This is a genomic window from Castellaniella sp., assembly GCF_034674885.1.
GTDB lineage: Bacteria > Pseudomonadota > Gammaproteobacteria > Burkholderiales > Burkholderiaceae_B > Castellaniella.
On the sequence record NZ_JAUCDS010000021.1, the window covers coordinates 1 to 54,208 of the forward strand.

The window sequence follows — 54,208 nt, forward strand, 5'->3', positions numbered from 1 at the left end:
TTCATCACCTACGTGCCCGCCGTCAGCCTCTGGCTGCCGGGCCTGTTCGGCTGATCTGCTGACATGCGGGTGTCACACGAGACACCCATAATCCCCGCGCTGCCTGGGCCACCCGGCCCAGGCTTGCGCTGCCGGGGGACCTGATCGAGTCGCCGACTAGTCCTGCGCCGGGGGCCTGCGCCCCCGGCGCAGGACCGAACGCACCATGCCTACAAAGGTCACCAACCAGGCGAACAGGGCGATGTGCAGGAAGACGCGCGGCATGCCCGCCAGAAAGCCGAATTCCATGGCCCGGTCCATCTGCCAGGTGCTGGCGGCATACATGCCCAAGGGGAACACGGCGCCCCAGTACAGAGGGTCATACTGGAAGGGAAAGCGCTGAAAACCGTAGCGCCAGACCCCCAGCAAAAGCAGCATCGGAATCCACCACGATCCGGTCGCCCAGTAGAACACCGTGAAGCCCTTCAGAAACGGCAGCAACGACACCAGGAAGGGGGCCTGCGGGGCGTTCAGGATCAGCAGCGATCCGGCCAGGGTGGAGATCGCCATCGCCCCCATGTTGATCCAGTACGGAGGCGAGAGATCATCCGGGGAAAAGCGGAAGAACACATAGCGGTAGAAGATCAGCGACATCATCCAGATGTACAGCATGCCGCCCCACAACCACATGGACAGCGCCATCAGGTTCAATTCCAGCCGATACGGCTGGCCGATGCGCGCGGCCAGCAAGGCGCTGGACACCGCCAGCGACTGGGTCGCCACCACCGACAGCAGCCAGCCGCCACTGATGCCCTTGTCCAATGTGGGTTTGTCCACCTTCACCGTGAAGGCGGTAAAGATCGTGTAGGTCAGGCAGATCCACAGAATGACCGCCAGCAGCCACAGGGCAAAGCCCACGGACAGACTGTCGGCCTGCACGATGAACTGGCTGGCCAGGATGCCGGTGGCAGCCACGGCCGTGAAATAGCCCGACCCGCGCAGATGGCTGACCATATCCCCGAAAAATCGGCGGGGGTAGCGCAGCGCCCGCAGGACGTACAACACGCACAGGATGCCGTACTGCAACATGTTCAGCAGGAACAGCGCCTGGGCGATCAGCGGCCTTTCCATCATGTCGGCCCCCAGGGACACGATCCCCGTGGCCATCACCAAGCCGAAGTAGGCGGGTGACAGATCGGCCAGCCGCCCACCCGGCCCGCCTGACCCACCCGGCGCACCGCCCTGCAGCGCCGCACCCACGACCGGCGCCGGGACCGATGCCTGACCCCGCGATTCCCCCTTGCCCATGCAGCCCTCCTTGCTGAGGGACGCCGCGCATCGCCTTGACAGCCCGCACACCGGGCGTCCGAAGACGGCGTTCCCTGCCGGTTGTCCCGGCGCGTTAAAATGCTCGATTATCTTCGCAGTGTAAGAAAAAAGGAAACTCATATGGAAGCCGAACGCCATAACCAGATCAGCGCTCACATCGAGGACTACCTGGAGCGCCAGGCCATTCTCCGGAGGTATCTTTGACTACGATGCCAAGGCAGAACGCCTGCTCGTCGTCAATGCCGAACTGGAAAACCCTGACGTCTGGAACGACCCTCAGCACGCCCAGGATCTTGGGCGTGAAAAGAAATCCCTGGAAAATGTCGTTCAAACCCTGAGCAGCCTGGAACGCGGGTTGCTGGACGCCCGCGACCTGTTCGAACTGGCCAGCGCCGATGACGACGATGCTACGCTGATCGCCATCGAATCCGATTGCGAAGCCCTGCGCGAAAGCTTGGAAGCCCTGGAATTCCGCCGCATGTTCGACAACCCGGCCGATCCGCTGAACTGCTTCGTGGACATCCAGGCCGGCGCCGGCGGCACCGAAGCCCAGGACTGGGCCTCCATGCTGCTGCGTCAGTACCTGCACTACGGCGAACGCAAGGACTTCAAGGTCGAGATCCTGGAAGAATCCGAAGGCGAAGTCGCCGGTATCAAATCCGCCACCATCAAATTCGAGGGCGAGTACGCCTACGGCCTGCTGCGCACCGAAACCGGCGTGCACCGCCTGGTGCGCAAAAGCCCCTTCGACTCGTCCAATGGCCGGCATACGTCTTTTGCCAGCGTATTCGTGTACCCGGAAATCGACGACTCCTTCGAGATCGACGTCAACCCGGCGGACCTGCGCATCGACACCTACCGCGCCAGTGGCGCGGGCGGCCAGCACATCAACAAGACCGACTCGGCCGTGCGCATCACGCACAATCCCACCGGTATCGTCGTCCAGTGTCAGAACGATCGGTCCCAGCACCGCAACCGGGCTGAAGCCATGCAGATGCTGAAGTCCCGCCTGTACGAACTGGAAATGCGCAACCGCATGGCCGAACAGCAGAAACTGGAAGACGCAAAAAGCGACGTGGGCTGGGGCCATCAGATCCGTTCCTACGTGCTGGACCAGAGCCGCATCAAGGACCTGCGCACCGGGGTGGAAATCTCCAATACGCAGAAAGTCCTGGACGGCGACCTGGACCCATTCATCACCGCCAGCCTGAAGCAAGGGGTTTAAAACCTTGTCTCGCCACGCCCGGACCGGACAGGCGTCCCTGCCCGGCCCTCTTCCCCGAATCACAGATCTTCCGACATGACCGCGCAGACCGACTCCCAAATCCCCGACGAAAACCGCCTGATCGCCGAACGGCGCGCCAAACTCTCCAGCCTGCGCGACGCCGGCCCCGCCTACCCCAACGATTTCCGTCCCGACAGCCACGCAGCCTCGCTGCACGAGGACTGCGACGCGCAGGACGCCGAGGCGCTGCTGGCCCAGAACCGCCGCGCCTGCGTGGCCGGGCGCATGATGCTCAAGCGCGTCATGGGAAAGGCCAGCTTTGCCACGGTGCAGGATTCCACTGGCCGCCTGCAGCTGTACCTGGACCGGGGCGTGCTGGGCGACGAAGCCTACGCGGCCTTCAAGTCCTGGGACATCGGCGACATCGTGGGCGCCGAGGGCCAGGTCTTCAAGACCCATAAAGGCGAACTGTCGCTGCGCGTGGAATCGCTGCGCCTGTTGTCGAAATCCCTGCGTCCCCTGCCCGACAAGTTCCACGGCGTGGCCGATCAGGAACTGCGCTACCGCCAGCGCTATGTCGACCTGATCATGACGCAGGAAACACGCCAGACCTTCCTGGCCCGCAGCCGCATCGTCACCGCCATTCGCCAGATCATGTCGGACGCCGACTTCCTGGAAGTCGAGACCCCGATGCTGCACCCGATCCCGGGGGGCGCGGCCGCCAAACCCTTCATCACCCACCACAACGCGCTGGACATGGACATGTACCTGCGCATTGCCCCGGAACTCTACCTGAAGCGCCTGATCGTCGGCGGCTTCGAGCGGGTCTTCGAAATCAACCGCAACTTCCGCAACGAGGGGGTCAGCCCACGCCACAACCCGGAATTCACCATGATGGAATTCTATGCGGCGTACACCGACTACCGTTGGCTGATGGACTACACGGAATCCTTGATCCGCGACACGGCCCTGAACGTCTGTGGCACGACCGACCTCAGCTACCAGGGGCAGCCGCTGGATCTGGGTCGCGCCTTCGACCGCCTGACCATCACCGAGGCCATCCTGAAATACGCCCCGACCTACACGGCCGAACAGTTGCAGGACATCGATTTCCTGCGCCGGGACCTGCGCCGCCTGGGCGCCGACATCGATGGCCCCGTGCTGGCCCACGCGGGCCTGGGCGCCCTGCAGCTGGCCCTGTTCGAGGAAACGGCAGAAGCCCTGCTGTGGCACCCGACCTTCATCATCGACTACCCGGTCGAGGTCTCGCCACTGGCCCGGGCATCCGACACCCAGCCCGGCATCACCGAACGCTTCGAGCTGTTCGCCTGCGGCCGCGAGATCGCCAACGGCTTTTCCGAATTGAACGACCCGGAAGACCAGGCCGCCCGCTTCCAGGCCCAAGTGGCCGCCAAGGACGCCGGCGACGAGGAAGCCATGTACTACGACGCCGACTACGTGCGGGCACTGGAATACGGCATGCCGCCCACGGGCGGCTGCGGCATCGGCATCGACCGTCTGGTCATGATGCTGACCGACAGCCCCAACATCCGCGACGTGATCCTGTTCCCGCACCTTCGCCGGGAAGACTGACCCCCGCCACCTGCCGTCGGCGGGCCTTGCCCGCCGGCCAGCAAAAAGGCCGGTCCACCCAAGGATCGGCCTTTTTATTGAAAAACGGAGACGCCACCCTACACGGTGAACGACTCCCCACAGCCGCAGGCCGCCTTTTCATTGGGGTTGCGGAAGCGAAAGCCCTCGTTCAGGCCTTCGCGGGCGTAGTCCAGTTCGGTACCCTGCAAATAGGGCAGACTGTCGGGCGCAACATACAGCCGGGCGCCGAATTGCTCGAAAACCTGATCGTCGGCGACTGGATCGTCCACATATTCCAGCTGGTAGGACATGCCGGAACAACCGGAGGGTTTCACGCCCAGGCGCAGGCCCAGGCCCTTGCCGCGCTTGTCCAGATGGCGCCGGATGTGATCGGCGGCCTGTTGTGTCAGTGTGATTGCCATGATGACCTCGACAAAAAAACCGGTGTTTCAAGAATGCTTATGAGTGTAGTCTGCCACGACTGCGCGAATGGCGTCTTCCGCCAGCAAGGCGCAGTGCAGTTTGGCGGCGGGCAGATCCAGCGCCTGGACGAAATCCTGGCTGTGGATGCCCAGGGCCTGGTCCAGGCTGCGGCCCCGCAGCCAATCGGCGGCCAGCGACCCGGTGGCGATCGCCGCGCCACAGCCAAAGGCCCGGAAGCAGGCGGATTCGATGGTCGCCCCCTGCACGCGGATCTGCAGTTTCAGCACCTGCCCCAGGGCGGGAGAACCCACCAAGGCCGTGCCCACGCAGGGGTCCTGCGGATCGAAGGACCCGACGTGGCGCGGATGCAGGTAGTGATCCAGGACCTGCGGCCCGTAGCTCGGCCCGGCCATCACAGAGCACCTTCCCAGGTGGCCAGTGTGCCCTGCTGGCGCATTTCCCACAAGGGCGAGACGTCTCGTAGCCGCTGGATCTGCTCGCGCAGCAAAGTCACCGCCTGGTCGATCTGGTCCTGCGTGGTGTAGCGGCCCAGGGTCAGGCGCAGGGAACTGTGCGCCAGGGGATCGCTGCGGCCCAGCGCTCGTAGCACATAAGAGGGTTCCAGGCTGGCGGACGTGCAAGCCGACCCGCTGGAGACGGCCAGTTCGGGCACCGACATCAGCAGGGCCTCGCCTTCGATGTGGGCGATGCTGACATTCAGTGTGTGCGCCACGCGCCGGTCGAGCGCTCCGTTCAGGTAGACGTCCGGCAGATCCTTCAGGCCGTCCCACAGGCGGTCGCGCAGAAACCGGATCCGTGGGATTTCGTCGGCCATGAGTTCTGCTGCCAGTGCATAGGCCTGCCCCATGCCGACGATCTGGTGCGTGGGCAGGGTGCCGGATCGCAGGCCGCGCTCGTGGCCTCCGCCGTGAATCTGGGCCTCCAGGCGCGCGCGCGGCTTGCGCCGCACGTACAGCGCCCCGACCCCTTTGGGACCGTAGGTCTTGTGGGCCGACAGGGACATCAGGTCGACACCCAGCGCGTCAACGTCGATGTCGACCTTGCCTGTGGCCTGGGCAGCATCCGTGTGAAACAGCACGCCGCGTTCATGGCAGATGGCTGCCAGCGTGGCGACATCCTGGATGACGCCGATTTCATTGTTCACCAACATGACAGACGCCAGGATGGTGTCGGGTCGCAGCGCAGCCTGCAGCGACTGGGGGTCGACCAGGCCGTCCGCATCGACGTCCAGGTAGGTGACCTGGAAGCCGCTCTGTTCCAGCGACTGGCAGGTGTCCAGCACGGCCTTGTGCTCGGTGCGCACGGTCACGATGTGACGCCCGCGGGCTGCGTGGAATTCCGCGACGCCCTTGATGGCCAGGTTATCGGACTCGGTGGCCCCGGACGTCCAGACGATTTCACGCGGATCAGCGTGGATCAGGCCAGCCACCTGGGCACGGGCCTGTTCCACGGCCTCTTCGGCATCCCAGCCCCAGGCATGGCTGCGCGAGGCCGGGTTGCCGAAGCGCTGACCCAGCCAGGGAACCATGGCCTGCACGACACGCTCGTCCACCGGCGTGGTGGCCGAATAATCCAGATAGATGGGGAGATCCGGTGACAGACCCTGCGACATTGAGACTCCAGAACGACAATCAGGCGGAAACGGTTTCCTTGCTGGTGTCGGTCACGGGGGTGATGGGAATCGTCGGGCGGCCGCTGCGCAGTTGCCCGGATTCCTGCCATTCCCGCAAACGCTGCTGATCCACCAGATCCTGCAGCGACACCGAGTCCAGGTATTCCAGCATTTTACGACTCAAGGTGGCCCACAGGTCATGGGTCATGCATTTCCCCGACCGTCCATTGCGCCCGATGTCGCAGTTTTCCTTGCCGCCGCAGCTGGTCGCATCCAGCGGTTCGTCCACAGCGAAGATGACGTCCGCCACGGAGATGTCCCGGGCATGCCGCGCCAGCGTATACCCCCCGCCCGGCCCGCGCACGCTGTCCACCAGTTCGTGGCGACGCAACTTGCCGAAGAGCTGTTCCAGATAGGACAGGGAAATATTCTGGCGCTCGCTGATGGCGGCCAGCGTCACCGGCCCGCTGTGATGACGCAAGCCCAGATCGATCATTGCCGTCACGGCAAAACGTCCTTTGGTCGTCAAACGCATGATGAAACCCCTTTGGTCTGAATCCAATCCTGCGGGCAGCAGATACCCGACTGTTCAAGTCAAGTATAGCCTGATACCTGACTAAAATACTCAGCTTTAAGGGAATACAAGCCGGCCATCTTGATCAATATCAAGTCCAGATTTCAGGCGGGAGATCGAACCGAGACAGACTGGCGCCAGAAAGGCAAACGCCCCGGAGACCGGGGCGTTCATCAAGGGAGAGGCAGGATGCGCAAGCACGCAATGCCTGCCCGGCGAACCATCAGGCCGCCTGATATTGCAGGGCGCGTTTACGGACAAGTTCCAGGACGCCCTGACAGGCGTCTTCGATGTAGTCCAGGACTTTGTTGAAGCCTTCGGGGCCACCATAATAGGGGTCGGGCACCGTGGCTTCTTCGTATTCGTTCGAAAACCGCATCAACAGCATGAGTTTGTGTTGATAGATTTTCGGGCAACGCTGCTGCAGCGCAGACAGGTTTTCCCAATCCATGGCCAGGATCAGATCGGCGTCGCGGAAGTCGTCGGCACCGACCTGGCGCGCCACGTAGGCGGACAGATCGTAGCCGCGCTTGCGGGCAGCCGTCTGCGCACGCGCATCCGGAGCCTCACCCACATGGAACTGGTGGGTGGCCGCCGAATCGACGCTGATGGCATCGGACAGACCGGCTTCGTCGATCAAGTGCTGGAAGACTCCCTGGGCGGAGGGAGAACGGCAGATATTGCCCGTGCAGACAAAAAGTACCTTATGCATGATAGGTGAAAGTGTGCGGGAAAACCCGGAAATTGGCAAGCATTTTCCCGTGAAATCCGTAAAAAAAACCTGTGGCGTCAGAACTTTGCGGCAGGCAGGGCTTGACGCCGCCTGCCCCCGCTTTTCATACCGTCAGGACAGCAGCGCCTGGTCCTTCAAGGCGCGCAAAGCATCGCGCGCAGCGGCAGCCTGCTCGAATTCCAGATTGCGGGCATGCTCATTCATGCGCTGTTCCAGGCGCTTGATCTCGCGTGCCAGCGCCTTTTCGTTGCCCAGCACGCTGGCATCGAAGGCCGGCGCATCTGCAACTGGGCCAGCCGCCACCGACACCCCATCGATCAGGTCGCGCACGGCCTTGCTGACCCCGCGCGCCGTGATGCCGTTCTCCGTATTGAAGATCTGCTGCTTTTCGCGGCGCCGCGCCGTCTCATCCATGGCGCGGCGCATGGAATCCGTCACCCGGTCGGCGTACAGGATGGCACGCCCGTTCAGGTTGCGGGCGGCGCGACCAATGGTCTGGATGAGACTGCGCTCGGACCGCAGGAAGCCTTCCTTGTCGGCATCCAGGATGGCCACCAGGGACACCTCGGGGATATCCAGGCCCTCGCGCAGCAGGTTGATGCCCACCAGCACGTCGAAGGCCCCCAGGCGCAGGTCGCGGATGATCTCCACTCGCTCGACCGTATCGATGTCCGAATGCAGGTAGCGTACCTTCAGGCCGTTTTCCTGCAGGTATTCGGTCAGGTCTTCGGCCATGCGCTTGGTCAGCGTCGTCACCAGCACACGTTCGTGCTCCGCGATGCGCAGCTTGGCCTCGCCCAACAGGTCATCGACCTGCGTGGCGGCCGGGCGCAGTTCGACTTCCGGGTCTACCAGGCCGGTCGGGCGCACCACCTGCTCGACGATCTCGTCGGCATGGTCGGCCTCGTAGGGCCCGGGCGTGGCTGACACGAACACGCACTGCGGCATGCGGGCCTCGAATTCCTCCAGCCGCAAAGGCCGGTTATCCAGCGCGGAGGGCAAGCGAAACCCGAACTGCACCAGGGTTTCCTTGCGGGAACGGTCGCCCCGGTACATGCCGCCCAGCTGGCCGATGGTGACGTGGCTCTCGTCGATGAACATCAGTGCGCGGGCCGGCAGATAATCGATCAGGGTGGGTGGCGGTTCACCCGGAGCCGCCCCCGACAGGTGGCGGGAATAGTTCTCGATGCCCTTGCAGAACCCCAGTTCCTGCAGCATTTCCAGATCGAAACGCGTGCGCTGTTCCAGGCGCTGGGCCTCGACCAGGCGGCCGTCGGCGGTCAGTTCCGCCAGGCGGTCACGCAGTTCTTCCTTGATGGTTTCAATCGCGCGCAGCACGGTTTCGCGCGGCGTCACGTAATGCGAACTGGGAAAGATCGTGAAGCGCAGCAGGTTCTGCACCAGTTTTCCCGTCAGGGGGTCGAACAGGTCCAGGGACTCGATCTCGTCATCGAACAAGGTGATGCGCAGGGCCTGTTCCGCGTGCTCGGCCGGGAATACGTCGATGATCTCGCCCCGGGCGCGAAACGTGCCCCGGGCGAAATCCATGTCATTGCGTTCGTACTGCATGGACACCAGCCGGGCCAGGATTTCCTGGCGGCCGACGTGATCACCCGTGCGCAAGGTCAGCACCATGGCATGATAATCCGCCGGGTTGCCGATCCCGTAGATGCACGAGACCGTGCCCACGATGATGGTGTCGGAGCGTTCCAGCAGGCTTTTGGTGGCCGACAGGCGCATCTGTTCGATGTGCTCGTTGATGGACGAGTCCTTTTCGATGAACAGATCGCGCGAAGGCACGTAGGCCTCGGGCTGGTAGTAATCGTAGTAGGACACGAAATATTCCACCGCATTGCGGGGAAAGAATTCACGCATCTCGGCGTACAGCTGGGCGGCCAGCGTCTTGTTGGGCGCCAGCACGATGGCCGGCCGCCCGGTGCGGGCGATCAGGTTGGCCATGGTGTAGGTCTTGCCCGATCCCGTCACTCCCAGCAGGGTCTGGCACATCAGGCCGTCGCGCACCCCGGTTTCCAAGGCGGCAATGGCCCTGGGCTGATCGCCCGCCGGCGGATAAGGCTGATACAGCTGAAACGGACTGTCCGGAAAATGCACAAAGCCCGGGGAAATTTGGCCGTGATTTTGGCTGTCATCCATGGTTCGTCTGGACACTATTCGGGTAAACCCCTTATTATCCCATCGTTGGCCTCTGCGACCAAGACACCATTTTCTTCTGTCTCAACGGTACCCCATGTCCTCTATCTTCGCTTCCGTCGAACTCGCCCCTCGCGACCCCATTCTGGGGCTGAACGAACAATTCAAAACCGACACCCGGTCCACCAAGGTCAACCTGGGCGTGGGTGTCTATACCGACGACGCGGGCCACATTCCGCTGCTGAAAGCAGTGCGCAAGGCTGAAGCCACGCTGTTCGAACAGGCTGCGCCGCGCAACTACCTGCCCATCGACGGCATCCCCGGCTACAACCAGGGTGCCGCCGCCCTGCTGCTGGGCGCGAAATCGCCGCTGCTGGCTTCCCACCGTTCCGTCACCGTCCAGACCCTGGGCGGCACCGGTGCCCTGAAGGTCGGCGCCGACTTCCTGAAACGCATCCTGCCCAATGCGCAGGTCGCCATCAGCAACCCCAGCTGGGCCAACCACGAGGCCCTATTCTCAGCTGCCGGCTTTCCCGTCGTCAGCTACGATTACTATGACGCCACAACTCACGGCCTGAACTTCGACGGCATGCTGGCCTCCCTGAAGGCGCTGCCCGCCGGCACCATCGTCGTGCTGCACGCCTGCTGCCACAACCCTACGGGCGTCGACCCCACCGCCGAACAATGGCGCGACATCGCCCAGGCCCTGCAGGCCGGCCAGCTGGTGCCGTTCCTGGACATCGCCTACCAGGGCTTCGGCGCCGGTCTGGAAGAAGACTCTGCCGTCGTACGCCTGTTCGCCGACCTGGGCATGACGATGTTCATCAGTTCCTCGTTCTCGAAATCGTTTTCGCTGTATGGCGAACGCGTGGGCGCGCTGACCCTGGTCACCAGCGGCGACGATGAAAGCGCCCGGGTGCTCAGCCAGCTGAAACGCGTCATCCGCACCAACTATTCCAACCCACCCACCCACGGCGGCGCCCTGGTGTCCACGGTGTTGAACACGCCCGAACTGTTTTCCCTGTGGTCCGAGGAACTGGCCGGAATGCGCGACCGCATCCGCACCATGCGCCATCAGCTGGTCGAACAGATCCAAGCCAACGGCGTCGACCAGGACTTCAGTTTCGTCAAGGCGCAGCGCGGCATGTTCTCCTATTCCGGGCTGACCAAACCCCAGGTCGAACGCCTGCGCGAAGACTTCGGCATCTATGCAGTGGGCAGCGGTCGCATCTGCGTGGCAGCCCTGAACAGCGCCAACGTCGATTACGTGGCCCGCGCCATCGCCCACGTGCTGAAGGGATGAGACAGGACACATAACAGTCCCCTGCGGACTGTTATGTGCCTGACGAATCCGAACCGCTTGCAAGCGGTGAGGTGGATGAGCCCAGGCATGGGGCAGTCCTGGCGGACTGCCCCATGCCTGGCGAACCGAGCCGCTTGCCTTATCCAGGGGATTCCGACAAAATACAGGCTGTGTTTTCATCCAGTAGCGCGCCATGTCCCTGAAGCTTACTGCCCGTCAGTCCCAGATCCTGGATCTGATCGTCCAGGCCATCACACAGACGGGGCGCCCGCCCACTCGGGCTGAAATCGCCCGGGCACTGGGTTTCCGGTCCGCCAACGCGGCAGAAGACCATCTGCGCGCCCTGGAACGCAAGGGCTATATCCAACTGGCTGCCGGCACCTCGCGCGGCATCCAACTCACCGCCCTGGCGCAATCCCCAGCGTCGGCTGTGTCGTCCGTAGCACAGGCCCCGGCAGCATCCGGGTTGGCCGCACCCACGCTTCAGGCGCCGCCCGGCGGTCCGACCTGGATCGAACCCGCCGACAGCCGCCTGGTGCCGCTGGTGGGCCGCGTCGCCGCCGGCAGCCCCGTCCTGGCGGCCGAACATGTCGAACGCGAAATCCCCCTGGCCCCCCACCTGTTCGAGGCTGCCCCCGATTACCTGCTGCGCGTGCGCGGCAGCAGCATGCGCGACGCCGGCATCCTGGACGGCGACCTGCTGGCGGTGCGCAGTACGCCCCAGGCCCGCCACGGTCAGATCGTGGTCGCCCGCCTGGGCGACGACGTGACCGTCAAGCGCCTGGACCACCAGGGCCGCCGCATCCGCCTGCTGCCCGAAAACCCCGACTTCCAGCCCATCGACATCGGCCCAGGCGACGACTTCGCCATCGAGGGCATCGCCGTCGGCCTGATCCGCACGACCGCGCTGCATTGATCCCCTGCCTGACGGCGCCAGCGGTCATGGGAGATTCCTCCGGTTCAACGAGTAGCCACAGCGGTGGCTGGCGTGCCGTATTCCAGCATCGCGAGTAGCAAGACGACTGCGGCCTGGCCCAGCATAAAGATCCAGCCCAGCGCGTTGGGCTGGACCAGACCCAAGGTGGGCAACACGATACTGGCCAACCCCCAAGCGATGTTGCCCACGATGACCACCATGACCGCCCAACGTGGCGGCGGCTGAACACGCGACAAGCCCCCTATGAAAACAGCGATAGGCAGCAACACAGCGCCGGCCCAGAACAGCAGCGAGGCTGGCAGATATGTGAGCGCGGCAATCGTTTCGGAGGCCGCTAGCAGCAGCGCCCCCATCGCCATGCAGGTCGCGGCGTCGAAGGCCAGTAGTGGTTGAAGGCGAATACGGGCGGTAGACATGGCAAACTCCTCGTGAGCTTTGATCAAGGGTGATGCGGTGCAACTATTCTTGGTCATCCGCGCGCTGGCGTCGATTACCTGGGAGGTAATTGAACGCAGGACATTCGCTCCACAGAATGTTCTAAACTGAACCACAGGCTATGGCATCTATTTCGCGCACAAGGCGAGATTCCAGGTCGATATAGCCGGCTTTGCGACAGACCTGGAGAAAACCAGGATGACGACGACAGCGGAACTGCAAACCGGCGACTACCTCCGCGTCTGGCGCCAGCCGACCCCGCCATGGCCAATGCGCGCGATGCGATAGAGATGATCCTCAAAGGTCACGAGCCGTTCCCGGCGCTCGCCGTCGATCGACACTGGAATCTCATCATGGCCAACGACGCGCTCACCCCGTTTCTCGCAGACGTGGAGGACCAGGCGTTGCTGACAGCACCGGTGAACGTGCTGCGGCTCAGCCTGCATCCGGGCGGCCTTGCGCCGCGCGACGTTCTGCTGTCCGAGATTGCCATCGAGGCATTTTTCCCCGCCGATATCACAAGCAGAAGCCTCTTGAATCCTGCTGACGGCCCATGAATGGAGTCGTATCAGCCTCGCGGCAGATACGGTACCGGAGTCATCGTGAAACAAAAAACGGGCCTCGCTCCGAAAGAAGCGAGGCCCGGTTTCTACAACGTCGACGATGACGCGAGGATCAGTGCTTCATCACCCCGCCGCTGCCGGATTCGACTGGCTTGGCGGCAGCCACCGCCTCGGCCGCCAGGCGGGCGACTTCCTCGTCCGAGAGCGGCGTGGGCATATGCTGCAAAGCGACTTCCAGCACCCGGTCAATCCAGCGCACCGGGATGATCTCCAGGTGGTTTTTGACGTTATCGGGGATTTCCACCAGGTCCTTGACGTTTTCTTCCGGGATCATCACCGTTTTGATGCCGCCCCGATGGGCCGCCAGCAGCTTTTCCTTCAGGCCACCGATTTCCAGGACCTCGCCACGCAGCGTGATTTCCCCCGTCATGGCGACATCCGCCCGCACAGGAATGCCCGTCAGGGCCGACACCATGGCCGTGGTGATGGCGATACCGGCCGACGGCCCGTCCTTGGGTGTCGCGCCTTCCGGGAAATGCACGTGCAGGTCGTGTTTTTCAAAGACCTGATCGGCAATGCCCCAATGGCGGGCGCGGGCGCGCACCACCGTGCGGGCAGCCTCGACGGATTCCTTCATCACGTCGCCCAGTGAACCGGTGCGCGTGACCACGCCCTTGCCGGGCATGTCGGCCACTTCGATGGTCAGCAGTTCGCCGCCAACTTCCGTCCAGGCCAGGCCGGTCACCTGCCCGATGCGGTCTTCCTTTTCGGCCACGCCGAAGCTGAAGCGACGCACGCCCAGGTAATCGTTCAGGTTGTGGGAATCGATGGTCAGGGATTCCTGGACCTTCTCGACCTTGCGGCCCTTGCCGATCGGGTTGGCCGACAACAGGCGCTTGACGGCCTTGCGACAGATCTTGGAGATTTCCCGTTCCAGCGCCCGTACGCCGGCCTCGCGCGTGTAGTAACGCACGATGTCGCGGATCGCAGCTTCCGTCACCGTCAGTTCACCGTCCTGCACGCCGTTGTTCTTCATGAGCTTGGGCAGCAGATGGTCAAAAGCGATGTGGACCTTTTCATCTTCCGTATAGCCCGACAGGCGGATGACTTCCATCCGGTCCAGCAGGGCCGGCGGAATGTTCAGCGTATTGCTGGTGGCCACGAACATCACGTCGGACAGATCGAAATCGACCTCGATGTAGTGGTCCTGGAACGTGTGGTTCTGTTCCGGGTCCAGGACCTCGAGCAACGCCGAGGAGGGATCCCCACGGAAATCCGCACCCATCTTGTCGATCTCGTCGAGCAGGAACAACGGATTGCGCACGCCGACCTTGGCCATGTTCTGCAGGATCTTGCCCGGCATGGAACCAATGTAGGTCCGACGGTGCCCGCGGATCTCGGCCTCGTCACGCACGCCGCCCAGGGCCATGCGCACGAACTTGCGGTTGGTCGCGCGTGCCACGGACTGCCCCAGGGATGTCTTGCCTACGCCGGGGGGGCCCACCAGGCACAGGATGGGTGCCTTGAGCTTTTCGACGCGCTGCTGCACGGCCAGGTACTCGACGATGCGTTCCTTGACCTTTTCCAGGCCGTAGTGATCGGCATCCAGGACTTCTTCAGCGTCCTGCAAGGCGTTGTTGACCCGGCTTTTCTTGTGCCAGGGCAGACCGATCAGGGTATCGATGTAGTTGCGCACCACGGTGGCCTCGGCCGACATGGGTGACATCAGCTTCAGCTTCTTGAGTTCGCCATCGGCCTTCTTGCGAGCTTCCTTGGACATGCGGGCGGCCGCGATCTTGCGTTCCAGTTCCTCGATGTCGGCGCCTTCCTCGCCCTCGCCCAGTTCCTTCTGGATGGCCTTGACCTGCTCGTTCAGGTAGTAGTCGCGCTGGCTTTTCTCCATCTGCTTTTTGACGCGGCCACGAATGCGTTTTTCGACCTGCAGGATGTCGATCTCGGATTCCAGCTGCGCCAGCAGGGCTTCCAGGCGCTGCACGGCGCCTTCCATATCGAGCAGGGACTGTTTCTGTTCGATCTTCAGCGGCAGATGCGCGGCGATGGTATCCGCCAGGCGGCCGGCATCCTCGATGCCGGTCAGCGAAGTCAGGATTTCCTGAGGGATTTTCTTGTTCAGTTTGACGTACTGTTCGAACTGAGCCAGCACCGCGCGGCGCAGGGCCTCGGCCTCGGCCTGATCGGAGGCGTCTTCGGCGATGCCCGTGACACGGGCCGTGAAATGCGTCTCGGCGTCCGACACTGCATGGATGCGCGCCCGCTGCTGGCCTTCGACCAGCACTTTTACCGTTCCGTCGGGCAGTTTGAGCATCTGCAGGATGCTGGCCGCGCAGCCGATTTCGTACAGATCGTCGGGCGTGGGGTCGTCCTTGCCGGCGGATTTCTGGGCAACCAGCATGATGTTGTTGCCGCCTTCCATGGCGAGTTCCAGCGCCTTGATCGAGCGCGGGCGCCCCACGAACAGCGGGATGACCATATGCGGAAAGACCACGACGTCGCGCAGCGGCAGCAGCGGCAGATCCGCAGGTTCCTGGGTCAGAATCTGACTAGCAGACATGGTTGCTTCCTAAAACGGTTGATTCCAATAAAAAAGGAAGCGCAGGCTTCCTTTTTTGTGTGTTGCCTGCCTACCCATATGGAGCCAGGTGCGGGCCTTTCAAGGCCCGGATGCCTGGGTTCAGTATAAAGGCAGAAGCAGCTCGCCTGAAGCAATGATCAAGCGGCGGCCGTGCGCAGGGGTTTTTCGTCTTCCGCGTGATGCGGCCCCCGGGGCCCCTCGATGAGCTGGGGCTCGCCCTGGCCCTCGACAGCGTCCGCATCCAGCACGACACGGTTGATCTCCTGGCGGGTGGGCAGTTCGAACATGGTCGCCAGCAGGGATTGTTCCATGATGGAACGCAGCCCGCGCGCGCCGGTGCGGCGTTTGATGGCGCGTTTTGCGATGGCGGTCAGGGCCTCGGGTGTGACATCGAGTTCCACGTCTTCCATTTCGAGCAGCTTCTGGAACTGCTTGACGACGGCATTGCGCGGTTCGGTCAGGATCCGCACCAGGGTGTCTTCCTTCAGTTCTTCCAGGGTGGCGACCACCGGCAGACGGCCGACCAGTTCGGGAATCAGGCCGAACTTGATCAGGTCTTCGGGTTCGACTTCGGCGAACAGTTCACCCACGCCGCGCTCGGAACGCGCCCGTACCGTAGCGGAAAAACCGATGCCGGACCGTTCGCTGCGATCACGGATGATCTTTTCCAGACCGTCGAAGGCCCCGCCCACGATGAACAGGATGTTGGTGGTATCCACCTGGACGAAGTCCTGGTTGGGATGCTTGCGCCCGCCCTGGGGGGGGACGGATGCCACCGTGCCTTCGATGAGTTTCAGCAAGGCCTGCTGCACGCCCTCGCCCGACACGTCGCGGGTGATGGAGGGGTTATCGGATTTGCGCGAGATCTTGTCGATTTCATCGATGTAGACGATGGCCCGCTGGGCTTTCTCGACCTCGTAGTTGCAGTTCTGCAGCAACTTCTGGATGATGTTCTCGACGTCCTCGCCGACGTAGCCGGCTTCGGTCAGCGTGGTCGCATCGGCCATGACGAAAGGCACGTCCAGCATGCGGGCCAGCGTCTGTGCCAGCAAGGTCTTGCCCGAACCGGTCGGGCCGATCAGCAGGATGTTGCTCTTTGAGAGTTCGACGTCGCCGCTTTTGGCATCGGCATAGCGGATGCGCTTGTAGTGGTTGTACACCGCCACGGCCAGATTGCGTTTGGGCGTTTCCTGACCGATGACATAGCCGTCCAGGAAGGTCTTGATTTCCTGGGGGGTGGGCAGTTCATTGCGTACCGCGTCGCGGGCGGCTTCCTGCTTTTCGTCGCGAATGATGTCGTTGCACAGGCTGATGCATTCATCGCAGATGAACACGGAAGGGCCTGCGATCAGTTTATGGACTTCGCTCTGGCTTTTGTTGCAGAAGGAACAATGCAAGGCTTTGTCCTCGCTGGATCCTTTTTTATCGGTCATGGCAAACCCGTACTTATTTGGTCTCGTCTGTGCGCGAAACCAGGACCTTGTCGATCAGGCCATAGGCCTGGGCGTCATCGGCGGACATGAAGTTGTCGCGCTCGGTATCGATACCGATACGTTCGATGTCCTGCCCGGTGCGGTCCGCCAGAATGCCGTTCAGGCGCTCGCGCAGGCTGAGGATTTCCTTAGCCTGGATCTGGATATCGGACGCCTGTCCCTGGGCCCCGCCCGAAGGCTGGTGGATCATGATGCGGGAATTGGGCAAGGCATAGCGCTTGCCCTTTTCGCCGGCTGCCAGCAGGAACGCCCCCATGCTGGCCGCCAGGCCCGTGCACAGGGTGGAGACGGCCGGCTTGACGAACTGCATGGTGTCGTAGATGGCCATGCCCGCGTACACCGACCCGCCCGGCGAGTTGATGTACAGGGAAATGTCTTTGTCAGGGTTCTCCGATTCCAGGAACAGCAGCTGAGCGACGACCAGGTTGGCCGACTGGTCGTTGACCTGCCCCACGAAGAAGATCACCCGTTCGCGCAGCAGGCGCGAATAGATGTCGTAGGATCGCTCACCCCGACCGGACTGCTCGATCACGATGGGCACGTAACCCAGAGCGGTGGGGGTGACGGATTCACCCCCATACATCGATGCATAGAAATCGGTGAACCTGGACATCAACGCGTTCCCATCAAGGTATCAAAATCCACGGTCTCATCGGTCACCTGGGCTGCGGCCAGCACGTGATCGACGACGTTGTCTTCCAGCACCAGCGATTCGATTTCGGCGCGGCGCTGACGATCGGACAGATAATAAGCCACAACCTGGGCGGGCTGCTCGTAGCTCTTTGCGAAGTCTTCGATGCGGGCGCGAACCTGTTCGGGCTTTGCCTTCAGGTCAGCGGCCTTGATCAGTTCGCCCACCAGCAGGCCCAGACGCACGCGGCGCTCGGCCTCCGGACGGAAGGTGTCTTCCGGAATGGGGATGGAATCCGCGTTGGGCAGACCGCGCTGTTTGAGTTCTTCACGGGCAGCGGCAGTGCGGCTGGCGACCTCGTTGTCGACCAGGGCCTTGGGCAGGTCGAAAGTGCAGGCGGCGGCCAGGGCATCCATGACGCTGGCTTTGGTGCGACTTTTGGCGCGGGCCTGAGCCTCGCGTTCGACGTTGCCGCGCACTTCGGCCAGCAGGGCTTCGACGTTGCCTTCGGCCTGGCCCAGCGACTTCGCGAAGTCGGTGTCGACTTCGGGCAGTTCGGGCTCGGCGACTTCTTTCACGGTGATGGTGAATTCAGCTTTTTTGCCCGCCACGGTGGCACTGCCGTAGTCTTCCGGGAAATCCAGCGGGAAGGTCTTTGTTTCACCAGCCTTCAGGCCGGTGGCGGCTGCTTCGAATTCGGGCAGCATGCGGCCCTGTCCCAGCACGAAGGGGAAGTCCTGGGCGCTGCCGCCGTCAAAGGCCACGCCATCGATCGTGCCAGCGAAATCCAGGGTGACGCGATCGCCGTCCTGGGCAGCGCGATCAGCGGCGGCCTTGAAGACGGTGCGCTGGCGACGCAGGATGTCGATGGTCTTTTGCACTTCGGCATCGCCCACCTGCACGGCGCTGCGGGTGATCTTCAGGCCGGACAGATCAGGCAGTTCGACGTCCGGATAGACCTCGAACGTGGCGGAAAATTCCATCACGCCTTCTTCGGCGCCTTCGATCTTGGGTTCCAGGCTGGGGGAACCGGCGATGCGCAGATTGGCATCGGCGATGACCTTGTCCAGCGACTTGCCGATCTCGGAATTGATCACGTCATAGCGCACCGAGGGGCCATGGCTGCGTTCGATCACGGCCAGCGGGGCCTTGCCGGGGCGAAACCCATGGACCTTGGCCGTGCGGGCGACGCGTTTGAGTTGTGCCTGGACTTCTTTTTCCACGTCGGCGACAGAAACGCTCAGATCGACACGGCGCTCCAGGCCGGACAGTTTTTCAACCACGGGCTGCATTCGGAACCTATTGATAGTAATGGACAGTAAACGGGCTATTTTAGCGGAAAGTCGGACCCCGCGTAGGCACGCCGAGGCGCCAGGGGTTTCAAGCTATAATACCCGGCTAACCTAGCGAACGTGGCGGAATTGGTAGACGCACCAGATTTAGGTTCTGGCGCCGCAAGGCGTGAGAGTTCAAGTCTCTCCGTTCGCACCACGTCTCCCATCATACTCCGCCCGATCGGTCGTCTCCCGGCCCCTAGAACGCGCTTTCCAGCAGATTGCCGCGCTCGATCATTTCCTGCAGCCCATGGGGCACCGTCCGATCCGCCGCAAACTGGCACCCCTGGTCCAGCAGGTAATCGCCCGGGCATTTCTCCAAGCACTTCTTCATCAGCACACAGCCCTGGAAGACTTCGGTGATCCAATCCACGAACACGTGGACCTTCGATGACAGGTGACGGCTTTGCTGGTAGACCACTGAAATCGGCATCGGCGGCGGCGACCATTCGCCCAGAACCTCGATCAGCTCGCCCGAATCCAGATACGGCGCGACCATGTAGCGCGCGGGCTGGATCAGGCCAAACCCAGCCAGTCCGGCGCTGACATAGGCCTCTGCATCGTTCACGGACAGCGGGCCCTGCATGGGGACGTTCACGACCCCGTCCCCGACCTTGAAGCTCAGGTCCAGATTGCGCCCGGTGCGCGTCACGAAATAGTTGACCGCCCGATGGCGCCCCAGGTCCTCGATGGCCTGCGGGGCCCCATGCCGTTCGATGTAGGACGGCGCCGCGCAGGTCACGGCATTGAAGACACCGACGCGCTTGGCGATCAACGAGGAATCTTGCAGTTCCCCGATCCGCAGCGCGCAATCGACGGCATCCTGCACCATATCGACCTGCCGGTCGCTCAGGCCGACGACCAGTTCGATGTCGGGATACTGATGATGGAAGTCGCACAGTTTGGGGATCAGGACCAGCCGACCCAACGAGGGCGGCGCATCGATGCGCAATCGGCCGCGCGGCCCTCGGGCGCGATCGCGGAACACTGATTCCGCATCCTCGACATCGGCCAGGATGGCGGCGCAGCGTTCGTAGTACGAGGCGCCGTCCGGGGTCAGGCTCAGGCGACGGGTGCTGCGGTTCAACAGCCTCGCGCCCAGGTGCCGTTCCAGTTTCCGAATGATCGTGCTCACCGTGGCTCGGGGCATGTCCAGGCTGCCGGCGGCCAGGGTGAAGCTGTTGGCGTCCACGACTCGGGTGAAGACTCGCATGGCTTGTAGATGATCCATATCCGTACTCCAGGCGCAGGGCGGTGGCGACGCGCCATTGTTTGTTTCTAGTGAACAGTGATTATGAAAATTGCGTATTTATCCAGATTCGCGAATAACGAATAATAGCGCACTGTTCAAAAGGAACCCCTCATGTTTTCTTTCCATGCACGACACGCCGCCATCGCGCTCGCCGGGCTGCTGCTGGCTGGCGGCTTCCTGCTCATGCGCGAAAGCGCAGGCGGACTCACCAACGCAGGCGCCTCGCCCTCCGCCCCCGCCATCCCGGTGGACGTCGCCACGATCCGATACCAGGCGATCACGGACTGGCATGAATACTCCGGGCGACTCGAGGCCGTGGACCGGGTCGAGATCCGGCCACTGGTCTCCGGTACGCTGACGCAGGTTCACTTCAAGGACGGCGCGCTGGTCCGGCAAGGCGATCCGCTCTTCACTATCGACCCGCGTCCGTATCAGGCAGCGGTCGACGAGGCCCAGGCACAGTTGGCAGCCGCCACGGCGCGAGTCGCCTATACCGACGCAGATCTGGCCCGGGCCCGGCGCCTGCTCGCCGGCAACGCCATCGCCCGGCGGGATTTCGAGGAGAAGCGCAATGCGGCTCGCGAGGCATCCGCCCGCGTGCAGGCCGCCCAGGCCGCGCTGCAGTCTGCACGTCTGGATCTGGAACACACCCGCATCGTCGCACCTATCAGCGGTCGCGTCTCGAAAGCCGATGCAACCGCAGGCAACGTGGTCAGCGTCGGCGGCGCGCGGCCACTGACCACCATGGTCTCGGTCTCGCAGCTCTATGCCTCATTCGAGATGGACGAGCAGGCCTTCCTGCAGATGAACAGCGCCGCCTCGGCAGGGGCTCCGGCATCCATCCCCGTGTCCATGGGCCTGGCCAACGAACAGGGATACCCGCGCCGGGGCAAGCTGGCGTTCCTGGACAACAGCCTGGACCCGCAGACCGGCACGATCCGGGTTCGGGCGCTGTTCGACAACCCGGACGGCCGGCTGCGGCCCGGCCTGTACGCCAAGGTCAGGCTGGGATCGGGCGCCGCCCACGACGCAGTGCTGCTGCAGGAAAAGGCAATCGGCACCGACCAGGCCAAGCGCTTCGTGATGGTCGTGGACGCCGCCAACAAGGCGGCCTACCGGGAAGTGACCCTGGGCTCCGGGCGCGAGGGCTGGCGCATCGTCCAGACCGGCCTGAAGGCCGGCGACCGAGTCGTCGTGAACGGCATGCAGCGCCTCCGGCCGGGAGACACCGTGGCTCCGACGCCCGTCCAGGCCAACGACGGCGCGCTTGCGACACGCGACACCGACACGCCTTCCGGCTCGGAGCCGGACCGAAAGCAGCAATCCTGAGCAGCCTCCCATGAACATTTCCAGATTCTTCATCGACCGGCCGATCTTCGCGGCAGTCCTCTCCGTGCTGATCCTGCTGGCCGGCCTGCTCGCGGTGTTCCGCCTGCCGATTTCCGAATACCCGGAAGTCGTGCCGCCGTCTGTCGTCGTGCGCGCCCAGTTCCCGGGCGCCAACCCGAAGGTGATCGCCGAAACGGTGGCCGCGCCACTGGAAGAGGCCATCAACGGGGTCGAGAACATGCTGTACATGCAGTCGCAAGCCAACAGCGACGGCAACCTGGCGGTGACGATCAACTTCCACCTGGGCATGGACCCCGACAAGGCCCAGCAGCTCGTGCAGAACCGGGTCGCGCAGGCCCTGCCTCGCCTGCCCGAGGATGTGCAGCGCCTGGGGGTCACGACGATCAAGGCCACGCCTGCCCTGACGATGGTCGTGCACCTGATTTCGCCTGATCAGCGTTACGACCTGACCTACTTGCGCAACTACGCCGTCCTGAACGTCAAGGACAGGCTGGCGCGCATTCCCGGCGTGGGCGAGGTGCAGGTCTGGGGTGCCGGCAACTATGCGATGCGCGTCTGGCTGAACCCGGGAAAGATCGCCGAGCGCGGGCTGACGGCCAGCGACGTCGTCGCCGCCATCCGGGAACAGAACGTGCAGGTGGCTGCCGGCGTCATCGGCGCCTCTCCCAGCAGCCCGGACGTCGCCATGCAATTCTCGGTCAACGCGCAAGGCCGCCTGAAGACCGAAGAGGAATTTGGCGACATCGTCCTGAAATCCTCGCCGGACGGCGGCGTCATCCGGCTGCGCGACGTGGCGCGCATCGAACTCGCGGCGTCGGAATACGCGCTGCGGTCCCTGCTGGACAACAAGCCGGCGGTCGGCATGGCCATCATGGCGGCTCCGGGCGCCAATGCCCTGGCAATTTCCGACGCCGTGCGCGACACCATGAAGACGCTGTCGGCCGACTTCCCGGCCTCGCTGGAAAGCCGCATCGTCTATGACCCCACCCAGTTCGTGCGATCCAGCATCGAGGCGGTGGTGTCGACGCTGCTCGAGGCCATCGCCCTGGTGGTGCTGGTCGTCATCGTCTTCCTGCAGACCTGGCGCGCCTCCATCATCCCGCTGCTCGCAGTGCCGATCTCGATCATCGGCACATTTTCCCTGATGCTGGCGTTCGGCTACACCATCAACGCACTGTCTCTGTTTGGCCTGGTGCTGGCAATCGGCATCGTCGTGGACGACGCCATCGTGGTCGTCGAGAACGTCGAACGCAACATCGAAGCCGGCCTGAGCCCGCGCGACGCGACCTACCGCGCCATGCGCGAAGTCAGCGGGCCGATCATCGCCATTGCCCTGACATTGGTTGCCGTGTTCGTGCCGCTCGCCTTCATGACGGGGCTGAGCGGGCAATTCTTCAAGCAGTTCGCCATGACGATCGCCATCTCGACGGTCATCTCGGCCTTCAATTCGCTGACGCTGTCGCCGGCGCTCGCCGCTCTGCTGCTGAAACCCCACGGTGCCAAACCCGACGCGCTCACCCGAGGCATGAACCGCGTCCTGGGCGGCTTCTTCCGCGCGTTCAACCGCCTGTTCGGGCGGGCATCCGACCGCTACGCGCATGGCGTGGGCGCAGTCGTGCGGCGCAAGGGCGCGACCCTGGGTGTCTACCTGATCCTGCTGGCGCTCACGGCGGCGGTAGCCTACGTCGTCCCGGGCGGCTTCGTCCCAGGCCAGGACAAACAGTATCTGGTCAGCTTCGCGCAACTGCCCAGCGGCGCCTCTCTGGAGCGCACGGACGCCGTGGTCCGCCGCATGAGCGACATCGCCATGGCCCAGCCGGGCGTGAAGAACGTCATCGCTTTCCCAGGCCTGTCGATCAATGGCTTCACCAACAGTTCCAGCGCGGCCGTGGTCTTCATGGCGCTGGACGACTTCGACCAGCGCCGCGACGCAGCGACATCCGCGCAGGCCATCACGACTGCCCTCAGCCAGCAGTTTTCTGGCATCAAGGAAGCCTTCATCGCGGTCTTTCCCCCGCCGCCGGTGATGGGCCTGGGCACGGTGGGCGGATTCAAGCTGCAGATCGAGGACACCGCCGGCCTGGGCTACGACCGGCTGAACGACGCGGTCCAGGCCTTCCTCGCCAAGGCCGCGCAGGCGCCGGAATTGGGACCTGCGTTTTCCAGCTACCAGATCAATGTGCCCCAGCTCGACGTGGATCTCGATCGGGTCAAGGCCAAGCAGCTGGGGGTGCCCATCACCAACGTGTTCGACACCATGCAGATCTACCTGGGCTCGCTCTACGTCAACGACTTCAACCGCTTCGGGCGGGTCTACCAGGTCAAGGCCCAGGCCGACGCGCCGTTTCGCTCCAGTCCCGAGGACATCCTGACTCTGAAGACGCGCAGCGCTTCCGGCGCCATGGTGCCGCTGGGATCCCTGGTGTCGCTGACGCCGACCTACGGGCCCGAGATGGTGGTGCGCTACAACGGCTATACGGCCGCCGACATCAACAGCGGCCCTGCGCCGGGCTATTCATCCGGCGAGGCCCAGGCCAGCGCCGAACGCATCGCGGCAGCGACGCTGCCCAAGGGCATCAAGTTCGAATGGACGGACCTGACCTACCAGAAGATCCTGGCCGGCAACGCTGGAGTCTGGGTGTTTCCCATCAGCGTGCTGCTGGTCTTCCTGGTATTGGCTGCACTCTATGAAAGCCTGACGCTGCCGCTGGCCGTCATCCTGATCGTGCCCATGAGCGCGCTTGCCGCCCTGACCGGCGTCTGGCTGACTCAGGGTGACAACAACATATTCACCCAGATAGGGCTCATGGTGCTGGTCGGCCTGGCCTGCAAGAACGCCATCCTGATCGTCGAATTCGCACGTGAACTGGAAGCCCAGGGCATGTCGGCGGCGCAGGCCGCCCGGGAAGCCAGCCGCCTGCGGCTGCGGCCCATCCTGATGACGTCGATCGCCTTCATCATGGGAATCGTGCCGCTGGTGCTGTCCACCGGTGCGGGCGCAGAGATGCGCCATGCGATGGGCATCGCAGTCTTCTTCGGCATGCTGGGCGTCACCGTGTTCGGCCTGTACCTGACCCCGGTGTTCTATGTGCTGCTGCGCACGATGGCCGGTCGCTTCCCGGCCAGGCACCCCCAGCCTGCCACCGCCCTCGCCCCCGTCACGAACCCCACTGCGGAACCCCACCCATGATCACACGCATCCATTCGGTCATTGTCCCGAGCCTGCTGGCCGTCCTGCTGGCCGGGTGCGCCGTCGGCCCCACGTATGAACGACCCGCAGTCGAAGTGCCCGGCGCCTTCAAGGAAGCCAGCCTGAGCGCTGCCGAACAACACCGCTGGAAAGAGGCCCAACCGGCCGACGATCTGGCACGCGGGCACTGGTGGGCCATCTTCAAGGACCCGATGCTGGATGCCTTGCAGGAACAGGCCATGCGGGCAAACCAGGACCTGCAGGCAGCGGCCGCACGCGTGAATCAGGCGCGCGCCATGCAGCGCGGCGCGCGCGCCGATCGGTTTCCGGAACTGACCGCCGGCCTGGGCGCCAGCCGTCAGCGCACATCGGAGGCCATCCAGGGCGCGGCAGATGCCGGCGGAACCAACACCCTCTGGCGCGCGCAGACCGGCCTGTCCTACGAAGTCGACCTCTTTGGCCGCGTGGCTTCGGAAGCCGATGCCGCCAGCGCCGACACTCAACGCGCCCGATCCCTGTACCGGTCGGTGCTGCTGGCGCTGCAGGCCGACGTCGCGCAGACCTATTTCCTGACCCGGCAACTGGATGCCGAAGCCATGCTCTACGAACGGGCAATCGACTTGCGCAGCCAGAGCCTGAAACTGGTCGAGACCCGGTTTCGCGAAGGCGATATCAGCGAACTCGATGTGGCACGGGCCCGTTCCGAACTCGCAGCGGCGAGAGCCGAGGCACTGGGCGTCGAGCGGCAACGCGCCGCCGCCGAGCACGGGCTGGCGTTGCTGCTCGGCCAGCCGCCCGCCGATTTTTCCCTGCCAAGGCAGGCCCTCGTCCGAGTCCCTGTGGCCATTCCGGCCGGACTGCCGTCTTCCCTGCTTGAGCGGCGCCCCGACATCGCCGCAGCGGAACGGGCGCTGGCAGCCGCCAATGCCCGGATCGGCGCGGCCAAGGCGGCCCTGTTCCCGCAGCTTTCCCTGACCGGGACTTTCGGCCTGGAGTCATCCGAACTGGGCGACCTACTGCGCTGGTCGAGCCGCAGCTTTCTGCTGGGGCCGCTGGTCGGGACGGCGCTCTCGCTGCCGATCTTCGACGGCGGACGGCGCCAGTCCGGCGTCGACCGCGCACGCGCACGCTACGAGGAAGACGTGGCCCTGTACCGGCAAAGCGTGCTCAAGGCCTTCGGGGAGGTCGAGGACGGCCTGTCCGCGCTGCGGCTGCTGGGGGAACAGACCACCGTGCAAGACGCCGCCGTGGCTTCCGCCGCACGCGCGGCCGAGCTGTCCAAGGCCCAGTACGAAGCCGGGTCCGTCAGCTACCTGGAAGTCATCGACGCGGACCGCAGCGTGCTGCAGCGCAAGCGCGCCGTCGTGGCGCTGGACGGTCTGCGCGCGCACGCCGCCGTCCAGCTGATCCGTGCCATCGGCGGCGGTTGGGGCGATCAATGAAGGCCGCTCAGGGGCGCGCATCTCCCAGCCTCAGGTAGGCCGTGCGCACGACCTCCACGCCATATTTGCGCTCCAGCCGGCGGACAGTGAAGTGGCCGCGCGCCATGTCCTGGAAGTGGTTGATGAACAGCGTATTGACCAGGGCGCCGCCGGCGGCGCCCAGCGCGGGGACGGCCTGGGCGGCGACTTTCTCGGTGACCTGGATGCCGAAGCGGTCGGCAACGGCGGCGATCAGGCGCGCCATCGCCGGGGTGGAGGCCTTGTCGACCGCAACCTTGGCGCCCAGGTAGTCGACGGCTTGCCCGACCGCCTGCGCCAACGCCACGCGCACGGTGTAATAGCCACTCTCGGCGGCGTCGTCGGTATCGGTCTTGCCCCCCAGCGCGAAGACCTCCAGACAGGCCCGGCGCGTACTGGCATCCCGCAGTGATTCGCCTTGACTACGGGCGATGGCTGCGATGGAACGCATCATCAGGGTCGTGGAAACGGGCAGTTCTACGGCCAGGCCGGCCAGGCCGAAAAAGCCGCCCACGCCGCCGCTCAGCGCCGCCCCCCACTGATGCCAGCGATCCGCGCTGCCTGCACCGGGGGTATCGCCCAAGGTGAAAATGGCCGCATCGGCGGCCTTGCTCAGCGCATTGCGGGTCACGCCTGCGATCCGGCCCTGCCAGCCGACAGGCAGCATGTCCAGGCCTTTCTCGAGAGGCGCGCCGACCAGACTGGTCATGCGCGCTGCCAGCCCGGGGTTCTCCAGCAACTGGCGAGCGGCGCGCAGATCGTCCAGATCGGCCCCGTTCAAAGGCGTATCCATAGCGTCTTTCTGTTCCCGTCGATCCATGTACGCATTGTGCACCAAGTCCCCCGAATCCTCGACAGCGCCGCCATGCCTCTGGTATTGTGGTCCACACCGCGCAAGCGGATAAAAACAGCACATCCAGGAGACAAACCTATGAAAAAGACCGCCTTGGCGGCCGCATTGGCCGTTTTTGGTCTGGGCGCCAGCCTGCCTTCTCACGCCGCCGGCATGTCGGATGATGTCATCCGCATCGGCTTCATCGCCGACATGTCCGGCGTGTACGCAGACATCGACGGGCAGGCGGGGGCCGATGCCATCCGCATGGCCATCGCCGACATGGGGGGCGAGATCAACGGGAAAAAAATCGAACTGCTGACCGCTGACCACCAGAACAAGGCCGACATCGCCTCGGCCCGCGCCCGCGACTGGTTCGATACCCAGAAAATGGACATGCTGATAGGCGGAACAAATTCGGCCACGGCCTTGTCGATGGCCGCCGTTGCCGCTGAAAAGAAAAAGCCTTTCCTGGCGGTCGGTCCCGGTTCGTCCCAGCTGACCAATGAAAAATGCACGCCCTACACCGTTCACTACGCCTACAACACGGTAGCGCTGGCCAACGGCACGGGATCGGCCGTGGTGCGCGAAGGCGGCAAGACCTGGTTCTTCCTGACGGCCGATTATGCCTTTGGCCATTCCCTGGAACAGGACACCGCTGCAGTCGTGAAAAAAGACGGCGGCAAGGTCCTGGGTGCCGTCCGTGCGCCAATCGCCACGTCCGACTTTTCATCGTTCCTGCTGCAGGCCCAGAGTTCCGGCGCCCAGGTGCTGGGCCTGGCCAATGCGGGCGGGGACTTCATCAATTCCGCAAAGGCCGCCAAGGAATTCGGCATCACCAAGACCATGAAACTGGCCGGACTGCTGGTGTTCATCAACGACATCCATGCCCTGGGCCTGGAGAACACCGCCGGACTGTACCTGACCACGCCCTGGTACTGGAACCAGTCCGACGAGTCCCGCGCCTGGTCCAAGCGGTTCTTTGACCAGCACAAGCGCGCGCCATCGTTCCTGCAGGCGGGCGACTATTCCGTGGCCAAGAACTACCTGGAAGCCGTCAAGGCCACCGGTACCGATGACGGCGACACCATCATGCACTACCTGAAGTCGCACAAGATCAATGACATGTTCGTCAAGAACGGCTATGTGCGCAAGGACGGCCTGATGATGCACGACATGTACCTGGCCCAGGTGAAGAAACCTGAACAATCCAAGGCGCCCTGGGACTACTACAACATCGTGCGCACGCTGCCGGCCGAATCGGTCTACGGACCCGAATCCGCATCGACCTGCGCTTTGTTGAAAGGCTGAACCGGAGACCGACATGCTGCAGGCGCGAGACGACTATGCCCAGACGCGCCAGGATTTTTCCTGGTCGATACCGGCACACTACAACATCGGCACGGACGTCTGTGACCGATGGGCCGACGGTAGCGGCCGCCTCGCCCTGATTGTGGATCGCGGCGAAGCGCCGCCGGACCACTATTCGTTCGACCAGTTGAAACGCTGGTCCGACGAACTGGCCCTGGCCCTGAGGGCCAGGGGCGTCGGTCCCGGCGACCGGGTCGGCATCCTGCTGCCCCAGGCGCTGGAAACCGCCCTGTCCCACCTGGCCGTCTACAAGCTCGGCGCCATCGCAGTGCCCCTGTTCACACTGTTCGGCACCGAGGCCCTGCAATTCCGCCTGAGCAATTCAGGCACGCGGGCGCTGATCACACACACCGAAGGCCTGGGCAAGATCTCTTCCATCCGCGACATGCTGCCGGAACTGGGCAGCATCCTGAATATCGACGCCGGCCCGCAGGACGAGGACTCGTTCTGGCGGGCCATTGAATCCCAGCAGGGCAAGACCCTGACGCCGCACGACACCCTGGCCGACGATCCGGCGGTGATCATCTACACCTCGGGCACGACGGGCAAACCCAAAGGCGCCCTGCACGCGCACCGCGTGCTGCTGGGCCACCTGCCCGGCGTGGAGATCTCGCACAATTTCTTCCCCAATCAAGCCCGCCTGATGTGGACGCCGGCCGACTGGGCCTGGATCGGCGGCCTGATGGACGTGCTGATGCCCACATGGCACCACGGCGTCGCCGTCCTGGCGCACCGGTTCGGCAAGTTCGACGCCGAAAAGGCCTGGCGGCTGATGGCCAAGCACCAGGTCAGCCACACGTTCCTGCCACCTACCGCCATCAAGATGCTGCGCGCACTGGAACGTCCCGAACAATATGGAACGCTGCACCTGGTCTCGGTAGCCAGCGGCGGTGAAACCCTGGGTGCCCAGTTGATCGACTGGGGGCGCAGGACCCTGGGGGTGACGATCAACGAATTCTACGGACAGACCGAATGCAACATGATCGTGTCCTCATGTTCGGCCCTGTTCGAGCCGCGCGCGGGGGCCATGGGCCGGCCAGTGCCCGGCCATGACGTCCAGATCATCGACGATCACGGCCAGATCGTGCCCGATGGCACAGAAGGCCACATCGCCGTGCGCCGTCCCGATCCGGTCATGTTCCTGCAATACTGGGCCAATCAGCGCGCCACCGCCGACGCTTTCATCGGCGATTTCCTGGTCACGGGGGATCGCGGCATGCGCGACGCGGACGGCTTCCTGTGGTTCAAGGGCCGGGGTGACGACGTCATCACCAGCGCGGGCTACCGCATCGGCCCAGGCCCGATCGAAGACTGCCTGATCAGCCATCCGGCCGTGCGACTGGCTGCCGTCATCGGGGTTCCCGACCCCGAACGGACCGAAATCGTCAAGGCCTGCATCGTGCTGAAGGAAGACTACCTGCCCAGCGATGCCCTGATCGCCGAGATCCAGGATTACGTCCGCCAACGCGTTGCCGCCCACGAATATCCGCGACTGATCGAATTCATGGATACGCTGCCGATGACGACTACGGGCAAAGTCATCCGCAAGGCGCTGCGCGACCTGCACCAGCCTTCCGGTTCCTAGGCCACCCGCCCGGCGTTCATTCCAGCATCAGCCAGATGCCGACGCCGATGATCAGGGTGCCGGCGATGCGGTTCATCAAGCGCACGTTGGACCGGCTGGCCAACAGGGTGCGGGCGACCGAGCCGCCTGTGGCATACAGGATCAGGCAGCACAGTTCCATGCTCAGGATGATGGCCAGCAACAGGCTGAGCTGCGGGGCCATCGGCTGGCTGAAATCCAGGAACGGCGGCAGCAGAGCGATGAAAAAAGCCCAGCCCTTGGGATTGGCGACGGCTGTCACCAGCCCCTGCATGGCCAGCTGCAGGCGGCGCGGTGCCTGTGCCCCGTCGATCACGTCGGGAATGGCCAGCGAGCCCTTCGAGCGCCACATCTCGATGCCCAGCCAGACCAGATAGGCGCCGCCGCCCCATTTGAAGGCCGTGAACAGCGGGGGATACTGCAGCAGCACCGTGGCCACGCCCAGCACGGATGCCACCGCGACCGTGCCTACGCCGATCAGCTCGCCAACCCACATCCAGGCGGCGCGCCGCACGCCGACGGTCATCCCCAGGCTGAGCGACAGCACCATGCACATGCCCGGCGTCAACGACACCAGGAAAAAAGTCAGTAAAAATAGCGAGAATGTCGCCGATGTCATGGTGAAAAGAACCTCGCAATCCGGACCAGCGTCCCCAGGAGCCACACGCGTCCACGACAGGCCGGCGGCGAAAGGATGCAGCCGGCCCAGAATGCGCTAGTGTACTGCCGCCCAGACCCGAATATTGACGCCATGACGCACCCTCACTCCCCCTTCTCGCTCGACGCCCGCCTGACAGGTAATTGAACGGACGGCCGACACGCGGCGGACACACTGATAAAATTATCGGCCCGATTTTTTTACGTTCTCGAACCCGGTCCGCCATCATGCACACTGCCCACCAGAACCTCATTGAATCCGCCTGGGAAGACCGGGCGGCCCTGAGTCCCGGCCAATCATCCGCCGACCTGAACCAGGCCGTCGAACATACCCTGGCGGGGCTGGATGACGGGTCCTTGCGTGTCGCGGAAAAGATCGACGGTCAATGGCAGGTCCATCAATGGATCAAAAAGGCCGTGCTGCTGTCCTTCCGGCTGTCGGACAACCGGGTGATGGGCCAATCCCCCCAGCTGTATTACGACAAGGTGCCGTTGAAGTTCCAGGACTACTCCCCTGCAGACTTCCAGCAGGCGGGCTTTCGGGTCGTGCCCACCGCCACGGTGCGACGCGGCGCCTACATCGGCCCTGACGTGGTTCTGATGCCGTCCTACGTGAACATCGGCGCCCGCGTCGGCGAAGGCACGATGGTCGACACCTGGGCGACGGTAGGTTCCTGCGCCCAGATCGGCCGCCACGTGCACCTGTCGGGCGGCGTCGGGATCGGCGGCGTGCTGGAACCCCTGCAGGCCGGCCCGACCATCATCGAGGACAACTGCTTCATCGGCGCCCGGTCCGAGATCGTCGAGGGCGTGATCATCGAGGAAAACTCCGTCCTGGCGATGGGCGTGTTCATCTCGCAAAGCACCCGGATCTACGACCGAGCCACGGGCGAGATCCACTACGGCCGGGTTCCCTCCGGGTCCGTCGTGGTGCCGGGGTCCTTGCCGGCCGCCGACGGCAGCCACAGCCTGGCCTGCGCGGTGATCGTCAAGCGCGTCGACGCCCGCACCCGAGCCAAGACCAGTATCAACGACCTGCTGCGAGCCTGACATGGCCGATGCCGACGTCCGTGCGCTGACCCATGCGCTGATCGCCCGCCCCTCGGTCACGCCGGACGACGCCGGCTGCCAGGACCTGATCACCGGCCGACTGCGCCCGCTGGGATTCGCCTGCGAATCACTGCCCAGCGGCGGCGTCAGCAATCTATGGGCCCGGCGCGGTGCCACGGCCCCTCTGCTGGTCTTCGCCGGCCACACCGACGTCGTGCCGCCGGGTCCGGAATCCGCGTGGCCCAGCCCGCCGTTCGAACCGACTGAAACAGAGGGCATGCTGGTGGGCAGAGGCGCCGCCGACATGAAGACCTCGGTGGCGGCTTTCGTAGTGGCTGCCGAGGAATTCATCGCCGCCCACCCGCAGCACACCGGCTCCATCGCCCTGCTGCTGACCTCGGACGAGGAAGGCCCGGCCACCGACGGCACGGTGCACGTCTGCCGCATACTGGAATCCCGGGACGAGAAGCCGGATTACTGCATCGTCGGCGAACCCACCTCGACCGATCAGCTGGGCGACACGATCAAGAACGGCCGGCGCGGCTCGATGTCGGCGCGCATCACGGTACGCGGCATCCAGGGCCACGTCGCCTATCCGCACCTGGCCCGCAATCCCATCCACGAGCTGGCGCCTGCGCTGACGGAACTGACCACCACCCGGTGGGACGAGGGCAACGACTATTTCCCGCCCACGACCTTCCAGGTCTCGAACCTGCACGCCGGCACGGGCGCCGGCAACGTGATCCCCGGCGAAGCCATCATGGACTGCAATTTCCGCTTCTCGACGGCCAGCACTCCAGACGGCCTGCAGGCGCGAGTCGCCGCCATCCTGGACCGCCACAGGCTGGATTACGCCATCGCCTGGACGATCAGCGGCTTGCCCTTCCTGACACCGCAAGGCCCGCTGTGCGCTGCGCTACAATCGGCCATCTCGGACGAAACCGGCGCACGGGCGGAACTCTCCACCACCGGCGGCACGTCCGATGGCCGTTTCATCGCCCGCCTGTGTCCTCAGGTCGTCGAGTTCGGCCCCCTGAACCGGACCATCCACCAGGTGGGCGAATCGCTGCCCCTGGACAATCTGGTCCCCCTGAAGAACATTTACCGCAGGGTCCTGGAAACGCTGCTGCCCGATACGGAACGCAGCTGATCCGCGCCGCGCCGGCACGGCCCCTGCTCCATCGGAACGCACCCGCCCACCATGGCCTCTCCCCACACCGAACTGCTGACCCTGCGCGACTTGCTGCGCTGGGCCGTGACCCGCTTTCGCGGCGCCAACCTGGTCTTTGGCCACGGCAGCGACAATGCCTGGGACGAAGCCGCCTACCTGCTGCTGCACGCCCTGCACCTGCCGCTGGACACGCTGGAACCCTTTCTGGACGCCCGCCTGCTGGAACGCGAACGCCTGCGCTGCGTGGACCTGATCCATGAACGCGTCACCTCGCGCAAACCCGCCGCCTACCTGACGGGCGAGGCCTGGCTGCAGGGTGAACGCTTTCTGGTCGACGAGCGCGTCATCGTGCCGCGATCGCCGATCGCCGAACTGCTGGCCGAACAGCTGAGCCCTTGGATCGAGGACCCCGACACAGTCACGCGGGTGCTGGACCTGTGCACCGGATCGGGCTGCCTGGCGATTCTGGCGGCCCTGGCCTTCGATGCCGCCCAGGTCGACGCAGTCGACCTGTCGCCCGATGCCCTGGCCGTGACGCAATCCAACATCGCCCTGCATGACATGCAAGGCCGCGTGCAGGCGCTGCGCAGCGACCTGTACGCGCAGATCCCGGCCGATCGCCGCTACGATCTGATCATCTGCAATCCGCCCTACGTCAACAGCCAGGCGATGACGGCGCTGCCGCCCGAATACCGGCACGAACCGCGCATGGCCCTGGCGGGCGGCGCGGACGGCATGGACCTGGTACGCCGCATCCTGGCCCAGGCCCCCGACCACCTGACGCCCGACGGCCTGCTGGTCCTGGAAATCGGCCACGAACAGGCCCACTTCCAGGCTGCATTCCCGGACCTGGATCCCATCTGGCTCAGCACCGAGACCGCCAGCGACCAGATCCTGCTGCTGCGCCGCGCGCAGCTGGCAGCGTGATCCGCGCCACCGGCCTGACCCTGCGGCGCGGCGTCAAGGTCCTGCTGGAAGACGCCGAATTCGTCGTGCACCCGGGCGAGCGGGTAGGCTTCGTCGGCAAGAACGGCGCCGGGAAGTCATCGCTCTTCGCTCTGCTGCAGGGCCAGATCGACCCGGACGCCGGATCGCTGGACATCCCTGCCGCCTGGCGCCTGGCCAGCGTCGAGCAGATCCTGCACGACACGGATCGCGCCGCTCGCGAATTCGTCATCGACGGCGACCGCCACCTGCGCGACCTGCAGGCGCAGCGGGCGGCCCTGGGCCCGGATCAGGGCCAGCAGATCGCCGAACTGGAATCCGCGCTGGTCGAGGCCGAGGCCTGGAGCGCCCCTTCTCGCGCCGAACAGCTGCTGGCCGGCCTGGGCTTCGCCCCCGACGAATGGACCCGGCCAGTGGCCAGTTTCTCGGGCGGCTGGCAGATGCGCATCGCCCTGGCCCGCGCGCTGATGGCCCCCTCCGACCTGCTGCTGCTGGACGAACCGACCAACCACCTGGATCTGGATGCCATGCTGTGGCTGGAACGCTGGCTGGGCAGCTATCCTGGCACAGTCCTGCTGATTTCCCACGACACGGAATTCCTGGACGCGGTGGCCCGCACCATCCTGCATTTCGAGCACGGCAAGCTGATCCGCTACAAAGGCGGCTACGAAGACTTCCTGGAACAGCGTGCCGAGCGCCTGCGCCAGAACCAGCTGGCCCGCCAGAAACAGGCGCGCGAAACCGCCCACCTGCAAGCCTTCATCGACCGTTTCAAAGCCAAGGCCTCCAAGGCCAAACAGGCACAAAGCCGGGTCAAGGCCCTGTCTCGCATGCAGACGCTGGCCCCCCTGGCCGTGGAATCCGGCATCGACATCCAGTTGCCCGACCCCATCCAGACACCGGACGTGCTGCTGCGCATGGAAGACGCCACCCTGGGCTACGCCGTCGCTGATGGCGCGCCACGCACCATCCTGAAGGACGTCAGTCTTATGGTGCGCGGCGGCAGCCGCATCGGCATCCTGGGCGTGAACGGCGCGGGCAAGAGCACCCTGGTCAAGACCCTGGCCCGGGAACTGAACCCGCTGGCCGGCCAGATCCAACCCGCGAAGGGCCTGGAAATCGGCTATTTCGCCCAGCAGCAATTGGACGTGCTGGACCCCGAATCCAGCCCCTTGCAGCACTTCGCCCGCATCGCCCCCGACACCCGCGAACAGGAACTGCGCAACATGCTGGGCCGCTTCGGCTTTGGCGGCGACATGGTCAACCAGCCTGTCGCCCCCTTTTCCGGCGGCGAAAAGGCGCGCCTGGCCCTGGCCCTGATCGTCTGGCGCAAACCCAACCTGCTGCTGCTGGACGAACCCAGCAACCACCTGGATGTCGACACGCGCGAAGCCCTGGCCCGCGCCCTGGCGGAATTCCCCGGCAGCGTCCTGCTGGTCTCGCACGACCGGCACCTGCTGCGCACCACCGTCGACACCTTCTGGATCGTCGCCGACGGTCATATCCAGCCCTTCGACGGCGACCTGGAAGACTATCGCGACTGGCTGCAACAGCGCCAGACTCAGCAAAACCAGGCCGCGCGCGCGAGCGCCGCGCCAACCCCAGACCGCAAAGCCCAGCGCCGCGAAGAAGCCCAGGCCCGCCAGCAACTCGCCGCTCGGCGCAAACCCCTGGAAACCCGCCTGAAAAAAATCGAGGACACCATGGCCAGTGCCCAGACCCGCTTGGCTGCACTGGACGCCCTGATCGCCGATCCCGCCTTCTACACGGACGCCCACAAGGACGACCGCCCCGCCCTGCTGGCCGAACACGGAGAACTCAGCAAAACATTGCAGTCCGCCGAAGAGGAATGGCTGGACATCCAGACAGAAATCGAAGCACTGTAAGCACCCGCCCCTGAACCCCAGCCAACATCGTCGCAAACCACGTCAATCGCCGTGGCGAGGGGGCTGCGGGAGCTGCTGGAGCCCCCTCGCCACGGCGATGAGCTCCCCCTAAGCTCCCCTATATTCCAAATCTGAATAATTTAATATTCTTATAGTCGTTCGCTATGAGGACTCGGCTCCATAGAATGAACAGGTCTAAACCTCGTTCATTTCAGTCACCATGAGCCGTCTCCCCATCCAGTCCGTCGCATCCGCCCCCGCCGAAGCCCAAGAACGCCTGAAATCCGCTGAAAAGGCCAGCGGCTTCCTGCCCAACCTGCTCGGCGTGCTCGCCAACGCCCCCACTGCGCTCGAAACCTACCAGGTCGTCGGCGCCATCAACGGCCGCAACAGCCTCACCCCTACCGAACGGGAAATCGTCCAGATCACGGCTGCCACCTATAACGGCTGCGGCTTCTGCGTCGCCGGCCACACCAAGATCGCCGCCAAGAAACTGCAACTGCCCCAGGAGCTCATCGACGCCCTGCGCGGCACCCAGGCGCTGTCCGACCCAAAACTGAACGCCCTGGCCCAGTTCACCCTGCAAGTCCTGGAACATCGCGGACAGGTCGATGACCAGGCCTTGGCCGACCTGCGCACCGCCGGCTACAGCGATGCCCAAGCACTGGACGTCGTGCTGGGCGTCAGCCTGGCCACCCTGTGCAACTACGCCAACAATCTGGCCCGCACCCCCATCAACCCGGAACTTCAGGCCTACGCCTGATCGGCAGGGGCGCACCATGACACACAGCACACTGCCTGCCGATACGGACGGCAGGATCGAGCAACTGATCCGCGATACCCTCGCCCCCCAGGTCGAAGCCATCGACCGAGGACTGTATCCCGGTGATTTCATGCGGGCCCTGGGCCGCCTGGGTGGCTTTGGCGCCGCCCTGCCGCCGCAGACCGGCGGCCTGGGCCGGGACCTGCCCGCCCAGATCGACGTGATCGCCCAGGTCGCGCGCACTTGCGGGGCGACCTCGTTTCTGGTCTGGTGCCAGGCCACCTGCGCCTGGTACCTGCAGCACAGCCACAACCGGGCCGTCCAGGAACGCTACCTGCAGGCCGTCGCCAGCGGCCGCCTGCTGGCTGGCACCGGCATGTCCAACGCCGTCAAGCACCTGGCCGGCATCGAGCGCATCAATCTGCGCGGCCACCGGGAAGGCGACGGCTACCGCATCAGCGGCGCCCTGCCCTGGGTGTCCAACCTGGGACCCGATCACCTGCTGATCGTGGCGGCTGCCCTGGATGACGGCGGCTACGTCATGTTCGCCATCCCTCCCGGCGCCGAAGGCCTGACGCTGCGCGCCTGCCCAACGTTCTCCGGCCTGGAGGGCAGCGGCACCTACGGCGTGCGCCTCAAGGACGTTTTCGTGCCGCCCCAGGACGTGCTCTCCGGCCCGGAGCAGTTCGATGCTTACGTGCAGGACTTCAAGCCTGGTTTCCTGCTGATGCAGATCGGCATGGGCGCCGGCCTGGTCCAGGCCAGCCTGGACACCATCCACGCCACCAACCAGCGGCTGCAGCACGTGAACTGCTACCTGGACGATCAGGAGGGCGATCTGCGGCAAGCCCTGCAGACACTGCTGAACCAGACGCACGAACTGGCCCGCCAGGGGCAGGCTGCACCGCTGCTCAGCGTCCTGCGCGCCCGCGCACTGGGATCCGAGCTGAGCCTGCGGGCTACCCAGTCCGCCGCCCTGCACGCAGGGGCTGCCGGGTACCTGATGAGCAGCCCGGCCCAGCGCCGTCTGCGCGAAGCCCTGTTCGTGGCCATCGTCACGCCAGCCCTCAAGCACCTGCGCAAGGAAATCCACGCGCTGGAACAGCCCCAGGCGGCTTGAGCCATGATCCATCCAGACGTTTCCTCACAGATCCGCAGAACCTCCGACGCGCCCGCCTGCGTGCTCAGCATCCAGGACATCACCCTGGGTTACGCGGTGGCGGGCCAGCGGGCTGCAGCCCCCGTGCTGAGCGACTTTTCCCTGGACCTGCAGGCCGGGGAAATCATTGCCCTGCTGGGCCCCAGCGGCGTGGGCAAATCATCCCTGCTGCGAGTGCTGGCAGGCCTGCAGCCATCCCTGGCTGGCGAAATCCGGCTGGGCAGCGCACGCCTGACCGGCCCCTCGCCCGCCCTGGGCATGGTGTTCCAGGATCCCAGCCTGCTGCCGTGGTTGACCCTGGAAGAAAACGTGGCCTTCGGCCTGGACTTTCGCAATCAACCGAAACTGGACGACGCTACCCGCCGGCAACGCGTCCAGCAGGCCATCAGCGAGGTCGGGTTGCTGTCGGCCCGCTCACGATACCCCGACGAATTGTCGGGCGGCATGGCGCAACGGGCTTCCCTGGCCCGCACCCTGGCCCGCGCTCCGCAGATCCTGTTGCTCGACGAGCCCTTCAGCGCCCTGGACGAAGTCACCCGCCACGAAATGCAATCGCTGCTGCTGCAGATCCGTTCCCAGCATCAGGCCGCCGCAATCCTGGTGACGCACGACATCGACGAGGCCCTGCTGCTGGCCGACCGCATTCTCCTGATCGGCGGCCAGCCCGGGCGCCTGATCGGCCAGTGGTCCGTCGGCCAGCCCCATCCGCGCGATGAAACGGCCGATGAACTGACCGGCCTGCGCGTCCAGATCCTGCAGACCCTGCGCAGCGCCCGTTTACCGAGACCCCAATGACACGATTCAAACTGATTGACCCCTGCTGCGGCATCGCCGATACCACGCTGGCGCGTCGCCGCCAGTTCCTCAAGCTGTCGGCCATGTTCACCGCAGCCGGCGCCCTGCCCCTGCTGCAGGCAGGCCGCCTGGCCCATGCCGCCGAACCCGACGCCCCCGTGCGCATCGGTTATCTGCCGATCACCGACGCCACGCCCCTGCTGATCGCCCACCACAACGGCCTGTTTGAAAAACAGGGGTTGAAGGTCGAACAGCCCCGGCGCTTTCGCAGCTGGTCGCAGATCGTCGAGGCCTTCCTGAGTGGCCAGGTGAACGTAGTCCACCTGCTGATGCCCATGACCATCTGGTCGCGCTATGGCAGCAAATCCCCCGCCAAGGTGGTCGCCTGGAACCATACGGAAGGCTCCTGCCTGACCGTGCTGCCAAGCGTCAACACACTGGAAGATCTGGGCGGCACGACGGTAGCCATCCCCTTCTGGTATTCGGTGCACAACATCGTGCTGCAGGCCATCCTGCGCCAGTCCGGCCTGGAATTCATCAACGAGGGTGAACCGACAAAAAAACAAGTGAAGCTGGTCGTCATGTCGCCCGGCGACATGCTGCCCGCCCTGGGCAGCAAGCGGATCTCCGGCTACATCGTGGCCGAACCCTTCAATGCCAAGGCCGAAGAGCTGGGCGTGGGCAAGGTCTGGCGCTTTACCGGCGATGTCTGGCGCAACCATGCCTGCTGCGTGGTCACCATGCACGAACGCGACTTGCAGGAACGCCCGGAATGGTCGCAGAAAGTCGTCAACGGCATCGTCCAGGCCCAGGCCTGGGTGCGCGGCCACCGGGACGACACAGTCAAGATCCTGGCCCGCGACAATCCGGCCGCATACACGCCGCACGAGGCGTCCACCCTGGCTCGGGTGCTGCTGCCTTCGGCCGAACGCGACGCCGCCTATGAAAAGAGCGGCGCCATCCGTCACGCCGACTGGAACGAGCTGCGCATCGATTTCCGCCCCTATCCCTACCCCAGCTACACCGAAAAACTGGTGTCGCTGCTGAAGGAGACCTACGTCCTGGGTGAAAACGCCTTCCTGAAGGACCTGGACCCCGCCCACGTCGCCCGCGATCTGGTGGACGACCGCTACGTGAAGAAGGCCATCGAGGCCCAAGGCGGCCTGGCGAGCTTTGGCATCGAAGGCGGCTACACCCGCACGGAAACTTTCGAGGTCAGCTGATGAATGCCCGCCCTTGCGCCCTGTCATCCCGCCAGCGCCTGCTGCTCAGCCTGGGCGGTCTGCTGACGCTGTTGCTGCTGTGGGCCGCCGGCATCGGCCTGTTGGGTCAGGACCTGGCCATGGCGCGCCTGTTCGCCCCGGGCCAGGCGCTGCCCAGCCTGGCGCACCTGATTGCGGACAACCAGTTGACCGTGCACACCCTGGTCAGCCTGCGACGCGTGGCGGTGGGCCTGTTCTGGGCGCTGGTGTTCGGTATCCCCCTGGGCCTGGCCATCGGTCTGTCCCGGCGGCTGGAATTCGCCACCAGTGGGGCGTTCCAGTTCCTGCGCATGGTCTCGCCGCTGTCCTGGATGCCGATTGCCGTGATGCTGTTCGGCGTGGGCGACGCGCCGATCTATTTCCTGCTCAGCTTCGCCGCCGTCTGGCCCATCATTCTGAACACCAGCGCCGGCGTGCGGCAGCTGGACGCCCGCTGGCTGATGCTGGCTCGCAGCCTGAGCGCCACCCGCACCGAGATCCTGTGGAAGATCGTGATCCCCGGTTCGCTGGGCCACATGCTGACCGGGCTGCGCCTGGCCATCGGCATCGTCTGGATCATCCTGGTGCCCTGCGAGATGCTGGGCGTCAGTTCCGGTCTGGGCTACTTCATCCTGGACACCCGCGACCGCCTGGCCTATTCCGAACTGATGGCCGTCATCATCCTGATCGGCGCCCTGGGCTTCACACTGGATGCCACCGCCCAGCGCCTGCATCGGCGCTGGGCACGCGGGCGCTGATTCAGTCCAGGATATCCAGCTTCGCCACGCCCAGGGCCAGGGTCTTGGTGCCCACATCATGGAATTCGATGCGGGCCTGGGCCTCGGTGCCAGTGCCGCTCAGCGACACGATGGTGCCCTCGCCAAAGCGCCCGTGGCGCACGACGGCGCCGATGCGGAAACACTGGTCGCCGACGGTGACATCGGCGGCGCGGGTACGCGGCCCGCGCGGCGCGAAACTGCTGCCGCCTTCACCCTGCCAACCGCCCATCCCCCGGCGAAAGGCTCCGCGCCAGGCGGGCTGTTGTTCAGGGATGGCCGCGCGCTGACGCGGCGTGATCCACTTCAGATCCTGTTCGGGGATCTCGTCCAGGAACCGCGAACGCAGCGCATAGCGCGTCTGGCCGTGCAGCATGCGGCTTTGCGCCAGGGTCAGCGTCAGGCGGTCGCGCGCCCGGGTGATGGCCACGTACATCAGGCGACGTTCCTCTTCCAGACCACCGGCATCCAGCAGGCTATTCTCGTGGGGGAACAGGCCTTCTTCCAGACCGGTGATGAACACCACATCGAATTCCAGGCCCTTGGCCGCGTGCATGGTCATCAACTGCACGGCGTCCTCGCCGGCCTGGGCCTGATTGTCGCCGGCTTCCAGCGAGGCGTGACTGAGAAAGGCGCCCAGCGGCGACATGACGGCGGGCGGCGCAATACCCGCATCAAAGCCGGAATCGTCCGCCGGAAAGGCATTCTCGACAGGCATCGCGCCCGTGATCGCATTCGACGCTGTCGCACCAGCCGCTTCCGGCACCGTCCCGCCGGCGGCGAATGCCGGAATCCGGCCGGCAACCAGGCCCTGCAGGCCGGCTTCAGCTACAAAGGCAGCGGCCGCATTGACCAGTTCCTGCAGGTTGTCCAGCCGGTCCTGGCCTTCGCGGTCGGCCTGATAATGGGCCTCCAGGCCGCTGTGGTGCACCACGTGGCCGATGAGTTCAGGCAGGTCCAGGGATTGGGCGGCCTCTGCCATCTCGCGGATCAGAGTCGCAAAGCGCGCCAGGCTGGCACCGCCCTTGCCCGGTACGTAGGCCACGGCGCCCGCCAGGCTGGTGCCGTACTGCGCAGCGGCATCGGCCTGCTGTTCCAGCGTGCGCGCACCGATGCCGCGTGTCGGAAAATTCACCACCCGCATCCAGGACGTGTCGTCGTGCGGGTTGTCGATCAGGCGGAGATATGCCAGGACGTGCTTGATTTCCTGTCGTTCGAAAAAACGCTGGCCGCCATACACGCGATAGGGCACGCGGGATGAAAACAGGGCATGCTCGATGGGGCGCGACTGCGCATTGCTGCGATACAGCACGGCGATCTGGTGCGCCGGCCGGCCCTCGCGCAGCAGCGCCCGGATCTCGTCGACCAGCCACTGGGCCTCCATCTGGTCGGAGGCCTGTTCCACGACGCGCAGGGGCTCGCCCTCGCCTGCCTCGGTCCACAGATTTTTCCCCAGGCGATGGGCATTGTGCGCAATCAGGGCATTGGCGGCGTCCAGGATGTGGCCATGAGACCGGTAATTCTGTTCCAGGCGGATGACGTTGCCGTGCGCATGGCGCTGCTCGAAATCCGCCATATTGCCGACATTCGCGCCCCGGAACGCGTAGATGGACTGATCGTCGTCGCCGACGGCGAACACCGGCGCATGACTGCCCGCCAGCAGCATCAGCCAGCGATACTGCAGCACGTTCGTGTCCTGGAACTCGTCGACCAGGATGTGCTGAAAGCGGCGCTGATAGTGCTCGCGGATCGGGGCCTCGCGCTGCAGCAGTTCGTAGGCCCGCAGCAGCAACTCGCCAAAATCCACCACGCCTTCGCGTTCGCACTGATCCTGGTAGCGCTGGTACAGGTCCGCCAGTCGTCGCGCATGACCATCGCGCACGTCCAGGTCCTTGGGACGCAGGCCGTCTTCCTTGGCGCCGTTGATCATGCGCTGCACGTCGCGCGGCGGGAAGCGCTCGTCATCCACGCCGTGAGTCTTCAGCATGCGCTTGATGGCCGAGAGCTGATCGGCGCTGTCCAGAATCTGGAAGGTCTGCGGCAGGCCGGCTTCGCGGAAATGCGCGCGCAACAGGCGATTGCACAGACCATGGAACGTGCCGACCCACATGCCACGCGTGTTGATGGGCAGCAGCGCCGACAGCCGCGACAGCATTTCACGGGCGGCCTTGTTGGTGAAGGTGACGGCCAGCAGGCCGAAAGGGCCGACCTGACCAGTCTGGATGAGCCACGCCATGCGCGTGGTCAGCACCCGGGTCTTGCCGCTGCCCGCTCCCGCCAGGACAAGTGCGTGCTGCGCCGGCAGGGTGACGGCGGCGCGTTGTTGTTCGTTCAGACCTTCAATCATGCAGCATAGGAGCGTAGTCGATACGCGAATTGTTCCAGGCCGTCGATGCCGCTGGCCTGCGCCCGCTGGCACCAGGCCCGCAAATCAGCCAGCAACTGGTCGCTGCTGGCGCTGGAGGATTCCCACAGGGCCGTCAGTTCGCGGCGCATCTGCAGCAGGGTGGACAGGGCCGGCGCCACGGACAGCGCCCGCGCCACCTGGGCCTGTTCGACGGGCGCCAGCGCCTGCGGATCGCGTACCAGCCATTTTCGGCACCGCCGCAGCAGGCGGCGTTCGGCCAGGCAGCGGCGCAGTTTCAAGGCCTTGAGTTCATGCGCCACGGTGGTCTTGACCATGCGGGAATACCGCGCCAGGACGTCATAACGGTGGACGATGATGCCTTGCAGCTGGTCCTGGCTGAGGGATTCGATGGCTACCGGCCCCCCGGATTGCCACTGCAGGCGCGGCGCAACGCGGCGCACCTGTGCCAGCCCCAGGGCCTGCAGCACCCGGATGTATCCCCAGCCCAGGTCGATTTCATACCATTTCGACGAGAACTTCGCCGAGGTGCCGTAGGCATGGTGGTTGTTGTGCAGTTCCTCGCCGCCGATCAGAAACCCCCAGGGCGACACATTGGTGCTGTCGTCCGGGCAGGCGAAATTGCGGTATCCCCAGGCATGCCCCAGGCCGTTGACCACACCGGCGGCCCAGAACGGGATCCAGGCCATCTGCACGGCCCAGATGGTCAGGCCGATCACGCCGAACAGCGCCAGATCGATCACCAGCATCAGGCCGATACCCAGCAGATTATGACGGCGGTACAGGTGGTGTTCCAGCCAATCGTCGGGAGTCCCGTGGCTGAAGCGGCGCAGGGTTTCCTGGTTTTGGGCCTCGTCGCGATACAGTTCCGCGCCCCGGAAAAACACCTGAGCCAGGCCAAAGACGGCCGGCGAATGGGGATCGCCCTCGCGTTCGCATTTGGCGTGGTGTTTGCGATGGATGGCAACCCATTCGCGCGTGATCATGCCTGTGGTCAGCCACAGCCAGAATCGAAAGAAATGCGCCACGGCCGGATGCAGGTCCACCCCTCGATGCGCCTGACTGCGGTGCAGGTACAGGGTGACGGCCACGATGGTGACGTGGGTCAGGACCAGGGTGACGGCCAGCAAGGCCCAGGGGCCCAGCTGCAGGACGCCGCCCTGCAGAAAGGATAGCCAGGTATTCATGGTGTTGGGGTACGTACCCACAGAATATGGGGAGGCTTCCAGTGTAGACCACGAGGACCTTCACGGAAAGGACGAGCGTCGCGCCCGGCACCGACCGGGCGCATGGCAGCCTCAGGCCGGCTCGGCTTCAGGCTCTGCGGGCGTGTCGGCCCGGGGCGCTTCGGCCGCCTGACGCTGCATGACCGCCGCAAAAAAGCCATCGGTGCCATGCACGTCCGGGCGCAGATGCAGCATGGGACCATCGAACGTCAGCGTGATCCCCCGGTCGGCCAGCACGGTGCTCGCGTCCAGCAGCGTGAATTCCGGGTGTTCTGCCAGGAAGGCCTGCACCTGCTGCTCGTTTTCTTCGGGCAGCAGGCTGCAGCTGGCGTAGACCAGGCGTCCGCCCGGGCGCACGCAGGCCGCCGCATCCCGCAGGATCGCAGCCTGGGTCGCCAGCAGCTGTTCCAGGGATTCCGGGTGCTGGCGCCATTTCAGGTCCGGATTGCGGCGCAACGTGCCCAGGCCGCTGCACGGCGCGTCCACCAGCACCCGATGCGCCTTGCCGCGCAGGCGTTTGACGCGCTGATCATGGCGTTCGGCAATCGCCACCGGCACGATGTTGGACAGGCCGCTGCGGGCAAAGCGCGGTTTGGCACGCGCCAGGCGGGCGGCCGACACGTCGAAAGCATACAAGCGTCCGGTGGAGCGCATCAGCGCCCCCAGCAGCAGCGTCTTGCCCCCCGCCCCTGCGCAGTAGTCGATGACCATTTCCCCACGCTTGGGGCCGACCAGCGCAGCCAGCAACTGACTGCCCTCGTCCTGGACTTCGATCTCGCCGCGCTCGAAGGAAGTCCAGCGATTCACCGGCGGGCGCCCCTGGATGCGAATGCCCCAGGGCGAGTACGGGGTGGCCTGCGCCGCCCAGCGCGCCTCCGGCCCCTGCGCCCAGGCAGCCAGCACGGCGGCACGATCGGTCTTGAACGGATTGACGCGCAGATCCAGGGGCGCGGGCTGGTTCAGTGCCCGCAGCAGGGATTCGGCCTCCGGCAGGCTGGTCAGATGGGCTTCCAGCCAATCCGGCACGCTGTAGCGTACGCCCAGCGGCAGGCTGTTCACGGCAAATGCCTGCACATAGTCCAGCCAGGCGCGTTCGTGCTCGTCCAGGCCCGTATCCAGGGTGCTGCGCGGCCAGACCGAGGCCAGCCCAAGCACTGCCAGGCGGCGAGTGGCGGCACCCTGGCCACTTTCGGCGAATTGCCTGTAGCGGCGCAGGTGACGCAGCACGTCGAACACGGCCTCGGCGATTTCTCCCCGGTCGCGGGGCCCGGCATTACTGTGCGCGCGGAACCAGTGCGACAGCACGGCATCGGCCGGGTACTGCCACTGCAGGACTTCGCCCAGCACTTGACGGACCTGCTCGATACGGGCAGCCGCCATGACATAGGGCCGCGCCGGGGTCTGGCCCTCGACTGGCCGGCTCGACGGCGAGCGCGCCGGACGATCACCGGCGGGGCGCTTCGAGGCGAGTTCCCGCCTCGTGGCACCCTGTGCCCGTCGATCGTCTGCGCGCTGCGGACGGCTATCTGCGGGACGCTTGCGGGACCGATCCCGAGATTCATTCGTACTCATAACGATCCTGTCATTCAAAAAGTGTGTCGCCCGCCCAGGCGCGATGTTCGACGCCGGCTACCCGGACGCAGCCGCCTTCTTCCAGCGCCACCCGGCCTTCGGCCAGCCAGCGCAGCACCTGCGCATAGACCCGATGTTCGATCGGCAGCAGGCGTGCCGCCAGGCTGTCGGGCGTGTCGGAAGCCCCCACCGGGATGGCGCCCTGGGCGATGATGGGGCCATGATCCAGCACGGGTGTGACGAAATGGACGGTGCAGCCATGCCACTGCACCCCCTGGGCCAGCGCCTGCTGGTGCGTGTGCAGACCCGGAAAAGCCGGCAACAGGGAGGGATGGATATTGATGATGCGACCGTCGAAATGGCGCACGAAATCGCTGCCCAGCACCCGCATGAAACCGGCCAGCAGGATGAAGTCCGGCGCCAGGGCGTCCAGCCGCGCCAGCAAAGCCGCATCGAAGGCATCACGGCTTTCGAAATCCCTGTGCGACAGGCATTCGACCGGCAGGCCTCTTGCACGCGCCCAGTCCAGCCCCGCTGCATCGGCCCGGTTGGACAGCACCGTGCACACTTGGACAGGCAGATGATCCGCAGCCACGGCATCCACCAGCGCCTGCATGTTCGAGCCTCGGCCCGAAATCAGGATGGCCACCCGCAACGGCTGTTCGGGGGTATGCTCCATGCGCGTGCTCTCCGACATAAAATCACAGCCAAACGTGAAATTGTAAACTCTTCGACGTGAAACCCGTTCCCCGCCTCTACCGCGCACTTCCCCGGCGCGACACCACCGCCCCCAGCGCCCTGACCATCGGCAACTTCGATGGCGTGCACCGGGGGCACCAGGCCATCCTGGCGCAAGTGCGCAGCCAGGCGCAGGCGCGGGGGCTGGAACCCTCGGTCATGACCTTTGCCCCCCACCCCAGGGCGTTCTTCGCGCGACGGGGCGGCCGGCCGGAACTCGTCCCCACCCAGATCAGCAGCCTGCGCGACAAAGTCGCCCTGCTCGCGGCCCAGGGCATGCGCCAGATCGTCATCCAGCGCTTTGACCAGTCCCTGGCCGACATGAGCGCGGAAGACTTCATCCGCCAGCTGCTGGTACGGGGCCTGAACACCCGCTGGCTGCTGGTCGGCGAAGATTTCCGCTACGGGCACAAGCGCAGCGGCGACATCGACCTGCTGCGTCGCCTGGGTCGGGAACACGGCTTTGCAGTGGACACCATCGCCGACGTCCACGACGGCAACGGGCAGCGAATCTCCAGTTCGGCCCTGCGCACCGCCCTGGCCGTGGGCAATCTGGCGCACAGCAGCGAACTGCTGGGCGGCCCCTTTCGCATCACTGGCCATGTCATCCACGGCCAGAAACTGGGGCGCGACCTGGGTTTCCCGACGCTGAACCTGCGCGTACCCGCCCCCTGCGCAGCGCGCTCGGGCATCTACATCGTGCGCGTGCACGGCCTGCAGGACACCCCGCTGCCGGGGGTTGCCAGCCTGGGCGTGCGGCCTACCGTGACCCGCGACGGTCCCCTGCTGCTCGAGACCCACATCCTCGATCAGCAGGTAAACGCCTACGGTAAACTGGTGTGCGTCGAATTCCTCGAATTTCTGCGCGACGAGGAATCCTTTCCCGACTTAACCACTCTGATCGCCGCCATCCGCCAGGACGTGCAAGGCGCTCGCGACTATTTCGCCTCCCATGGACTATAGAGACACCCTGAATCTGCCCGAATCCCCTTTCCCCATGCGGGGCAACCTGGCCAAACGCGAGCCAGGCTGGATCGCCGCCTGGGAGGAAAAAAAGATTTACGCAGTCATTCGGGCAGCCGCCCAGGGACGGCCGAAATTCATCCTGCACGACGGGCCGCCGTATGCCAACGGCGACATCCACATCGGCCACGCCGTCAACAAGATCCTCAAGGACATCATCGTCAAGAGCCGCGACATGGCGGGCTTTGACGCTCAATACGTGCCCGGCTGGGATTGCCACGGCATGCCGATCGAGATCCAGATCGAAAAGAAATACGGCAAGCACCTGCCGGTCGCCGAAGTCCAGGCCAAGGCCCGCGCCTACGCCGCCGAACAGATCGAACGCCAGCGCACGGATTTCAAGCGCCTGGGAGTGCTGGGCGAATGGGACAACCCCTACCTGACCATGAACCCGCACAACGAAGCGGACGAACTGCGAGCCCTGGCCCGCATCATGGAAAAAGGTTTTGTCTTTCGCGGCCTGAAGCCGGTCAATTGGTGCTTTGACTGCGGCTCGGCCCTGGCCGAGGCCGAAGTCGAATACGCCGACCGCAAGGACCCCTCCGTGGACGTGGCCTTCGCCTTCGATGACCGCGCCGCCGTGGCTCGCACCTTCGGCCTGACAGGGGAAACCGACGCCGGCGCCATCGTCATCTGGACGACCACGCCCTGGACCATTCCAGCCAACCAGGCGCTCAACATCCACCCCGACCACGAATACGCGCTGGTCCGATTGCGCGAACCCCGCGCCACCGGCCCGCTGTTGATCGTCGCCAGCGAGCTGGCCGAATCCTGCCTGCAGCGCTGGGGGCTGGAAGGCGAGATCGTCGCCCGCACATCAGGCAAGGCTCTGGCCGGCCTGAAGTTCCGCCACCCACTGTACGACGTGGATGCCGGCTACCGCCGCCTGTCTCCCATCTACCTGGGCGACTACGTCACCCTGGACTCGGGCACCGGCATCGTGCACTCGGCCCCGGCCTACGGTGTAGAGGACTTCATTTCCTGCAAGGCGCACGGCCTGAGCGACGCAGACATGCTCAACCCCGTCATGGGCAACGGCCACTATGCCGACAGCCTGCCGCTCTTTGGCGGCGAGCTGATCTGGAAGGCCAACCCGAAGATCGTCGACGCCCTGCGCGAGGCCGGGAGCCTGCTGCATACCGAATCGCACGCCCACAGCTACATGCATTGCTGGCGCCACAAGACCCCCATCATCTATCGCGCCACCAGCCAGTGGTTCGCCGGGATGGACGTGCAACCGGCCGAAGGCCCGACCCTGCGCGAGATGGCCCTGAAGGGCGTGGACGACACGGCTTTCTACCCCGCCTGGGGCCGCGCCCGGCTGCACGCCATGATCGCCAACCGTCCTGACTGGACACTGTCGCGTCAGCGCCAGTGGGGCGTACCCATGGCCTTTTTCGTGCACAAGGAAACCGGCGCCCTGCATCCGCGCACGCCGGAATTGCTGGACCGGGTGGCCGAACGCGTCGAGCGCGACGGCATCGAGGCCTGGCAGACCCTGGATCCTCGCGATCTGCTGGGTGACGAGGCCGACCTGTACGAAAAGAACCGCGACACGCTGGACGTCTGGTTCGATTCCGGCACGACCCACGCCACAGTGCTGGGTGGCCAGGACCACTGCCTGAAGGGGTCCCACGCCAGCCAGCTGGCCTGGCCGGCCGACCTCTACCTGGAAGGCTCCGACCAGCACCGAGGCTGGTTCCATTCGTCCCTGCTGACGGGCTGCATGCTGTACGGGCGCCCGCCCTACAAGGCCCTGCTGACCCACGGCTTCGTGGTCGATGGCCAGGGCAAGAAAATGAGCAAGTCCGTGGGCAACGTAGTCTACCCACAAGAAATCGCCAACTCTCTGGGCGCGGAGATCCTGCGCCTGTGGACCGCGTCCACCGACTACTCCGGCGAACTGTCGATCTCCAAGCAGATCCTGGACCGGGTCGTCGAATCCTACCGGCGCATCCGCAACACGCTGAAGTTCCTGCTGGGCAATCTGGTGGACTTCGACCCTTCCACGGACCTGCTGGCACCCGACGAACTGCTGGAGATCGACCGCTATGCCCTGCAGATGACCGCCGCCATGCAGGCCGAGGTCCTGTCTGCCTACGAACGCTACGAATTCCACACGGCCGTCGCCCGCCTGCAGATCTTCTGTTCCGAAGACCTGGGCGCCTTCTATCTGGACATCCTGAAGGACCGCCTGTACACCACGGGCAAGAACAGCGCCGCCCGGCGCGCCGCCCAGACCGCCCTGCATCACATCACGCACACATTGCTGAAACTGCTGGCCCCGATCCTGTCGTTCACCGTCGAAGAAGCCTGGGCCGACCTGGGCGGCAACACGGCCTCGCCCACGATCTTCACGGAACGGTTCCACACCGTGCCCGTGCCGGCCGACGCGACCCCGCTGGCCGCCCGCTGGTCCCGTCTGCGCGAGATCCGCGCCGACACCATGCGCGAAATCGAAGCCGTGCGCGCACGCGGGGAAATCGGTTCGTCGCTGGCGGCGGAAGTCGACTATCGCGCCGGTGGCGACGACCTGGCCCTGCTGCAAAGCCTGGGCGAGGACCTGCGCTTCGTCATGCTGGTGTCGCGCGCCGACGTGCACGCCGCCGAGGGCACCCTGGGGATCCAGGTGCAGGCCACGACACACGAGAAATGCGGACGCTGCTGGCATCACCGGGCCGATGTCGGCCACGACGAACAGCACCCGGAACTGTGCGGGCGCTGCGTCGACAATCTGTTCGGCGACGGCGAACAGCGCAGCCATGCCTGAGGCCTTGACTTCCGACCCGACGCGCGGGCGCCGCTGGCAGTCGCTGGCGGGATGGCTGCTGATCGCCGCCGTGCTGGTGCTGCTGGACCAGGCCACCAAGGCCTGGGTCCTGCACAGCATGGCCTACGCCCAACGCATCCCCGTCCTGCCGGTCTTCGACCTGACCCTGTTGTTCAATACCGGGGCTGCCTTCAGCTTCCTGGCCGATGGCGGCGGCGCCCAGCGCTGGCTGTTCACGGGGATCGCTGCAATCGCCGCCGTCCTGATCCTGCGCTGGCTCTACACCCACACCGGCCAGCGACTGCTGTGCGCGGCCCTGGCCGGCATTCTGGGCGGCGCCCTGGGCAACGCCCTGGACCGCCTGATGCACGGCCACGTGGTCGATTTCCTGCTGTTCTACTGGCGGGACTGGTACTTCCCGGCCTTCAACCTGGCCGACATCGCCATCACCTGCGGCGCCGGGCTGCTGATCCTGGACGAGATCCTGCGCAGCCGCCGCGCCCATCGATCATAGGGGACCCGCCATGCCGGATCTATCGGGCAAACGCATCATCCTGGGACTGACGGGCGGCATCGCCTGCTACAAATCCGCCGAACTGCTGCGCCGTCTGCAGGACGAAGGCGCCACGGTGGACGTCGTCATGACCGAGGCCGCCACCGGCTTCATCACGCCGGCGACGATGCAGGCGCTGTCCGGACGCCCCGTCTGGATCGACCAATGGGACAGCCGGATGGACAACCGCATGGCCCACATCAACCTGACGCGCGGCGCCGACGCCGTGCTGATCGTGCCGGCCAGCACCGACTTCCTGGCAAAGCTGGCCCACGGCCTGGCCGACGACCTGCTGGCGACCCTGTGTGTGGCCCGAGGCGCGGTGCCGCTGCTGGCGGCGCCCGCCATGAATCACGAGATGTGGACTCACCCGGCCACCCAGCGCAACGCCGCCCAGCTGCGGGCCGACGGCGTCACCCTGATCGGCCCGGCCGAAGGCAGCCAGGCCTGCGGGGAAAGCGGCTCTGGCCGCATGATGGAACCAGACCAGATCCTGCGCGCCGTGATCGCATTTTTCCAGCCCAAGATCCTGGCAGGACGGCGCGTGCTGCTGACGGCAGGCCCCACCAGCGAGATCATCGACCCGGTGCGCGTCCTGACCAACCGCTCATCGGGGCGCATGGGCTATGCCCTGGCCAGGGCAGCCGCCGAAGCCGGTGCCCAGGTCACGCTGATCTCCGGCCCCACGGCCCTGCCATGCCCCGACGGGGTCACCCGCATCGATGTCGTCCAGGCCCGCGACATGCACGCTGCCGCGCTGGCGCACGCTGCCGGCGCGCACCTGTTCATCGCCGTAGCGGCCGTTGCCGACTGGGGCATCGCCAACCCCTCCACCCTCAAACTGAAAAAGCAGGCCGGCAACCAGCCGCCCGCGTTGGATTTCGTCCAGAACCCCGACATTCTGGCCGATGTCGCCGCGCTGCCCGACGGCCCCTGGTGCGTAGGCTTCGCGGCCGAAACCGACCACCTGCACGAACACGCCCAGGCCAAGCGCCAGCGCAAGAACATCCCGGTGATCGTGGGCAATCTGGCCCAGCTGGCGATGGACGCCAGCGACACCGAACTGATCATCTTCGACGGCGACGGCGCGCATCCCCTGCCGCGCCAGGCCAAGCTGCAGGCAGCCCGACAGCTGCTGGCCTGGATTGCGCAACGCATGCCCCGACCCGCCTGAACCCTTTCCTATCCCGGATACACGACACCATGCATCGACGACTCATCCAGGCCCGCATCGTCAACCCCTTGCTGGGCACGGACGCCATTCCCCTGCCAGACTACGCCACCAGCGGTTCGGCCGCCATGGACCTGCGCGCCTGCCTGGATGCCCCCCAGACACTGTCGCCGGGCGAGCGCCTGCCCGTCCCCACCGGCCTGGCGCTGAACATGATGGACCCGGGGCTGGTCGCCATCGTCGCCTCGCGCTCGGGGCTGTCTCTCAAGCACGGCATCCGCGTAGCCCAGGGCATCGGTGTCATCGATGCCGACTACCACGGTGAAATCAAGGTGCTGCTGACCAACGACAGCGATCAGGCGTACACGATCCAGCCTGGCGAGCGCATCGCCCAGCTGCTGTTCCAGCCTGTCGTACAGGTCGGTCTGCACCTGACGGATGTCTTTGACACCGAAACGGAACGCGGCGCGGGCGGTTTCGGCAGCACCGGCCGACAGTAGGCTGCAATTCTCGCCCCATCCGGCCATCAGGGCACCCGGAACCCATATTAGTAAAACCCCTGGTTGTACCTGCTTGCAACGGTAGTTAAACTTTAGAACGGTTTTGTAGACCTCGATGGGTTGCACCTTTGGCACAACCATCCACACCGAGGCCTGCCGAATCCAGCCGGGACTTCCCAAAACGAACGCTCAGGCCGTTGTTTCCGCAGCGGTTGGCGCCTTCCGCCTCCGGGGATACCCCAATAGTGCCACCAGCACGGTATTAATATATTACGAATATATGGTTCCATCCGGGTCCATGCAAAGGAGAATCCAGACATGAGCAGGCTGACAAAACTTTCCACGCTTTCGGCGGCGGTTTCCTTGGCCCTGATGGGCATGGGCACTGCGGTCGCGGCTGACGGCCCGATCAAGATCGGGGTCCAGGCCCCCATTACCGGCGAATACGCCGCCGAGGGCCAGGGCATCGAAAACGGCGTCCGGCTGATCGCCAAACAGCACAACGATGCTGGCGGCGTACTGGGTCGCAAGATCGAAGTCATCGTCTGCGACGATGAAGGCAAGGCCGCTCAGGCCGCCATCTGCGGTCGCAAACTGGTGAACGACGGTGTCATCGCCGTGATCGGCACGTACACCAGCGGCGCCGCCCTGGCTGCCGCTCCGATCTATTCCGCCGCCAACGTCATCCAGACATCCGACGGCACCAGCGACGAACTGACGCAAAAAGGCTGGAAGACCTTCTTCCGCAATGCGCCGCCCAACAGCGATGAGGCCGAATTCGTCGCCAACTACTTCGTCAAGGTCAAGCAGTACAAGCGCATCGCCGTGCTCAGCGATCACTCCAGCTACGCCACGGGCCTGGCCAAAGCCACGATCGCCGCTCTGAAAAAAGACGGCGGCAACATCGTCGGCGAAGACTTCATCAACGCCGGCACGCAAGACTACAGCGCCGTGCTGACGAAACTGAAGTCCAAGACCCCGGACGTGCTGTTCTTCTCGGGCTACTACACTGATGGCGGCCTGATCCGCGCCCAGATGAAACAACTGGGCATGGACGCCGTGTTCGTGGGTGGCGACGCCAACCAGAACGAGAACTTCGCCAAGATCGCCGGCAATGCCGCAGCAGGCGCCGTGATCGTCAACGTGCCGGCGCCGGAAAATCTGCCCTACCCGGAAGCCAAGCAGTTCCTGGCTGACTACACCAAGGCCTTCGGCGCACCGCCTCCCAGCATCTACACGCTGACCAATGCGGACGGCTTCCGCGCCGTAATTGCCGCCATCGAGGCCACCAAGAGCACAGATACCGCCAAGCTCATCCCCTGGCTGCACGACATGAAGCAGCCCTTTGCAGGCCTGACCGGCCCCTTCACCTGGGACGACAAGGGCGAACGCATCGGCAGCCCGATGTCGGCCTTCGAGGTCCTGGCTGGCGGCGGCTACAAGACCATCTACCCGGCCGACAAATAAGGATGGCTCGGGCATAGGACAGTCCACTGCGGATCGTCCTATGCCAGACGAATCGGAGCGGCGCGCAAGCTGCAATGTGAGCGCATTGCAGCTTGCGCGCCATCTCCGCCACTAGCGTTACATTAGCCCCTTCCCCGCCAAATCGGCCTTTTTCCCGCCGGGCAGCCCCAAGGGAAAAAGTGCCCCCTTGGGGGGCAGCAAACAGGCAACGCCTGTGCAGCGTGGGGGCCGCTTTCTCCACCACGGAAACCGATCGATGGACTTTATCCTCCAGCAATTCATCAACGGGGTCACGGTCGGGGGCATCTACGCCCTGATCGCCCTGGGCTACACGATGGTCTACGGGGTGCTGAAGATGATCAACTTCGCCCACGGCGACTTGTGCATCCTGGG

At 64.9% G+C, this 54,208-nt stretch carries 45 protein-coding genes and 1 tRNA gene; 27 read left to right on the plus strand and 19 right to left on the minus strand.

Annotated features, from left to right (window positions below; translation table 11 throughout):
• Window positions 1-156 precede the first annotated feature (156 nt).
• On the minus strand, window positions 157-1,287 hold the full coding sequence (locus VDP74_RS11465) for a tellurite resistance/C4-dicarboxylate transporter family protein (protein WP_322999769.1): 1,131 nt from the start codon (window positions 1,285-1,287) through the stop codon (window positions 157-159).
• Between the two features lie 141 nt (window positions 1,288-1,428).
• Here VDP74_RS11465 and prfB point away from each other — a divergent pair.
• Together prfB and lysS are read left to right on the plus strand one after the other, a co-directional pair.
• A protein-coding gene (prfB, locus tag VDP74_RS11470) for a peptide chain release factor 2 (protein ID WP_322999770.1) occupies window positions 1,429-2,533 on the plus strand; the annotation gives its coding sequence in 2 pieces (ribosomal slippage) (window positions 1,429-1,509 and window positions 1,511-2,533; 1,104 coding nt in all).
• A 75-nt stretch (window positions 2,534-2,608) separates the two neighbouring features.
• A complete protein-coding gene (gene lysS / locus VDP74_RS11475; RefSeq protein ID WP_322999771.1) occupies window positions 2,609-4,126 on the plus strand; it encodes a lysine--tRNA ligase in 1,518 nt (505 codons plus the stop codon).
• A gap of 98 nt (window positions 4,127-4,224) precedes the next feature.
• On the opposite strand, the gene iscA is transcribed toward lysS, so the two are convergent.
• From iscA to uvrB, 6 genes are all read right to left on the minus strand, one after another.
• Window positions 4,225-4,548 (minus strand): iron-sulfur cluster assembly protein IscA, encoded by a 324-nt coding sequence (gene iscA, locus VDP74_RS11480; RefSeq protein WP_322999772.1) that lies wholly within the window; start codon window positions 4,546-4,548, stop codon window positions 4,225-4,227.
• 27 nt (window positions 4,549-4,575) lie between these two features.
• Complete coding sequence (locus VDP74_RS11485) at window positions 4,576-4,962, minus strand: iron-sulfur cluster assembly scaffold protein (protein WP_322999773.1); 387 nt, start codon at window positions 4,960-4,962, stop codon at window positions 4,576-4,578.
• A complete protein-coding gene (locus tag VDP74_RS11490) occupies window positions 4,962-6,182 on the minus strand; it encodes an IscS subfamily cysteine desulfurase (RefSeq protein ID WP_322999774.1) in 1,221 nt (406 codons plus the stop codon). The genes VDP74_RS11485 and VDP74_RS11490 overlap by 1 nt, the downstream gene beginning before the upstream one ends.
• Window positions 6,183-6,201: 19 nt before the next feature.
• Complete coding sequence (iscR, locus tag VDP74_RS11495; protein ID WP_322999775.1) at window positions 6,202-6,717, minus strand: Fe-S cluster assembly transcriptional regulator IscR; 516 nt, start codon at window positions 6,715-6,717, stop codon at window positions 6,202-6,204.
• A 262-nt stretch (window positions 6,718-6,979) separates the two neighbouring features.
• Entirely contained in the window at window positions 6,980-7,471 is a 492-nt protein-coding gene (locus VDP74_RS11500; protein WP_322999811.1) for a low molecular weight protein-tyrosine-phosphatase, read from the minus strand.
• A gap of 129 nt (window positions 7,472-7,600) precedes the next feature.
• Window positions 7,601-9,643 (minus strand): excinuclease ABC subunit UvrB, encoded by a 2,043-nt coding sequence (gene uvrB, locus VDP74_RS11505; RefSeq protein ID WP_322999776.1) that lies wholly within the window; start codon window positions 9,641-9,643, stop codon window positions 7,601-7,603.
• Between the two features lie 94 nt (window positions 9,644-9,737).
• Between uvrB and VDP74_RS11510 the strand changes: the two genes are divergently transcribed.
• Entirely contained in the window at window positions 9,738-10,943 is a 1,206-nt protein-coding gene (locus VDP74_RS11510; protein ID WP_322999777.1) for an amino acid aminotransferase, read from the plus strand.
• 193 nt (window positions 10,944-11,136) lie between these two features.
• Entirely contained in the window at window positions 11,137-11,859 is a 723-nt protein-coding gene (gene lexA, locus VDP74_RS11515) for a transcriptional repressor LexA (RefSeq protein WP_322999778.1), read from the plus strand.
• 44 nt (window positions 11,860-11,903) lie between these two features.
• On the opposite strand, the gene VDP74_RS11520 is transcribed toward lexA, so the two are convergent.
• Window positions 11,904-12,296 carry a hypothetical protein gene (locus tag VDP74_RS11520; RefSeq protein WP_322999779.1) on the minus strand — a complete coding sequence of 131 codons (393 nt, stop codon included), beginning with the start codon at window positions 12,294-12,296 and terminating at the stop codon, window positions 11,904-11,906.
• A gap of 282 nt (window positions 12,297-12,578) precedes the next feature.
• Here VDP74_RS11520 and VDP74_RS11525 point away from each other — a divergent pair, with 282 nt between their 5' ends.
• Window positions 12,579-12,872, plus strand: a complete 294-nt coding sequence (locus VDP74_RS11525) for a hypothetical protein (RefSeq protein WP_322999780.1) — start codon at window positions 12,579-12,581, stop codon at window positions 12,870-12,872.
• A 118-nt stretch (window positions 12,873-12,990) separates the two neighbouring features.
• Here the strand turns inward: VDP74_RS11525 and lon are convergent, their stop codons facing one another.
• From lon to tig, 4 genes are all read right to left on the minus strand, one after another.
• Window positions 12,991-15,450 (minus strand): endopeptidase La, encoded by a 2,460-nt coding sequence (lon, locus tag VDP74_RS11530; RefSeq protein WP_322999781.1) that lies wholly within the window; start codon window positions 15,448-15,450, stop codon window positions 12,991-12,993.
• A gap of 158 nt (window positions 15,451-15,608) precedes the next feature.
• Window positions 15,609-16,904, minus strand: coding sequence for an ATP-dependent Clp protease ATP-binding subunit ClpX (gene clpX, locus VDP74_RS11535; RefSeq protein ID WP_322999782.1), 1,296 nt, complete (start codon window positions 16,902-16,904; stop codon window positions 15,609-15,611).
• A gap of 13 nt (window positions 16,905-16,917) precedes the next feature.
• Window positions 16,918-17,577, minus strand: coding sequence for an ATP-dependent Clp endopeptidase proteolytic subunit ClpP (clpP, locus tag VDP74_RS11540; protein WP_322999783.1), 660 nt, complete (start codon window positions 17,575-17,577; stop codon window positions 16,918-16,920).
• Window positions 17,577-18,887 carry a trigger factor gene (tig, locus tag VDP74_RS11545; RefSeq protein ID WP_322999784.1) on the minus strand — a complete coding sequence of 437 codons (1,311 nt, stop codon included), beginning with the start codon at window positions 18,885-18,887 and terminating at the stop codon, window positions 17,577-17,579. The genes clpP and tig overlap by 1 nt, the downstream gene beginning before the upstream one ends.
• Before the next feature lie 114 nt (window positions 18,888-19,001).
• On the opposite strand from tig, the gene VDP74_RS11550 reads away from it, so the two are divergent.
• A tRNA-Leu gene (locus VDP74_RS11550) sits at window positions 19,002-19,086 on the plus strand.
• Window positions 19,087-19,128: 42 nt separating this feature from the next.
• On the opposite strand, the gene VDP74_RS11555 is transcribed toward VDP74_RS11550, so the two are convergent.
• The gene (locus VDP74_RS11555; RefSeq protein WP_322999785.1) at window positions 19,129-20,160 is read right to left on the minus strand and encodes a LysR family transcriptional regulator; all 1,032 of its coding nucleotides are present in this window, start codon (window positions 20,158-20,160) and stop codon (window positions 19,129-19,131) included.
• Between the two features lie 132 nt (window positions 20,161-20,292).
• Here VDP74_RS11555 and VDP74_RS11560 point away from each other — a divergent pair, with 132 nt between their 5' ends.
• From VDP74_RS11560 to VDP74_RS11570, 3 genes are read left to right on the plus strand one after another with little or no spacing between them, the layout of a single operon-like run.
• Window positions 20,293-21,510: an efflux RND transporter periplasmic adaptor subunit gene (locus tag VDP74_RS11560; protein ID WP_322999786.1), complete on the plus strand. Its 1,218-nt coding sequence runs from the start codon at window positions 20,293-20,295 to the stop codon at window positions 21,508-21,510.
• 10 nt (window positions 21,511-21,520) lie between these two features.
• Window positions 21,521-24,721, plus strand: coding sequence for a multidrug efflux RND transporter permease subunit (locus VDP74_RS11565; protein WP_322999787.1), 3,201 nt, complete (start codon window positions 21,521-21,523; stop codon window positions 24,719-24,721).
• Window positions 24,718-26,163 (plus strand): efflux transporter outer membrane subunit, encoded by a 1,446-nt coding sequence (locus tag VDP74_RS11570; RefSeq protein WP_322999788.1) that lies wholly within the window; start codon window positions 24,718-24,720, stop codon window positions 26,161-26,163. The genes VDP74_RS11565 and VDP74_RS11570 overlap by 4 nt, the downstream gene beginning before the upstream one ends.
• Before the next feature lie 7 nt (window positions 26,164-26,170).
• Here VDP74_RS11570 and VDP74_RS11575 read toward each other — a convergent pair whose 3' ends face one another.
• Window positions 26,171-26,974, minus strand: coding sequence for an EcsC family protein (locus tag VDP74_RS11575; RefSeq protein WP_322999789.1), 804 nt, complete (start codon window positions 26,972-26,974; stop codon window positions 26,171-26,173).
• A 138-nt stretch (window positions 26,975-27,112) separates the two neighbouring features.
• Here VDP74_RS11575 and VDP74_RS11580 point away from each other — a divergent pair, with 138 nt between their 5' ends.
• A complete protein-coding gene (locus VDP74_RS11580) occupies window positions 27,113-28,324 on the plus strand; it encodes an ABC transporter substrate-binding protein (protein ID WP_322999790.1) in 1,212 nt (403 codons plus the stop codon).
• Window positions 28,325-28,337: 13 nt separating this feature from the next.
• Window positions 28,338-29,969: an acyl-CoA synthetase gene (locus VDP74_RS11585; protein ID WP_322999791.1), complete on the plus strand. Its 1,632-nt coding sequence runs from the start codon at window positions 28,338-28,340 to the stop codon at window positions 29,967-29,969.
• Window positions 29,970-29,985: 16 nt separating this feature from the next.
• Here the strand turns inward: VDP74_RS11585 and VDP74_RS11590 are convergent, their stop codons facing one another.
• A complete protein-coding gene (locus VDP74_RS11590; RefSeq protein WP_322999792.1) occupies window positions 29,986-30,606 on the minus strand; it encodes a LysE family translocator in 621 nt (206 codons plus the stop codon).
• Window positions 30,607-30,872: 266 nt separating this feature from the next.
• Here VDP74_RS11590 and dapD point away from each other — a divergent pair, with 266 nt between their 5' ends.
• The 9 genes from dapD to VDP74_RS11635 all read left to right on the plus strand — a co-directional run bounded on the left by dapD (window position 30,873) and on the right by VDP74_RS11635 (window position 40,412).
• The gene (gene dapD / locus VDP74_RS11595) at window positions 30,873-31,694 is read left to right on the plus strand and encodes a 2,3,4,5-tetrahydropyridine-2,6-dicarboxylate N-succinyltransferase (protein WP_322999793.1); all 822 of its coding nucleotides are present in this window, start codon (window positions 30,873-30,875) and stop codon (window positions 31,692-31,694) included.
• A 1-nt stretch (window position 31,695) separates the two neighbouring features.
• Window positions 31,696-32,844: a succinyl-diaminopimelate desuccinylase gene (gene dapE / locus VDP74_RS11600; RefSeq protein WP_322999794.1), complete on the plus strand. Its 1,149-nt coding sequence runs from the start codon at window positions 31,696-31,698 to the stop codon at window positions 32,842-32,844.
• A 51-nt stretch (window positions 32,845-32,895) separates the two neighbouring features.
• Window positions 32,896-33,792 (plus strand): 50S ribosomal protein L3 N(5)-glutamine methyltransferase, encoded by an 897-nt coding sequence (prmB, locus tag VDP74_RS11605; protein WP_322999795.1) that lies wholly within the window; start codon window positions 32,896-32,898, stop codon window positions 33,790-33,792.
• Entirely contained in the window at window positions 33,789-35,696 is a 1,908-nt protein-coding gene (locus tag VDP74_RS11610) for an ABC-F family ATP-binding cassette domain-containing protein (RefSeq protein WP_322999796.1), read from the plus strand. The genes prmB and VDP74_RS11610 overlap by 4 nt, the downstream gene beginning before the upstream one ends.
• A gap of 220 nt (window positions 35,697-35,916) precedes the next feature.
• Window positions 35,917-36,459, plus strand: a complete 543-nt coding sequence (locus VDP74_RS11615; RefSeq protein ID WP_322999797.1) for a carboxymuconolactone decarboxylase family protein — start codon at window positions 35,917-35,919, stop codon at window positions 36,457-36,459.
• Window positions 36,460-36,475: 16 nt separating this feature from the next.
• Complete coding sequence (locus VDP74_RS11620) at window positions 36,476-37,579, plus strand: acyl-CoA dehydrogenase family protein (protein ID WP_322999798.1); 1,104 nt, start codon at window positions 36,476-36,478, stop codon at window positions 37,577-37,579.
• 3 nt (window positions 37,580-37,582) lie between these two features.
• Window positions 37,583-38,413 carry an ABC transporter ATP-binding protein gene (locus VDP74_RS11625; RefSeq protein WP_322999799.1) on the plus strand — a complete coding sequence of 277 codons (831 nt, stop codon included), beginning with the start codon at window positions 37,583-37,585 and terminating at the stop codon, window positions 38,411-38,413.
• Entirely contained in the window at window positions 38,410-39,636 is a 1,227-nt protein-coding gene (locus tag VDP74_RS11630; protein WP_322999800.1) for an ABC transporter substrate-binding protein, read from the plus strand. The genes VDP74_RS11625 and VDP74_RS11630 overlap by 4 nt, the downstream gene beginning before the upstream one ends.
• Window positions 39,636-40,412 (plus strand): ABC transporter permease, encoded by a 777-nt coding sequence (locus VDP74_RS11635; protein ID WP_322999801.1) that lies wholly within the window; start codon window positions 39,636-39,638, stop codon window positions 40,410-40,412. The genes VDP74_RS11630 and VDP74_RS11635 overlap by 1 nt, the downstream gene beginning before the upstream one ends.
• A gap of 1 nt (window position 40,413) precedes the next feature.
• Here the strand turns inward: VDP74_RS11635 and VDP74_RS11640 are convergent, their stop codons facing one another.
• The 4 genes from VDP74_RS11640 to purN all read right to left on the minus strand — a co-directional run bounded on the left by VDP74_RS11640 (window position 40,414) and on the right by purN (window position 46,272).
• Window positions 40,414-42,777, minus strand: coding sequence for a UvrD-helicase domain-containing protein (locus VDP74_RS11640; RefSeq protein ID WP_322999802.1), 2,364 nt, complete (start codon window positions 42,775-42,777; stop codon window positions 40,414-40,416).
• Complete coding sequence (locus tag VDP74_RS11645; protein WP_322999803.1) at window positions 42,774-43,982, minus strand: fatty acid desaturase; 1,209 nt, start codon at window positions 43,980-43,982, stop codon at window positions 42,774-42,776. Before VDP74_RS11645 ends, VDP74_RS11640 begins: the two co-directional genes overlap by 4 nt.
• A 111-nt stretch (window positions 43,983-44,093) precedes the next feature.
• Entirely contained in the window at window positions 44,094-45,368 is a 1,275-nt protein-coding gene (locus VDP74_RS11650; RefSeq protein ID WP_322999812.1) for an RsmB/NOP family class I SAM-dependent RNA methyltransferase, read from the minus strand.
• A 235-nt stretch (window positions 45,369-45,603) separates the two neighbouring features.
• Window positions 45,604-46,272, minus strand: coding sequence for a phosphoribosylglycinamide formyltransferase (gene purN / locus VDP74_RS11655; protein ID WP_322999804.1), 669 nt, complete (start codon window positions 46,270-46,272; stop codon window positions 45,604-45,606).
• Between the two features lie 56 nt (window positions 46,273-46,328).
• Here purN and VDP74_RS11660 point away from each other — a divergent pair, with 56 nt between their 5' ends.
• From VDP74_RS11660 to VDP74_RS11690, 7 genes are all read left to right on the plus strand, one after another.
• Window positions 46,329-47,294, plus strand: coding sequence for a bifunctional riboflavin kinase/FAD synthetase (locus VDP74_RS11660; RefSeq protein WP_322999805.1), 966 nt, complete (start codon window positions 46,329-46,331; stop codon window positions 47,292-47,294).
• Window positions 47,284-50,124 (plus strand): isoleucine--tRNA ligase, encoded by a 2,841-nt coding sequence (gene ileS, locus VDP74_RS11665; protein WP_322999806.1) that lies wholly within the window; start codon window positions 47,284-47,286, stop codon window positions 50,122-50,124. The genes VDP74_RS11660 and ileS overlap by 11 nt, the downstream gene beginning before the upstream one ends.
• Window positions 50,117-50,638 (plus strand): signal peptidase II, encoded by a 522-nt coding sequence (gene lspA, locus VDP74_RS11670; protein WP_322999807.1) that lies wholly within the window; start codon window positions 50,117-50,119, stop codon window positions 50,636-50,638. Before ileS ends, lspA begins: the two co-directional genes overlap by 8 nt.
• Before the next feature lie 10 nt (window positions 50,639-50,648).
• Window positions 50,649-51,851 (plus strand): bifunctional phosphopantothenoylcysteine decarboxylase/phosphopantothenate--cysteine ligase CoaBC, encoded by a 1,203-nt coding sequence (coaBC, locus tag VDP74_RS11675; protein WP_322999808.1) that lies wholly within the window; start codon window positions 50,649-50,651, stop codon window positions 51,849-51,851.
• Window positions 51,852-51,880: 29 nt separating this feature from the next.
• The gene (gene dut, locus VDP74_RS11680) at window positions 51,881-52,348 is read left to right on the plus strand and encodes a dUTP diphosphatase (protein ID WP_322999809.1); all 468 of its coding nucleotides are present in this window, start codon (window positions 51,881-51,883) and stop codon (window positions 52,346-52,348) included.
• A 318-nt stretch (window positions 52,349-52,666) separates the two neighbouring features.
• Window positions 52,667-53,815 carry a branched-chain amino acid ABC transporter substrate-binding protein gene (locus VDP74_RS11685; protein ID WP_322999810.1) on the plus strand — a complete coding sequence of 383 codons (1,149 nt, stop codon included), beginning with the start codon at window positions 52,667-52,669 and terminating at the stop codon, window positions 53,813-53,815.
• A 256-nt stretch (window positions 53,816-54,071) separates the two neighbouring features.
• Window positions 54,072-54,208: ABC transporter permease subunit (locus tag VDP74_RS11690; protein ID WP_416232982.1), on the plus strand; the 137-nt coding region annotated here is incomplete at its 3' end.

Bases quoted from the DNA above. Each gene is read 5' to 3' on its own strand.
- purN (WP_322999804.1), bottom strand. From the start codon at position 46,272: ATGGAGCATACCCCCGAACAGCCGTTGCGGGTGGCCATCCTGATTTCG.
- dut (WP_322999809.1), top strand. From the start codon at position 51,881: ATGCATCGACGACTCATCCAGGCCCGCATCGTCAACCCCTTGCTGGGC.
- coaBC (WP_322999808.1), top strand. From the start codon at position 50,649: ATGCCGGATCTATCGGGCAAACGCATCATCCTGGGACTGACGGGCGGC.
- VDP74_RS11630 (WP_322999800.1), top strand. From the start codon at position 38,410: ATGACACGATTCAAACTGATTGACCCCTGCTGCGGCATCGCCGATACC.
- VDP74_RS11640 (WP_322999802.1), bottom strand. From the start codon at position 42,777: ATGATTGAAGGTCTGAACGAACAACAACGCGCCGCCGTCACCCTGCCG.
- ileS (WP_322999806.1), top strand. From the start codon at position 47,284: ATGGACTATAGAGACACCCTGAATCTGCCCGAATCCCCTTTCCCCATG.
- clpP (WP_322999783.1), bottom strand. From the start codon at position 17,577: ATGTCCAGGTTCACCGATTTCTATGCATCGATGTATGGGGGTGAATCC.
- lon (WP_322999781.1), bottom strand. From the start codon at position 15,450: ATGTCTGCTAGTCAGATTCTGACCCAGGAACCTGCGGATCTGCCGCTG.
- VDP74_RS11625 (WP_322999799.1), top strand. From the start codon at position 37,583: ATGATCCATCCAGACGTTTCCTCACAGATCCGCAGAACCTCCGACGCG.
- lysS (WP_322999771.1), top strand. From the start codon at position 2,609: ATGACCGCGCAGACCGACTCCCAAATCCCCGACGAAAACCGCCTGATC.
- VDP74_RS11560 (WP_322999786.1), top strand. From the start codon at position 20,293: ATGTTTTCTTTCCATGCACGACACGCCGCCATCGCGCTCGCCGGGCTG.
- VDP74_RS11585 (WP_322999791.1), top strand. From the start codon at position 28,338: ATGCTGCAGGCGCGAGACGACTATGCCCAGACGCGCCAGGATTTTTCC.
- VDP74_RS11580 (WP_322999790.1), top strand. From the start codon at position 27,113: ATGAAAAAGACCGCCTTGGCGGCCGCATTGGCCGTTTTTGGTCTGGGC.
- dapE (WP_322999794.1), top strand. From the start codon at position 31,696: ATGGCCGATGCCGACGTCCGTGCGCTGACCCATGCGCTGATCGCCCGC.
- dapD (WP_322999793.1), top strand. From the start codon at position 30,873: ATGCACACTGCCCACCAGAACCTCATTGAATCCGCCTGGGAAGACCGG.
- VDP74_RS11485 (WP_322999773.1), bottom strand. From the start codon at position 4,962: ATGGCCGGGCCGAGCTACGGGCCGCAGGTCCTGGATCACTACCTGCAT.
- VDP74_RS11565 (WP_322999787.1), top strand. From the start codon at position 21,521: ATGAACATTTCCAGATTCTTCATCGACCGGCCGATCTTCGCGGCAGTC.
- VDP74_RS11510 (WP_322999777.1), top strand. From the start codon at position 9,738: ATGTCCTCTATCTTCGCTTCCGTCGAACTCGCCCCTCGCGACCCCATT.
- VDP74_RS11465 (WP_322999769.1), bottom strand. From the start codon at position 1,287: ATGGGCAAGGGGGAATCGCGGGGTCAGGCATCGGTCCCGGCGCCGGTC.
- VDP74_RS11570 (WP_322999788.1), top strand. From the start codon at position 24,718: ATGATCACACGCATCCATTCGGTCATTGTCCCGAGCCTGCTGGCCGTC.
- VDP74_RS11555 (WP_322999785.1), bottom strand. From the start codon at position 20,160: ATGGATCATCTACAAGCCATGCGAGTCTTCACCCGAGTCGTGGACGCC.
- VDP74_RS11615 (WP_322999797.1), top strand. From the start codon at position 35,917: ATGAGCCGTCTCCCCATCCAGTCCGTCGCATCCGCCCCCGCCGAAGCC.
- iscR (WP_322999775.1), bottom strand. From the start codon at position 6,717: ATGCGTTTGACGACCAAAGGACGTTTTGCCGTGACGGCAATGATCGAT.
- prmB (WP_322999795.1), top strand. From the start codon at position 32,896: ATGGCCTCTCCCCACACCGAACTGCTGACCCTGCGCGACTTGCTGCGC.
- tig (WP_322999784.1), bottom strand. From the start codon at position 18,887: ATGCAGCCCGTGGTTGAAAAACTGTCCGGCCTGGAGCGCCGTGTCGAT.
- VDP74_RS11620 (WP_322999798.1), top strand. From the start codon at position 36,476: ATGACACACAGCACACTGCCTGCCGATACGGACGGCAGGATCGAGCAA.
- clpX (WP_322999782.1), bottom strand. From the start codon at position 16,904: ATGACCGATAAAAAAGGATCCAGCGAGGACAAAGCCTTGCATTGTTCC.
- VDP74_RS11525 (WP_322999780.1), top strand. From the start codon at position 12,579: ATGGCCAATGCGCGCGATGCGATAGAGATGATCCTCAAAGGTCACGAG.
- iscA (WP_322999772.1), bottom strand. From the start codon at position 4,548: ATGGCAATCACACTGACACAACAGGCCGCCGATCACATCCGGCGCCAT.
- lspA (WP_322999807.1), top strand. From the start codon at position 50,117: ATGCCTGAGGCCTTGACTTCCGACCCGACGCGCGGGCGCCGCTGGCAG.
- uvrB (WP_322999776.1), bottom strand. From the start codon at position 9,643: ATGGATGACAGCCAAAATCACGGCCAAATTTCCCCGGGCTTTGTGCAT.
- VDP74_RS11575 (WP_322999789.1), bottom strand. From the start codon at position 26,974: ATGGATACGCCTTTGAACGGGGCCGATCTGGACGATCTGCGCGCCGCT.
- VDP74_RS11635 (WP_322999801.1), top strand. From the start codon at position 39,636: ATGAATGCCCGCCCTTGCGCCCTGTCATCCCGCCAGCGCCTGCTGCTC.
- VDP74_RS11645 (WP_322999803.1), bottom strand. From the start codon at position 43,982: ATGAATACCTGGCTATCCTTTCTGCAGGGCGGCGTCCTGCAGCTGGGC.
- VDP74_RS11490 (WP_322999774.1), bottom strand. From the start codon at position 6,182: ATGTCGCAGGGTCTGTCACCGGATCTCCCCATCTATCTGGATTATTCG.
- VDP74_RS11590 (WP_322999792.1), bottom strand. From the start codon at position 30,606: ATGACATCGGCGACATTCTCGCTATTTTTACTGACTTTTTTCCTGGTG.
- VDP74_RS11520 (WP_322999779.1), bottom strand. From the start codon at position 12,296: ATGTCTACCGCCCGTATTCGCCTTCAACCACTACTGGCCTTCGACGCC.
- VDP74_RS11685 (WP_322999810.1), top strand. From the start codon at position 52,667: ATGAGCAGGCTGACAAAACTTTCCACGCTTTCGGCGGCGGTTTCCTTG.
- lexA (WP_322999778.1), top strand. From the start codon at position 11,137: ATGTCCCTGAAGCTTACTGCCCGTCAGTCCCAGATCCTGGATCTGATC.